Here is a 57,151-nt window from a genome sequence, read left to right on the forward strand (position 1 = left end):
CTCCGGCGTCACCTGCCGATACGGTCGCAGGACCGCGGTCGACGGAGTCGATCTCGATGTCGCCGCCGGTGAGCATGTCGCGCTGACCGGTGCCAACGGCTCCGGCAAGACGACCCTGCTCCGCGCCGCGCTCGGCCTCTACCCCACCACCACCGGAAGCATCACCGTCGGCGGGCGCCCCGCCGTCACCGGCGCCGAATGGGCCCGGCGACGCCGTGACGTGGCGTGGGTGCCGCAGCGGCTCGCACCCGGCCGATTTCCGTTGCTTGTCGACGAACTACTCGACAGCGGCGGCAACCCGGTCGCCGCCCGCGCCGCAGCCGCCCAACTCGACGTCGCCGGACTCGGCAGCCGTCCCCTGCACACGCTCTCCGGCGGGCAACTGCAACGGGTGTTCCTGGCCCGCGCCCTGGGTGCGGTCGCGGCGGGCGCGCGCGCGTTGTTCGCCGACGAACCCACCGCCGCGCTGGACTTCCACGGTCAGGAACAGGTCGCCGCTCTGCTCGCCGCGCTACCGGTGACGGTCGTGGTGGTCTCTCACGACCGGGCTATGTCACGGGCCTGCGACCGGGTGGCGGAGATGGCCGCCGGCAAGTTGCGGTTGGTCTGACATCCCTCATGGACGGCTTCCTCGATCTGCTCACGCTGCCTGCGGTGCAACGTTCGGCGATCGGTCTGCTCATCGCCGCCGTCGGTCTGCCCATCGTCGGGGTATTCATCATCGGTCTGGACATCATCGCCGTCCGGTTCGCGATGATGCACGTGGCGCTGCTCGGCATAGCTGTCGGCCTGCTCATCGGGGTGGACCCGATGCTCTGCGGACTGCTCGCCTGCGCGATCGCCGGTGCCGGTGTCGCTCCCCTGGCCCACCGCCCCACCGGGCTGCCCGGTGCGATGGGCCTGCTGATGACGTTCGCCATCGCCGCCGCCCTGCTCGTGCTCTCGGTGTCCGGGGTCAACGCCACCGGCGCGTTCGAACTGTTGTGGGGTTCCATCCTGGCCACCCGGGACGTCGACCTGATCATCCTCGGCGCGCTGACCGTGGTGGTGCACGTGCTGTTCTGGCGTTGGCGGCGCCAACTGGCACTGCTGCTGTTCGACAGGGAAATCGCCCTGTGTTCCGGCGTCGCCGCCGGGCCACTGCTGCTGGCGCTGCTGGTCGTCGTCGCGGTCGCGATCGGCGCGTCGATCCGGCTCACCGGCGCGCTGCTGGTCGACGCGCTTACCATTCTGCCCGCACTGGGCGCCCGCAACCTCGGCCGCTCCCTGCGATCAATGGTGCTCTGGGCCATCGCACTCGGCGTCACCGGCAACAGCATCGGTTTCGTGGTGGCACTGCTGCTCGACCAGCCACCCGGCCCCGTCCTCGTCCTGGTGGCCGGCACCTTGACCCTGCTCACCTACCTGATTCCCGAAGGAGCACGTGATGCGATTGATCCGGGCCACCGCGTTGACCGCGGTGGCGACCCTGTCCCTGCTGGTCAGCGGCTGTAGCAACACTGATGATCCCGCCCCGAGCGGCAGCGTGGCGCCGACCGCGCAGGGGCCGAAGGTCGTCGCCTCCACCAGCTGGGTAGGCGCATTCGCCAAGGCCGCCGGGGCCACAGACGTCACGGTGGTCGCCCCCGCCACCGTCCAGCACCCGCCGGACTACGACCCCAAGCCCAGTGATCTGGCCGCCGTCACCGACGCCGACTACATCCTGTTCGCCGAGTTCGACGGCTTCGCCCCGAGGCTGAAGGAGGCCGCCGGCGGCACCGGCCAGCTCATCCCCGTCCAGTTGGAGAACACCCCCGACGCAATCCGGTCAGAGGTGACCCGGCTGGCTGGAGTGTTCGGCACCACCGCCACCGCCGAGGGGTGGCTGAGCACCTTCGACACCGAGTACGCCAAGCTGTCCCAGCAGATCAGGTCGGCGCTGCCGAATCCCCCTCCGGTCGCCGCGTCGCACCTGTTCATGGCGTACTGGGGTGAGTTCGCCGGGCTCACGGTCGCCGGCACCTACGGGCCGCAGCCGGTCACCCCGAGCCAGTTGGCCGATCTAACCGCGAAAAAGCCGAAACTGGTGCTGGCCAACGCTCACCTGCCGGGCGCCAACCCCGACATCCCCAGCGCGAAACGAGTCGACATCGTCAACTTTCCGGGTGCGGATCTGGACCTGCTCGAAGTGTTCCGGACCAACACCGAACGACTGGTCGCCGCCGTCGCCTCCTGAACGGATCCGGCCGGTCCAACCGGTGGGGAGCACCGCGGTCGTGCCCCCACCGGCCTTGTGGAGGAAGCAGCACGATGATCCCCGTCCTCATCGTCGGTGGTGGGCCTGTCGGGCTCGGCCTGGCCATCCGCCTCGCTCAGCTCGGCGTACCCAGCACGCTTGTCGAACAGCACCCGGACACCGCCACGTTTCCCAAAGGGCGAGCGTTGAGTGTCCGCAGCATGGAGATCTACCGGTCGTGGGGGCTGGAGTCGGAGATCACCGCCGCCGGGCTACCCCGCGATCACCTGGCCTTCTACACCGGTCGCACCCTGGTCGACCCCGACGGTACCCGCATCGTCACCAGCCCCGCCGCCCGGCCATCGATGGCGAGCCCCACCTACACCCTGCTCTGTTCCCAGGACCGTCTCGAACCACTGTTGCGGTCCCACGCAGAGCGGCTCAACCCGGGACGGATCCACTTCGGGACCCGTCTCACCGCCCTGCACGTCGACGCCGAACACGCATCGGCCGAACTCGTCACCGGCAACCGCCGTCACCTGCTGGCGGCCCGGTGGGTGGTCGCCGCGGACGGCGCCCGCAGCAGCGTCCGCGAACAGCTCGGCATCGCCATGACCGGACCCACCGAGGTCTCCCACAACCTGAACATCCTCTTCGACGCCGACCTCGGTGCCCACGTCGCCGACCGGCTCAGTGCCGTGTACACGATCAGCCGTCCCGACCTACACGGGACGTTCCTCGCCGTCGACAACGAACGGCGCTGGCTGTTCAACATGGTCGCCGATCGAGATGGCCCCGGCCCGGACCGGATCGACGACAGCAGGTGCGTGGCGATGATCCGCAGTGCTTCCGGACTGCCCGGGCTGCCGGTCAGGCTCGTCGCGCGGCAGGTGTGGCACGCCGCCGCCCAGGTAGCGGACCGGTTCCGCGTCGGCGTGGTGTTACTGGCCGGGGATGCCGCCCACGTCACCACCCCGTACGGTGGGTTCGGCCTGAACTGCGGCATTGGCGACACCGACAACCTCGCCTGGAAGCTCGCCGCCGTACACCACGGCTGGGCCGCCCCCGCGTTGCTCGACACCTACCACGACGAACGGCGACCGGTGGCGCTGGCCACCGCCCACGAGAGTCACCTGCGGCTGACCGACGCCCTCGCCGCCCACCGGGCGGGGGCCCCGCCACGTGCCCGTCCCAGCGACGGACTCGTCCTCGGCTACCACTACGCCTCCGCCGCTGTGGTCCCCGACGGCACTCCGGTACCGCCCGGTGATCCGGTCACCGACCACCAGCCGACCGGTCGGCCCGGACACCGCCTGCCGCACGCCTGGCTGGACGACGACCCGTCCCGCTCCACGCTCGACCTCCTGGCCGACGACGGATTCACCCTGCTCGTCGCCGACGACACGGCTGCCGCCTTCCAGCCGATGTTGGAGAAGGCCCGGCAGCATCACATCCCGGTGGCGACCCGTCCGCTGACCAGACTGCTGTCCCGAGAATGCCTGCGGCAGTACCTCGACATCTGCGGCGTCCCCCCGGGTGGCGGCCTCCTCGTCCGACCTGACGGGCACGTGGCCTGGCGACAGGGTGACGCTGACGTGCCACCGCGCAACCTCATCGCGGACCTTGTCCGGCCGGCGTCCAACAACCATACACATCGACGGAACTGAATGACAGGGGTAGCCGACTGATTGAGTACAGGTCATTCACCAAGCAGAGGGGCACCGCCATGGACCGTCGAAGCGTCCTGCGCGCCACGATCGCGACCGGAGCCACAGCCACCGCCGTCGGCGCGGTCGCCGGCGCCTCGGCAGCCACCGCCAGTGCGCCGAAGCGGCCCGTGCGGGTGCACATCCTGATGTACCCGGGGGTGGAGGAGATGGATTTCGCCGGCCCGGTCGAGGTGTTCGGCATGGCCCGCGGGCTCGGCGGTGACATCACCACCACCCTCGTCACCGTGGACGCCACCAGCCCGGTGACCGCCACCCACGGCACCCGGGTCGAGGCGACCGGCCGCTGGTCACCCCGGGAGACAAACCTCCTCGTGGTGCCCGGCGGCGGCTACCGGCGGGCGGACACCCCAGGCGTGGCGTACGAGATCCAGCGTGGCGTCCTGCCCGCAGCCATCCGCGCCGCGCGCCGCCGCGGCCTGACCATCGCCGGCATCTGCACCGGCACCATGCTCCTGTCGGCGGCCGGACTCACCGCCGGGCGACCCTGCATCACGCACCACCGCGCGGCCGACGACCTGCGGGCCCAGGGCGGCATCGTCACCGACGCACGCGTGGTCGACGATGGCGACCTGGTCACCGCCGGTGGTGTCACCTCGGGCCTGGACCTCGCGCTCTGGCTGGTCGAGCGCCAACTCGGCGCGGCGCTCGCGGTTCAGGTCGAGCAGGTGCTGGAGTACGAACGGCGCGGCACCGTCTGGCGCGCCTGACCCCGCGCGGTGATCCGCTCTGTCAAGCCGCGACGCGTGCCAGCCAGGAGACCGCCGGGGACGTCACGCGGTGGTGATGAGGTCGCGGAGCCTCACCAGTAGGTCGGCCGGGTCGCCGGTGGCTTTACCCTGGGCGAACGCCGGGCTGCCGCCGCCACGGCCGGCCAGGAGGAGCTTGATCAGGTCGGCGGCGGAGAGGCCGCGTTCCAGACCGGTGGGGGTGACGGCGACGACGATGCTCGCCCCCGCGACGACGCCGACGACGCCGGGGCGGCGGCCGAGCCGGTCCGTGACCTTCTCCGCGAGGCGTCGGCCGTCGCCGGTGGTGGTAACGCCGACGTAGGCGACACCGTCGAGGTCGACGGCATGGGCGGCGTACCTGTCGGCGTCCAGGTCGATCAGCCGGTCGCGGAGGTCGTTGGCTTCGCGTTCGATTTGCTTCATACGTGCGAGCAGGGTGGTGACCCGGTCGGGTAGTTCCTCGGGACGGGCCTTGAGTTGGGCGGCGAGTTGACCGACGAGGTCGCGTTCGCGGGCCAGGTAGCGGAATGCCTCGATTCCGGTGACCGCTTCGATGCGGCGTTGGCCGGCGCCGACCGATGATTCGCCGGTGAGTGCGAGGGAGCCGATCTGCGCGGAGCGGTCGACGTGGGTGCCGCCGCACAGCTCGCGAGACCATTCGCCGCCGATCTCGACGATCCGGACGGTCTCGTCGTAGGTCTCGCCGAACAACGCCAGAGCCCCCTCAGCGCGGGCCTGCTCCAGGGGCAGGTGCCGGACGTCGACGGGCAGGTCGCGGCGGATCGCGAGATTCGCGACCTCCTCGACCTCGCTGCGGGTGGCCTCGGACAGGCCGCCGCGCCAGGCGAAGTCCAGGCGCAGGTAGCCGGGCCGGTTGTACGAGCCGGACTGCAACGCGTTCGGGCCGAGGACCTGGCGCAGCGCGGCGTGCACGACGTGCGTGCCGGAGTGTGCCTGCCGGGCGCCGATCCGCCATTCCGGGTCCACGGCGGCGTGCACGGTGTCGCCGACGGCGAGGCTGCCGTCGAGGATCCTCACGGTGTGCGCGATCAGGCCCTTGACCGGCCGTTGCACGTCGATGATCTCGGCGCGCAGGTTCGGGCTGGTGAGCAGGCCGGCGTCGGAGTCCTGGCCACCACTCTCGGCGTAGAACGGGGTGCGGTCCAGTGCGACGGCGACGATGTCGCCGGCCTGGGCGGTGTGGACGGTGGCGCCGGCGGACCAGATCGCGAGGACCCGGGATTCGGTGTCGAGGGTTTCGTAGGCCAGCCAGTCCGTCGGCCCGTGCGCGTCCAGCACCGTCCGGTAGGCCGAGAGATCGGCGTGGCCGGTCTTGCGGGCCTTCGCGTCGGCCTTGGCGCGAGCGCGCTGCTCGGTCATCAGGGCCCGGAAGCCGTCGGTGTCCACGGTCAGGCCCTGTTCGTTGGCGATCTCCAGCGTGAGGTCGATCGGGAATCCGTACGTGTCGTGCAGTTGGAACGCCTTGTCGCCGGGCAGTGACGTCCGGCCGGCTTTCTTGGTCTCGGCGATCGCGGTGTCGAGGATGGTGGTGCCGGTGCGCAGCGTGCCGAGGAAGGTGTCCTCCTCGGCGTAGGCGGCCGAGGCGATTCGGTCGAAGTCGGCGGAGAGTTCCGGGTAGGACGGTGACATGCAGTCGCGGGCGACGGGTAGCAACTCGGGCAGGGCCTTGTCCTGCCAGCCGAGCAGTCGCATCGCGCGGATGGCGCGGCGCATGATCCGGCGCAGCACATACCCGCGGCCTTCGTTGGACGGGTTCACGCCGTCCCCGATGAGCATGAGCGCGGTACGCACGTGGTCGGCTATGACCCGCAGGCGTACGTCGTCGGGGTGGGACTGGCTGGCGGCGGGCCCGGAATGCACGCCGTACTGCCTGCCGGTCAGGTCGGCGGCGCGGGCCAGGATGGGACGGACCTCGTCGATCTCGTAGAGGTTGTCCACGCCCTGCAGGATGGAAGCGATCCGCTCCAGGCCCATGCCGGTGTCGATGTTCTTGTTGGGCAGGTCACCGACGATGCGGAAGTCGGTCTTCGACGCCACGTCGGCGATCTCGTACTGCATGAACACGAGGTTCCAGAACTCCAGGTACCGGTCCTCGTCGACCTCGGGGCCACCCTCGGCGCCGTAGGCGGGTCCGCGGTCGTAGTACAGCTCGGAGCACGGGCCGGCCGGGCCGGGGATGCCCATCGACCAGAAGTTGTCGGCCTTGCCCCGGCGCACGATCCGCTCAGCCGGCATGCCGGTGGAACGCCACAGGTCGCACGCCTCGTCGTCGTCCAGGTAGACGGTCGCCCAGATCCGCTCCGGGTCCAACCCGAAACCGCCCTGCTCGACCGGTGTGATGGACAGCTCCCACGCGAGGCGGATCGCGTCGGCCTTGAAGTAGTCGCCAAACGAGAAGTTGCCGTTCATCTGGAAGAACGTGCCGTGCCGTGAGGTCTTGCCGACCTCGTCGATGTCCGGTGTCCGGATGCACTTCTGCACCGACGCAGCAGTCCGGTAGGGCGCGGCCCGCTGACCGAGGAAGTACGGCACGAACTGCACCATGCCGGCGTTGATGAACAGCAGGTTCGGATCCGAGATCGCCGGCAACGGCGCCGACGGCACCACCGTGTGTCCGTTGGCCTCGAAGTGCGCCAAGAAGCGCCGCTTGATCTCCGCCGTCCGCACCAACGCCCTCTTATTGCCATAACTATGCAACTACATGCTAGTGGCAACAGGATGAGCCTGTTTCTGATACCCCACGCCCGACCGCCCGTTCCCGGTAGCGCCAGTGGCGGGGCAGTCGGCCGGGTGGTCGGGTCAGGCCGTGTTCCGGCCGGTGTCGCCGGCACGCTTGGTGGTGCCGGCGACACCGACTCGATGACCACCCCCGTCAGTTGTCCGGCGGTGTCGCGGTGGCGGCGACGAGCAGGGACAGCTCTCGTACGAGGTCGTCCAGAGATTGGCCGCTCTGCGCGCGGAGCAGTCCGAGGCTCAGGTCCGCCAGGAGGTAGAAACCGAGGGTCTTGGCCTGATCGGAACTGAACGCGGCGAGGAGTTCCTCGGCGCCGCCGAGGTCACCGCGATGCTTGGCCGCGATGACCCCGGCTGCGCGTTGCACCAGTTCCGCAGCTGCCGGGGTGAAACCGGTCACGCCGCTCAGATCTTCGGCGTGGCGGCGCGGGCGGCGTCGAAGCGGGCGATCACGTCCGCCCAGTTCACCAGGTTCCACAGCCGGTCCACGTAGTCCGGCCGTACGTTCTTGTACTGCAGGTAGTAGGCGTGCTCCCAGGCGTCGAACACCAGCAACGGCGTGGAACCCTGCCCCACGTTGCCGTGGTGGTCGTACACCTGCTCCACGATCAACCGCTGCCCGAGCGGCTCCCAGGCCAGCACACCCCAGCCGGAACCCTGAACTCCCTTGGTCGCCGCCGACAGCTGCCCGGCGAACGCCTCGAACGAGCCGAAGTGCTCCTCGATCGCCGCAGCCAACTCTCCGTCGGGACGGTCACCACCGTCCGGGGACAGGTTGCCCCAGAAGATGGTGTGCAGCACATGCCCGGACAGGTTGAACGCGAACGTCTTCTCCAGACCGACAAGCGTGCCGAAGTCACCCTTGGCGCGGGCCTCGGCAAGCTGCTCCAGACCGTCGTTGGCGCCCTTGACGTAGGCGGCGTGGTGCTTGCTGTGATGCAACTCCAGAATCTGCCCCGACATCGCCGGCTCCAACGCGCCGTAGTCGTAGGGCATGTCGGGCAGGGTGTAGATCCCCATCAGGAACCCTCCAGGTCTTACTGCGAAGGTATGGTTGTTGCCATCATCTTGCAACAGATCCGTGGTCCCGTGGCGAGGAGTAGTGATTGATCACAACCGAGGCCGATCGGGTTGATACCGCGCTGAGGCGGCTGCGCCGCGCCGGTATGCGCAACACGGTGGCACGGCGCGGCATACTCGCTCTCCTCGCCCACGCGGCAGGCGACCGTGGGCACCTCACCGCGACCCAACTGCATGAGGCCCTACTGGCGCGCGGGCTGGCCATGGAGATGTCGACAGTGCACCGGATTCTGCGGCAACTGATCGACCTGGGCATCGCGCACACGGTGCCGGTCGCCGGAGCGATGACCTTCGGGCTGGCGGACCAACCGCACCATCACGCGGTGTGCGAGGGCTGCGGCAGCCTACGGCAACTACCGGCCGCAGCGGTGGCTGCCAGCATCGACGCCGCACGGACCGCGGGGATCGAGGTCGACCCAGACGGATACCCCAGCGGTGTCGTCCTCTACGGACGGTGCGCCCAGTGCCGGATGACAACGGCCGACTGAACCCCGACTCCACACTCAGACCGTCCGCCGCGGTGGCGATCGGCCACGCAAACCCGCCGAATGCTCGCCGCACGGGCGTGGGCGCACGCAGCAGCAGACTGGCCGACAGCCGGAGACTGGCCGCGCGAGCAGCGGCGTTGGCCAACGCCCAACTCGACAATCTCACCGACCTGCAGGCCCTACTGTCCGACCAGCCCGGGCTGCGCGCGACGGTAACGACAGCCGACGTGCATAGGCAACGCTTGGTGCGCCAGCACCTGCGGAAGGTGTTCGACGACGTTGCGGCCGGTCAGGAACAGCAGGTGGTGCAGCGCCTCAACACGTTGCTGGCCCGGTACCGGGTCCGACCGACCATCACCGGCACCTCCCCCGCCGACTGGCACATCAGCCTCGCCGCACCTGGCACACCCTCCTCGGTCGCATACCTCGCCGCCACGGTATGGGGGCTCGCCGTGTGGCTGTGTCAGCGGGGCATCGACCGGCTCGGCGTGTGCGCCGAGCCGCACTGCCACACAGTGTTCCTCGATCACGACAGTAACCGGCGACGCCGGTTCTGTTCCGAGCGGTGCGCAACCCGGGCCCACGTGCGGGCACACCGCGCCCGCCAACGGGCAACCCGATCCTGATCACCGCCATCGAACGGTAGTGAAGGCGACGACTGCAGTCCCCAGTTCCACGCTTCGCTGCCGGCGAGAGACGGCTGTGGCGGCCAGCCTGAGCGCACTCAACGACATCCTTGTCGCCAAGAGTTGGCAGTTGCATAGAATGGGCAACTGTGCAGACCTCGACCGGTGCCCCGCGTCCCATCACCCGCTACGGCACCCCGGTCCTGCACCGCCGCTGTGCCGAGGTGACCACCTTCGACAACGATCTCGGCCAACTCGTCGTCGACTGCCCCGACGCCACCGGCACCCACACCGTGGCCACCGTCGTCAACCCGGTCCTGCACCTACCCGAGCACCGCGACCTGGTGACCGACGCCGAGGGCTGCCTCTCTGTCCCCGGCCAGCACGCCGAACTGGCCCGCTGCACCACCGCCACCGTCAGCGGCTTCGACATCCACGGCCACGAGATCCGACTGGACGGCACCGGCACCCTCGCCCGCTGCTTCCAACACGAGGTCGACCATCTCGACGGCCTCACCTACGTCGACCGGCTGCCCACCAAACTCCGCAAACGCATCCTGGCCGCCAGCGCCGAGCACCCCGGCGTTGGCGTCCGCCAGGACGACTGACCGATGCCGGTCGTCCTGGGCATCGAAACCTCCTGCGACGAGACCGGCGTCGGCATCGTCGCCGACGGCGTCCTCCTCGGCGACGCCCTCGCCACCAGCATGGACGAACACGCCCGCTTCGGCGGGGTCGTCCCCGAGATCGCCGCCCGCGCCCACCTGCACGCCGTCACCCCCATGGTCCGCCACGCCCTCGACCGCGCCGGCATCGGCTTCGCCGACATCGACGCCGTCGCCGCCACCGCCGGACCCGGCCTCGCCACCGCCGTCCAGGTCGGCCTCGCCGCCGGCAAGGCCTACGCCCTCAGCCTCGGCGTACCCCTCTACGGCGTGCACCACCTCGCCGGCCACGCCGCCGTCGACGTCCTCGAACACGGCCCGCTCCCCCACCGCTGCATCTCGCTGATCGTCTCCGGCGGACACACCTCACTGCTCCTTCTCGGCGACCTCGCCCGCGACCCCGTCGTCCACCTCGGCGACACCGTCGACGACGCGGCCGGAGAGGCATTCGACAAGGTCGCCCGCCTGCTCGGCCTGCCCTACCCCGGCGGACCCGCCATCGACCGCATCGCCCGCGAAGGCGACCCGACCGCTATCGCCTTCCCCCGACCGATGACAGGCCCCCACGACCCGCCCTACCCGTTCTCCTTCTCCGGTCTCAAGACCGCCGTGGCCCGCTGGGTCGAGAGGCACGGCGACCGGGCGGTGCCTGTCGCCGACGTCGCGGCGTCGTTCCAGGAAGCCGTCGCGGACACCCTCACCCGCAAGGCCCTGGCTGCCTGTCGCGACCACCAGGTCGACACGCTGCTGCTCGTCGGCGGCGTCGCCGCCAACAGCCGGGTACGGCACCTCGCCGAAACACGCTGCGCCGCCGCTGGCGTACGACTGCGGGTACCGTCACCCCGACTCTGCACCGACAACGGCGCCATGATCGCCGCCGTCGGCGACGTCCTCGTCCGCGCCGACGTCGCGCCGGACCGACTCGACCTCGGAGCGGACCCGTCCGCCGTCCTGCACGGCGCCCTCCTGCACGGCCCACGTCCCTGACACGGGCACGCCATCCCGCGCCCGACCTGCATCGGTACTCGCCAAGGAGGCCCTCTCCCGAAGTATCCGGCGGACACGGGTAGAGGAAGGCGGGTACGGGTCAGGAACCGGCTTCCGCCCTGACGGCATCTGGCATCCGCCCGATAGGCCTGGTGCCAGCCTGGCGACGCCGCATCCGCTTCGCGATCAGATCTTCGCCGTCGGTCGCCAACCCGGAGATGCGGGGTGGCGGTGACTCCTCGGTGTCAGGCCGCTGTCGAGGGTTTCGCGGCCGCACACCGAGACCGCTGTCTTGCCCGGGCGGGATGGCTGGCCCTGGTGTCGTAGCGAAGGTGACAGGTGCGTCGAAGGCGGCGCGGCGGGCGGCACGGCGCAGAGCGGCCAGGACGGCGGGTCCGACCAGGACGATGGCCAGCACGGTGGTGATAGCGCGGCCGGTGTCCCACCCGAAGGTGGAGGTGACGGCGGTGAACACGGCGAAGCGGTGCAGGTTCTCCAGCACCGGTGCTCCGGCCACGTAGGAGAGCTGGGTGTCCGCGCCGATGCTGAACGGCCAGAACCACAGGTTCATCAGCAGCCCGTAGCCGTAGGCGGCGATCGCACCGTAGCCGGCCAGCACGACGATCTCGGCCCGGCCCCGCAACCGGGCCGGCAGCAGCCCGGCGCCGAGGCCGATCCACGCGGCGGCCAGCATCTGGAACGGCAGCCACGGACCAACGCCGGCGGTGAGCAGGGCGGAGGCGAACAGCGAGGTGGCGCCGAGCAGGAACCCGAAGCCGGGTCCGAAGACCCGGCCGGCGAGCACGAGCAGGAAGAACACCGTTTCGATGCCGGCGGTGCCGGCGCCGAGGGGGCGTAAGGCGGCGTTGACGGCGGCGAGCACGCCGAGCATCGCCAGGGCCTTGCTGTCGATGCCGCCGGAGCTGAGTTCGGCCAGGACGAGGGCCAGCAGGATCGGTAGTACGGCGACGAAGACAAGTGGCGCCTCGGTGGTACGGGCCATGCTCTCGGATTGGGCGGGCACGAAGAACGGCCAGGTGAAGGTGGCCAGCGCGGCGACGGAGGCCAGGACCAGCACGACGGCAGTACGCGGGGCGACCCGCAGGGCGGTCGTCATCCTCGTGTCCCGGCCTCGGCCAACGCGGCGGTGACCTGGTCCACGGTCAGCCAGGGCTGCGGTGCCATCACCTTAGCGACCTGCGGGGCGAACGCGGGTGAGGCGAGCATGACCTCGGCGGTGGTGCCGTCGGCCACGATCTCCCCCTGCGCCATCACGACGACCCGGTCGGCGAGGGTGGCGACGAGTTCGACGTCATGGGTGGCGACGACTACCGCCCGGCCTTCGGTGGCCAGCCGCCGGACGATCGCCGTGAACTGCCGTTTGGCGTGGTAGTCGAGGCCACGGGTCGGTTCGTCGAGCAGCACGACCGGTGGTGCGGCGGTGAGCTGGACGGCGAGCGCCAGGGCCAGCCGCTGCCCTTCCGACAGGTCCCGGGGGTGCTGGTCGTCGGGCAACACGGCGGTGAGCTGGTCCAGCAGTGCCCGGCAGGTGCCCACCGGCGCGTCGGATTCCCGGTCGGCCTGGGCACACTCGGCTTCCACCGTCTCCAGGTAGAGCAGGTCGCCCGGGGTCTGCGGCACCAGTCCGACGCGCTGTCGAGCCCGCCCGGCGGGCAGTGTCTTCGGATCGGTGGCGCCGTCGGGGCCGGTCACGGTGACCGTTCCGCCCTGCCGGGGGCCACTGCCCTGTACCGCCCAGAGCAGGCTGGACTTGCCGGATCCGTTGCGGCCCATCAGCGCGACGATCCGGCCGGGATGCAGGTCGAGGTCGACGCCGGCCACGGCGACCGTGCCGGGGTAGCGCACCACGATGTCGCGGGCGGTCAGCGCCGGTGGAGCATCCGGTGTCGGGGGGGCCGGGGGTGGCGGGGTGTCGCCGAGCCGCTGCCGGAGGTCCGCTGCGCGGCGACGGGCGTCGCGTACGGACAGCGGCAAGGGTGTCCAGCCAGCGGCACGGCCCAGGTCGACGAGGGGTGGTGCGAGATCGATGTCGGCGAGCACGACGGCCGGTTCACCGTCGATGACGGTGCCGTCGCCGGGCAGGTAGAGCAGCCGGTCGGCGTACTGCACGACGCGTTCGAGGCGGTGTTCGGCCACCACGACGGTGACGCCGAGGTCGTGGACCAGGCGGGTGACGGCAGCCAGGACATCCTCTGCGGCGGTGGGGTCCAGGGCGGAGGTCGGTTCGTCGAGGACGAGCACCTGCGGATGGCTGGTGAGTACAGCGCCTATCGCGACCCGCTGCTGCTGCCCACCGGACAGAGTTCGCAGCGGACGGTCGCGCAGCTCGGCGATGCCGAGCAGGTCGAGGGTTTCCTCGACGCGTTTACGCATGACCGGGGCGGTCAGGGCCAGTTGCTCCATGCCGTAGGCCAGTTCCTCCTCGACCGTGTCGGTGACGAATCCGGCGAGCGGGTCCTGGCCGACGACTCCGACGACGTCGGCGAGGTCACGGGGAGGATGGCTGCGGGTGTCGCGGCCCTGCACGGTAACGGTGCCGTGGAGCGTGCCGCCGGTGAAGTGCGGCACCAGCCCGTTGATGGCCCGCAGCAGAGTCGACTTGCCCGCGCCGGTGCGGCCAGCGACCAGGCACAACTCGCCCTCGGGTATGTGCAGGTTCACGTCGCGCAGCATCGGTTCGGGGGTCTCGGCGTAGCGGACGGTCACCCGACTGAAATCGATCAACGTTGGGCCTCCGACTCGCTGGTGTCACACTTCGGCGAGCTGCGGGTCGTGCCGTCCGATGGGATGAGCACCGGGCGGGGGGTGCGGTGGTCCGCGAGCGTCGGCGGCGGTGCCAGCCAGGCCGGCGCGACCGCGACCGCGACGACCAGGAGCATCAGCGGGGTCAGCTCGGGCCAGGTGAGCGGGCTCACCGGCGGGTAGAGCCGGACCGGGTCCACGGATCCGGCCACCGCCATCACGACAGCGGTGGCCACCCCACAGCCGGCGACGACAACCTCCGTGATCCGCCAGCGGTCCGGCCGGTAGCGGCTGCGTCGGACCTGCCGGCCGGCCAGCAGCATTCCGACGACGGCTGTCGCCAGACCGACGATCAGCATCGGCAGACCGAGGTAGCTGGGCACGGTCGCGTCGAGCAGCCCGTAGGTGCCGACGCAGACCCCGACCAGTCCGGCAAGCACCAACCCACCCGTGAGGGCCCGCTGGCCGGCCGGTATCGCGGCGGTGCGGCCGTAGCCGCGCGAGTCCATGGCCGCGGCCAGGGCGAGGGATCGGTCCAGGGCGTCGGCCAGCACCGGCAGTGCGATGCCCCGCAAGGCACGCAGACCATTACCGGTGGCACCGCGCAGCCGACGGGCCCGGCGTACCCGCAGCACACTTTCCACAAGTTGCGGGGCCACCGACAGCGCGACCACCACTGCGGTACTGATCGCGTACAGCGCAGCGGGTACCGCTTTCAGCAGGCGCTTCGGGTTGGCCAGGGCGTTGGCGGCACCGAGGCAGATGAGCATCGTCGCCAGGCGCAGTCCGTCGTAGAAGCCGCCGAGGAGCTGTTCGGCGGCGACCGGGCCGAACAGCCGGATGCCGGCCGCCCATGCCGGCAACGGAATCTCCGGCAGGTGAAGCAGGACGTGGTCACCCTGGCCGCCGCCGAACACGAGGCGGAACACCACCCGCATGGCCACGATCACCGCGCCGAGGATCAGGTACATCCGGAACGCGAACGCCCAGGGGGCGTCACCGCGCCGGCGGACAACCACAAGCGCGGCGGCGGCGACGAGTAGCGCCAGTGGCAGCGGGTTGGTGGTGTGGCTGGCTGCGGTCGCCAGCCCGAGCGCCCACAGCCACCAGGCGCCCGGGTGCAGCGCGCGGGGTAGCCGGCCTGCCACGGTCAGCCGGCCGGCAGGCGGCCTCAGCGGTGTCTGTCGCGCCACCCCGTGGGCGGTGGCCTGGTCAGTCATCCGGCTCGGCGGTCCGCCGGTGGCGGGCGGCTACGAGCCCGCCACCTGCCAGTGCGACCAGCAGTAACAGCCCCGCCAGAGTGCCCAGCAGGAGGCCGCCGGTGTCACGCGCGGCGGTGACCTCGGTCGGGGGTACGAGTCCGTCGGGTGGATCGATGGCGTGACAGGCGCAGCCGCGAGCAGCAGAGCGGTGGCCGCAATCGTCGGCACGGGTGGGCTGCCGGGCGGGGTCGCGCTGGTGGCGGAGGCCGGTGGAGTCAGGGTGACCCCGGCCGGTGGGGTGCTGCCCGCCGCCGGGGGCGCGTTCGGTGGACCGGCGGTCGGCGGGGCGAGCGGCGGCACAGCTGACGAGGGGCGCGGCGGTGCCGGTGCGGACGTGCGAGGCGCAGGCGGGGGCGCGGGTGGTGTGGTGCGCGGCGCAGGTGCGGGCCGGGCGGGCGCCACAGCAGGTCGGGGTGCCTTGTCGGCGTTGCGGTTGAGTGAGAACGACCAGCCTTCGAAACTGCCCGATGGCGGCTTGCGGTTGAGCACACCCTTGTCGCTGTAGGTCCAGCTGCCCCCGTTGGGTGCGTGCCAGTACGACCAGTAGGCGCTGGCCGGTGGCGTGTCGACGCACTTCTCCGTGCTGGCCGAGGGTTTGCCCTCGATCCGGCAGATGAACCCCTCGCCCCAGCGCAGCGTGCCGGCGATCTGGAAGCCGGCGGCCTTCAACGCCGCCAGGCCGGTGGCCTGGTCGCCCGGGGCGCACCGGACGACGGTACCGCCGCCGAGTTCCTTGAAGTCCACCACCACCGTCACGCCGGCAGCGTCAGGGCAGTACCCGGCGCTGCCGGCGGCCGCTGCCGGAGACGGTCCGAGAAGGACACTGGCGGCGGCCACCGCGATGGCGATGGCGAGGCGGGTCGCCCGGGTGCTCACGTGGCCCGCCGACGGCCGAGCAGCAGCAGCACTACTCCCCCACCGAGCAGCAGCAGGGCGATGAGCACGTACCCGCCGATCGCCGCGCCGGTGGTTGGTAGCCGGCCCGATCCGCCGGCGGCGGGACTGGTGACGGAGGGAGCGGGAGTCGGCGCGGTGGTGGGCACGGAAGGCGTGCTGCTCGGGGAGGCGCTCGGTGTCGGGCTGCTGGTGAGCGAGGTGGTCGGCGTGGGCGACGCGGACGGCGACGGTGAGCCGGTCGGGCTGGATGAGGCGGTCGGCGTGGGTGGCACGGTGACCGATGGGGTGGGCTCGCCGGAGGGCGGTACGTCGAGGCCGATCCGGCTCAGCGGAACCTGGGCCAGCCCGAGTAGCGCCTGGGCGGTGGCGCGGCGCCACTGGTCCCGGAAGGTGTCGGCGATGCCGTCGGCGACCGCCTCGGTCAACGCGTCGCTGGCGTAGGCGATGGCGCCGGCATCGGCCGCAGCGGCACCACCGTTGGCGGTGGTGAGCTGCAGCGCGGCCAGGGATTCGGCGGCCCGTGCCGCTTCGGCGTCGCGCCCGGCCGCGGCCAGGGCCTGCCCGGCCAGGCCGGTGCTGTTGGAGTTCGGGCCGCTGGTCGGCCCCGACCCGCCGAACGATCCGTCGGCGCGTTGCTGGGCCACCAGCCAGTCCGCGCCGCGCTGAGCGGCCTCGTCCGCACCTGCGGCGTCGGTCGCGAGCAGTGCCTGCACAGCCATGGCGGTGGAGTCGACGTCGAGGGTGGCGTTGGCCTGGGTGTCACAGGACGGTGACGGCGCGCCGTCGGCGTCGGGATAGAGCCGGAAGCCGCCGGCCGTGCACTGCTGCCGGACGAGGAAGTTGACGGTTTCCTGCGGTGCGCCGCCGCTGCGGGCCAGACCCAGCACGGCGAAGGACTGATCGAAGGTGTTGCTGGGGTCCGGGCCGGTGGCCTCGGTGGTCCGGCTGGTGATCCGGCCGTGCTGGTGATCGGTGTCGGCCGCAGCGATCAGGGCCACGGTTTCGGCACGGAGGTCCCAGCCGCCGAAGTCGGTGGGATCGGCGCCGGCGGCGGAGGCGACGTAGAGCAGTTTCGCGGTGGCACCGCCGTCGGTGAAACCCTCAAGGCCCCAGTCGTCGTAGCTGTTGTAGGACCGGACGTGCGCGGCGATCTGCGCCGTCGCCGCCTGCCGAGTCGAGCCGGCCACCCCGGTGGCGGCGAGCGCGATCACGCCATCGATACTCAACCCCCAGTCCTCGGGAGTGAACGGGCCGGGCAGGACGCCGTCGGTGTACTCCCCCGCCAGCCAGGTCGCGGCGTCGCGAGCGGCGGCGGTGTGGGTCGGCGACGGCGCGGCGGCCACGCCGAAGGGGGTGGCCGCGACGATGGCGAGCGCGGTGGCGGTGGCGACGCCGAGACCGGCGCCGACGCGCCGGAGCGGGAACGTACGCATGAGGGGCGCCTTTCGCAGAGCGGTCGGTGAAAGCTCCGGAAGGCACCTGTGGGCGGCATCCGCTCGCGTGGCCGCGACGAGATGCCGTACCTCGGTTACCCGGACTCCACCCTGTAGACCTCGACAGTGGAAGCCGCTCGTCCTGTGCGGGGCATTCCGGCTCGCGAGACAGCTCTCGCTCACGGTTGCGGGTCAGCGTCGGCTCTACCGACTTCCCCCCGCACGGGACGTATTCAGTTGGGTACCCGGCGCGCCGGGTGTCGCCACCGTACCGCCCGGTCGCCTTTCGGCGCCAGGGTGGCGGACGACACCCGGCAGTCCACGGCCCGTGTCGGCTACACGCAGGTCAGGGGGCGGTGATGCTGGGTGCCGCGCCGGCGCCGAAGGACCATCCCTCGACCGTGCCAGGAGCAGGGTTGTAGCTGGTCGCCCCCAACGTGCTGTAGGTCCAGGCGGCTCCGCTGCCGGAGGCGTGCCAGTACGACCAGTACGCGCCGGCCGGCGGCGTGTTGATGCAGGGTTCGGTCGCGGCGGTCGGCTTCCCGTTGATCCGGCAGACGAAGGCCAACCCCCACCGCTGCGTGCCGGTCACCGTTAAGCCGGCGCCCTGCAGGGCGGCCAGCCCCGTGGCCGGGTCACCGAGCGCGCACGCCACCTGCACGCCGCCGCCGAGTGAACCGTAGTCGACCACCACCGTGACCCCCGACGTCCCGGTGCACGCCGCAGCCTGCGCAGCTCGGGGAGACGGTTCGACAGCGATCAACCCGACGGCGACGACAGCCGCCACCGCGATGCTCGCCAGCCACCCGCGAACAGGATCGTAGACCTGGGACATGAGCACTCCTTCTGGTGGGACGGAATCTGCGGCCGGTCAGCGGCAGGGCAGGGTGGGTGCGCCGGTGGTCGCGGTGACGGTGGAGAGCCGGGCGAATCCGGTGCCGACCAGGCCGAGAACAGCCTGGGCGGTGGCGCGGGGGGCGGTGCCGGGATCGAAGACACCACCGTCGAAGTCGACAGCGCCCCGGTCGGCGACCGGGGCGGCACACCCGACCTGAAGATCGGCCAGGAACACGCGGGCCCGGAGCCAAGCCAGCGGCCGGCCGCCGTCGCGCAACGCCTGGGCCGCCAACCCGGTGCTGTTGGCGTTCGCGACCCCACCGGCGTTGGTGAACCCACCGTCGGTGCGTTGCACCGAGACCAGCCAGCGTAGTCCCGCGGCGGCGTCAGCCGGGCTGCCGGCGGCCCGCAACGCCTGCACCGCGACGGCGGTGGCGTCCACGTCGGAGACACAGAGCGGCTGCTCCGGCAGCAGCGGATAGCCGCCGTCCGGGCACCGGGTGCCGGCCAGCCAACCGGCGGCGACCGCCGGCGCGCCCTGCGCGGTCCGGTCCAGCGCGAGGATCGCGAAGGACTGGCTGAACGCGTTGCTGAAATCACCCCACGCCGACCGGTCGGTGAACCGGCCAGCCGGGTCCTGGAGCGACCGCAGCCGGGCAATGAGATCCACACCGCCGACGTCGGTCGGATCGCCGCCGCGAACCGCGACGGCGAGAGCGAGCTTGGCGGTCGCGCCCGCGTACGCCTCGGTGGCGCCGTCGCCGATGTACCCGTCGCGGACGTCCGGCCGGGTGGCCCAGGCCAACGCCTGAGCGCCGAAGTCGTCGGCGACACCGGCGGCGGCGAACGCGAAGACCGCGTCCAGGGTCAACCCCTGGTCCGGGTACGTGACCCCGTCGAAGACGGCCTCGAAACGTTCACCGTCGACCAACTGTCGGGCCAACCATCCGGCGGCGGCATCCGTCCGGACGGCACCGGCCTGTGCGGGTGCGGCGTTCGTGGATGTGCTGAGAGTGAGGGCGGCGAGTATCCCGCAGAGCAGGGCGAGCAGGCGGTGCCGGCCCAGGCGAACGACCATCGGTTGGCGCCTTTCCGGCCCGGCGGTCGTCGAGACCCGGCCCGCCGTGATGCTGCGGCGGGCCGGCCTCCGACCCGTGGGCCACGACGGGTGGGGAGCAGAGACTCGCGAGTACGGCAGGTGATCGGGCTCGCCACCAGGGATGCTCCCTGGCGGCCTACCGTTGCGGGCCAGCGCCGGACTTCGACCGGACTTCCCCCGCACGCACACGCGGTTGTTCAGTTGTCGCGCCAGTCTCGTTCGCCGCACGGCCACTGTCAATCAGCGACCGTACGTGCACCATGGGTAGCCGCTTCGCGGCGTGGCCACGGTCTCGCTCTCGCTCCAGCACATCCCGCTCCCGCTGAACCGGCCACCGGCACAGGTGGACCGCCGAGGGATACAGCTCACAGCGAGCACCAGGCCGCCCCGCTGAGCGGCCGGGTCGGGATAGGGTGACCGACGGCGCTGGTTCGCCCGGCCGTTGCTGGTGGGGCGTCGTAAGAGGGAACCCGGTGAGAATCCGGGACTGCCCCGCAGCGGTGAGTGGGAACGACAGCCGTCACCACGCACTGGGCCCCCCGGCCTGGGAAGCGACGGCCAGTAGGAGACCGGACGGGTCCGGCACCGCCCACGAGTCCGAAGACCTGCCCGCGCTGCGGACACAAGGTGTGTGCGCTGCCGTCGACCTCGCGGGCGGGTCGGGCGGGTGACGCGCCGCAACGGCGTGTTCCTCGACGTGCGCGCCGACGGGTCGGTGGCTTGTTCCCCGAGAACGGACGCCACGTGCACGACACGACCACTCTCGCCGGCCGACCACCGTCGGCCTCCCACCTGACCCTGTCGCAGATCATGGACCAGCACCACACCAACCTGATGGGCACGGTCCACGGCGGCCGGATCCTCAACCTCATCGACTCCGTCGCCGGAGTGGTCGCCGCCCGACACTCCGACGGCCCGGCCGTCACCGCCGCCATCGACGAGACCGCTTTCCTCCGCGCGGTCCGCGTCGGCGACGTCGTACACGTCGACGCCCGCATCACCTGGGCCGGCCGCAGCTCCATGGAGGTCACCGTCAAGGTCACCGCCGACCGGTGGGACCGCGCCGTACCACCGACCGACGTGGCCACCGCCCACCTCGTCATGGTCGCCGTCGACGACAACGGCCACCCCCGCCCGGTGCCGCCGCTGCTACCCCAGACCGACGGCGACCGGCGCCGCTACCGCGAGGCACAGATCCGCCGCGAGCACCGGCTGACCCTGCGCCGTGCCCTGCTCGACGGCACCGAGGATGCCTGAGATGCTCGGACTCTCCACGGCAGCCCTCGCGTGACCCCCACCGGGCAACTGGTTCTGCTCGGCGCCGTCTTCATAAAAGTGCAGGTCACCGTCGACATCGCCCTCGGCGCAGGTGCCGGACGCCTCGCCCGACGGATGACTGACGTCCGCTGGTCACGGCGCGTCAACCAGGTCTGCGCAGTCGCGTTCGTCGCGCTCTTAATGCGACTGGCCGCCGGGTGACCCCTTCGGCGTGGCCTTACAACTCCTTGCGGTGGTTCAGTCGGACGGCGCGCAGTACGACGTCGTCGACGTGGTGGGTGCTGATCGCTCCCGGGGGGCGGGGACGGGTTTCGTGCACGTCGATGCGCCAGTCGCTCGAAGCCGTGATCTCGGCGGTGATCTCGTCGATCGTGACGTACGCGTGCGGGTCGTACATGCGGGTCTGCTCGCCGGGGTCCGACGGCTGCTCGAGCCAGGTCAGGTCGTGACCGACGACGAGCAGCGTCCCGCCGACGGCCACGGCGTCGAGCAGGTTGCGCAGGCCGCGCTGCTCGGGCGTGCGCTGGAACGAACCGTACTGTAGCGAGACGAGGTCGTAGGTCTCGTCTGCGTACGCGGCGGGGTCGTTGGCGTCGCGGTGCAGCGTGCGCACGTCGAGCCCGCGACGTTCCGCTTCGGCCTGGATCCGGTCGAGTGCCCTGCCGGAGACGTCGGAGGCGGTCACCTGCCAGCCTCGTTCGGCCAGCCAGAGCGCGTCGGCTCCCTCACCCGCGCCGACGTCGAGCGCCCGCCCCGGGGGCAGGTCCGTGGCCTCCGCCACGAGGGTGCCGTTCGGGTTGGCGCTCCACACGCGTTCCTGATCCCCGTAGCGACCGTCCCACTCGATCTCGACGCCGGAGGGACGGACACCCGCCGTGGTGTCCTCGGCAGCGAGGCTGAAGGCGATCTGGGCGCCGATCCAACTTCCGTTCGCGGCGGCCGGCAGGACCTGGGCGCTCGGGTCCGTCAGGTTCCCGGCGGCGAACACGCCCGGCACGCTGGTACGTCCGGTGGAGTCGACCGCGACGAGATCACCGAGTCCGCTGGGGTGAGCCGTGATGTCGATGCCCAGCCCGGCGAGCATCTCGACCCGGGGACGGAACCGGGCCCCGGTGAGGATCGCGTCGGCTGGCAGGCTGCGGCCGTCGGCGAGTTCGACGACGAGTGACCCGTCCGGGTCGGCGTCGGCCACCCGGCGCACCGCACTCTCGACCACGGCTACCCCGGAGGCGACGAGGGTCTGCACCGCGGCCGGGTCGATCCCCGTCGCGTCATGCAGCACCACGGTCAACCGGTCGGTCAGGTGCCGCATCAGCTGGGTCGGGTGCAGTCCCATCGGCGTCGTGACGATCTGCACGACCCGCAGGTCGCGGACCTCCCAACCGTGGCAGAACGGACAGTTGAACACCTGAGCGCCCCAACGCTCGGCGAGACCCTCGATGTCGGGAAGCTCGTCAACGATGCCGGTCGCGGCCAGTACCCGGCGGGCGACGAGACCGTGCCCGCCCGAGAGGGCGAGGTGGAATCCGTCCTCCTCTTGCCGCACCGCCAGGACACGACCGGTGAGGACGTTGCCACCATAGCTACGGACCTCCTTGCGCCCGATGGCCCGCATCTCCTCGGGCGGGGTGCCCTCACGTCCGAGGTAGCCGTGCATGTGCGCCGCCGGCGCGTTCCGCGGCGTGCCGTCGTCGACGACGATGACCGAGCGTCGCTGACGAGCGAGCTGCAGGGCGGCCGCCAGACCGGCCGCTGATCCGCCGATGACGGCGACGTCGCATTTCCGGACGATGCTCTGGTGCGGTGTGTGTTCGGAGGCTCCGTGGGCATGATCTGTCATGCGTCAAGCGTAGGAACCTCTGGCGGTATCTGACAGGCCGCTTGCGAGATCCGCAAAACACCCTCATGCTGAGAAGATGAACGACCGCAGTGAGGTGGAGCGGCTGGCGCGCACCCGGCTGCGGAGCATCCGCACCACGCTCGGCTACTCCCTCGAGGAACTCGCCGAACGCACCAACCTCAGCCCGTCGACGATCAGCCGGGTCGAAACGGGCAAACGGACACTCAGCCTCGATGTGCTCGTGCCCTTGGCCAACGCGCTACAGGTAAGCCTCGACGTCCTCTTCGAGCCAACCAGCGACGAGGACGTGGTGATCCGCCCCGTGCAGCACCGTTCGGGTTCGCGCACCACGTGGCCGCTGAGCCGCGTCGACGGACGCACCATGGCGATGAAGGTCCGGTTAGAGCCCGAGGCGACGATGCCGGCCCAGCGGGTCCATCCCGGGTACGACTGGTTCCTCGTGCTCGATGGCAGGGTGCTGCTGTGGCTCGGTGAGCGGCAGATCGAAGTCGAAAAGGGCGAGGCAGCCGAGTTCTCGACGATGACCCCGCACTCGATGACAGCCCTCGACGAGCCGGCCGAGCTGATCATGATCTTCGACCGCGAGGGGCAACGCGCACATCTGCACCAGTAAGCCTGAAACCGGGCAGGACGGGACCGGCATGACGTGCCGATGACGCCGCGCCCTCATCGACGCGGCACCTCCGACGTTGGGCGGCCCGCCCTACGCACTCGACGAAGTGTGCAGCCACCGCGAACGCAGCCAGCGGACCGGCCACGTCGAGTGGCTGCACACCATCGAGAGGGACGACCAGGAGTGTCTGACGTGACGCCGGACAGATCAGGCCGGGCCGTCGCCGAGGTTCACACCGTACCGAAGAAGCTCCTGAGTGCCGGCACCCGGCGAATCAGGAGTTGGTCCAGTGCGAGGATCACCAGCAGCGACAGACCGAACAGGGGCAGGAACACGCCGAGGACGGCCATCGCGGCGAGCAGGAGCCAGTTGCCCCAGATCGGAAGTTCCCCGCGGGGTGCGGCCATCCCGGAGGCGGTGCCGCGGCGGGTCCACCACATCATCGGTCCGGTGACGCACATGAAGATCACGGCGAGGCAGAACAGCGTGGACAGGATCTCGTTGGCGACGCCGAGACGCCGTCCCTCGTGCAGGGCGATTCCGTGGGACACGACCTTGGCCATGGCGCTGTAGTCGGCATAGCTGTACTGGCCGACCTTCTCGCCGCTGTACTGGTCGACGTGGACCGTTGTCTCCTGGGTGACGTCGGACTCGGCGGGGTTGCCGACGTTGTACCACTGGCTGCTCATCACGCTGAAGACGCCTGTTTCGCCTTCGGGATACATGATCAGGTACGGCCCGGGAGCGCCCTGTGCCTGCGCCGTGGCGACGGCCTTGTCGATCGAGATCGGTGTGCCGGCGCCGGTGCTGGTGCCCTGCGGCGCGTTGCCGGAGGCCCATCCGGCGGGCGCCGACTGGCCGTCGCTGTTCTCGATCTGCTGCCGGATGGTGGACTCGGCACCGGGATCCTCGCCCCAGAGCGAGATGTTGCCGTGCACGGCGAGTTCCGACGCTTTGGCGCCCCAGAAGCCGGTCCACGGCAGGCCGGAGATGACGAGCAGCAGGACGCCGAGGCCCACGGGGAGCCCGACGATGGCGTGCCAGCCACGGACCCGGGCACCGCGTCTGCCCTTGGCCTGGGCGCCGCTGCGGGCCTTACGGCCGAGGAAGAAGATGATGAACCCGGTGATCGTCAGCACGATCCCCCAGGAGGCGCCGAGCTCGACGATCCGGTCTCCCACGCCACCGTCGCCGATGAGCAGGTCACCGTGGATGCGCTCGGCCCAGGTGGAGACGAGTTGGTCCTGACTGAGCGCGCCGGTGACCTCGGAGGTGTAGGGGTTCACGTAGACGTTCGTGGTGCTGCCGTCCTCCTGAGCGGCGACGAACAGGGTGGCACGGTCGCCGACGCCGTCCTGAACGGACAGGATCGAACGATCCGGGAACTCAGCGCGAACAGCCGCTTCCTGGGCGGACAGCGTGACCCTCTGGGCACCCTCGACCACGGAAACCTTCAGCACCCCGGGATGCGTGAGGGAGTCCACGTCGTCGCGGAACATGTAGATCATGCCGGTGACGGAAAGGGCGAAAAGCACCGGGATGACGATGATCGAACCGTAGAAGTGCCAGCGCCAGAACGCGGCGAACCAGTTCGTCCTGCGGACTCTCGCGGTAGGCGCGGGCGTCTCCGCGGGAGGTGGCGCTTCGGTCTCTGAGACGGTCATCGAGGTGGGCCTTTCAAGCGTCGCCGGTCGCCCGGTTCACATGGTCTAAGTTGTAGTCGTGCTCGAGGCCCCATGGGTTCCCGTATTGACGGTCGTCTTCTTGCTGACCGGTCTCGTCTGCGTCGCCGACCTCGTCGTCCGCCGCCGGGCGGTTTCCCGTGACCAGCCCTTCTCCGATGAGGAACTGGTCGGCATCAACCACGGCGTGATGAGCGCGGCGATGATCCTCATGGTCTGGGTGATGGTGGAGGGCGCGGTCGCCTGGGCACAGATCGCGGTCTTCGCGATCCTCGCCCTCGCGCTGCTACCCGCCTACCGACGCACCCGGCATGCATCGGACCGAGCCGATCTGGTCAGTCACGCCGCGATGGACGTGGCGATGATCTGGATGCTCGCGGCCATGCCCACACTCATGTCCGAGTTGGGAACCGGCGGCGCAGGCGCCGGGCACTCCCACGGCGGCGGCGCCTCCGGCGGAGTACCCGTGCCGACACCGGCGTGGGCGGACACGGTCAACATCGCCTTCGTGGTACTCGCCGCCGCCACCGCCCTGTGGTGGCTGTACCGCACCATGACGGCGTCTCGCCACCGGCTGCACTCGCTCAGCTACTCCGTCATGGCCGCTGGCATGGGAACCATGCTGCTACTCATGAACGTGTGAGGTGTCGCCTGGACTCGGCCCGCGACGACGCCACACCGGGCTCCGTCACCGGCGAACCACTCAGTGCCGCCGAACACAGGACTTAGCGTCGACCACTCGCGGCCGGAGCAGAAACACGAAGGTACGCCTGCCTCCGCCGGTGATCCCGGTGGACCTTCACCTACGGCTGGAGGGCCGCAGCACCCCACCTTCGCTCAGGTGACCAGGGTTCCGTCCGAGATGCTGGCCGACGGCTCGCTGCCGGGAAGGACGGCAATCGCCGACCCGAAGTCCGGAAGCAGCGCCGCGTACGCCTTTTCCAACTGGACCTGGCAGGTGGTGTAGTCGTCAGCCACCACAATGGCATGCCCGATTCGGCCGCCGAATCGGGCCGCCGGGGCCTCCGGCGCCGTCCACAGCGACTCGACACCGTCGGGCAGCCGAGCGGGTCGGCTCGTGGGTACGGTGTCTTCGACGGTGTCACCGTAACGGAAGATGATTCCGGCGGTACGTCGCCGCGTGTGCCGCAGCCGCGGTTGTCTCCCGAGCGCCGTGTCGACCGCCGCCGCGACCAGATCGACGCCGGTGGCCAAGGGCACCAGCCGGGAGATCAGGTCACCACCGAGCCGGGCGTTGAGCCCGATCAACCGGGGTCCGTCGGCGGTCATCCGTACCTCGGTGTGGGTGACGCCCTCGCACAGCCCGAGCGCGGCGTGGGCGGCATCGACGGCACGGCGTACCGAGGCCAGGTGCTCGGCCTGCTGAGGAACTGAGATCAGTCGGCTGGCTGTCGCGAGTCCCGGCCCTGGTCCGACGTGCCGGCTTCCGGCCGCGACCACGTGCAACCGGCCGCTGTGTACCAGCACTGACTCGACGCTGATTTGCGGCCCGTCCAGGTACTCCTGCACCAGAGCGCCGTCGTCGCCGGCCGCCCCGGCATAGGCGCGGGCCAAATCCGCCGGGCTGCGAACCAGCCGCACCCCGGTGCCGCCGGTCCCCGAACGCGGCTTGACCACGACCGGGTACCCCAGCTCGGCGGCGGCGCGGAGGGCCTGAACCTCGTCGGTGACCAGGACTGACTGAGCCGACGGCACCCCCGCGGCGGCCCATGCCTGGTGCAGCCGGTGCTTGTCCCGGCAGGCGCGGGCCGACGGCACGGGATGACCGGGTAGCCGCAGCGCGCTGGTGGTGGCCGCGGCGGTCTCGATCCAGGCCTCCTCCCAGGTCAGCACCGCATCTACGGACTCTTTCCGAGCCAGTAGTAGCACGGACGTCAGGTCGTCGGCGGCGATCCGGTGAACCGAGTCGGCGTAGCGGATCTCCCAGGTCGCCAGAGACTCCTGGGCGAGCACCACATCATGCTCGGCGGCCACTGATGCGAGCATGTGCTCGCGGTCCAGGTCACGTCCGCTACCGAGGATCAGGATTTTGGGCATGATGGATCCTTACGTCGCGAGAGCTTCGGGCGATAAATCGGTCTGCGCCGAGTCGGCGGGCCCCGGTCACGTCGAAGAAGGCTCACCCTTCGAGTTGCGAGGCGAGCAGGTCGACGTACGCGCCACCGGCGGCCACGAGTTCCTCATGGGTTCCGGTCTCGATCATTCGTCCCCCGGACAGCATGACGATCCGGTCGGCCGTCCTGATGGTGGAGAGCCGATGCGCGATGATCAATGTGGTCCTGCCGTGCCGGGCTTCGTTCATCGCCTGGTTGACCGCCTGTTCGCTCGCGGCGTCAAGGTTTGACACCGCCTCGTCCATGACCAGGATCGGGGCGTTCTTGAGCAGGGCCCGGGCGATCGCGATCCGTTGCCGTTGACCGCCGGACATGAGCGCGCCGAGTTCACCCGCGATGGTGTCGTAGCCGTCCGGCAGTGTCGTGATGAACTCGTGGGCCTGGGCGGCCCGCGCGGCGGCCTCGGCCTCCTCGTCGGAGGCGTCAGCGCGGCCGAGACGGATGTTCTCCCGCAGACTGGTGTTGAACAGGAACGTGTCCTGCGGAACCAGCGTCATGAGGCGGCGAAGGTCCTCCTGCGGGAAATCGCGAACGTCGTGTCCGCCCACCGAGATAGATCCAGCGGTGACGTCCCAGAACCTCAGCAGCAGGTTGGCGCAGGTCGACTTCCCTGCGCCGGAGTGCCCCACCAGGGCGACCGTATCGCCGGGGCGGATCTCGAAACTGACATCTCGTACTGCGGGGGTCAGGTCGCTGCGGTAGGCGAAGGTGACAGCGTCGAAGCGCACACGCGGCACGATCGGGCCCTCGGGTGGCTGGTTGACCAGGTCCGAGACCGGGGCGGGTGCGTCGAGCAACGTGTTGATGCGGTCCGCTGACGAGGCCACCACGGACAGCTCACGCGCGACCTCGGTCACCTTCAGCACGGGCAGCATCGCCATCGCCGCGAGCACGACGGCGACCGGGAAGAGAGCGCGGTCGAGTTCGCCCGCGACGACGAGCCACGCGCCGAGGGTCAGCACCACGAGTATTCCCAGCAGTGCGATGGTGTCTGTGGCGGCGTACTCGATGCCGCTACGGCGTCCGTGCGCGGACTTCGCTTCGGCCAGCCGGACGCTCTGTTTGCGCAGCAGCCCGAGTCGCTGGGCGTGTGCGCCGAAGTTCACCAGCTCGCGGAGACCCTGAAAGGTATCGGTGTTGTCGGCACTGATCTGACTGAGCGAGTCGCGTAGCTCGTGTCCGTGTCGTTCGGCCTGACGCCGCAACCAAGCCGGTACTGACGCGAGCAGTACCAGCACCGGAACCAGGACGCAGGCCAGCGACCAGTGGAACCAGCCGAGTGCGACGGTGGTCGCCACGGGCACGGTCGACGCGACCGCGAGCGGACTGAGAGTGTGGGCGAAGAACAGCTCGATCTGTTCGACGTCTGCGACCGCGGCGGAGCCGAGGTCGCCGGAACGCCGTTCGAGCATGTAGCCGGGCGAGAGCCGTTCGAAGGCGGTGTACACCTTCGCCCGGGTGTCGGCCAGCGCGCGGAAGGCAGCGATGTGTGCGTAAGTGCTGTCGGCAATGCTCAGGACGACCAGCGGCACGATGAGGGCGCCGAGTGCGATCAGCCAGCCGGTGAGCTGGTCCAGCGGGGCTCCCGTGGCGGCTCGTGCCACCACGTAGGCACCGATGCCGGATGAGGCGAGCAGGAGCAGTTGGTGCAGCGCGCCGGCCAGATAGGCCACCACGATGAGCCGGCGGTGCTCGCCCAGGAGGGGCATCAGGCTCCTCAGCCTGGTGATCAGCGATTGGCCGTGCCCGTCTCCCGTGTCGTGGTCGTGGTCGTGGTCGTGGTCGTGGTCGTGGGAATGAGTGTGGACAGTCAAGGTCATGCGAGCGCACCAGCCTGGGTAGCGACGAGTTCGGCGTAAAGGCCCTTGCGTGCCACCAGGTCGGGGTGGCTGCCGAATTCGACCACCCTGCCGGACTCCATCACCACGATCCGGTCGGCGCCGCGCACGGTGGACAGCCGGTGCGCGATGATGATCGTCGTCCGACCGAGGGTCAGGTCACCGAGAGCCTGGGTGATCTCCGCTTCATTGGCGGCGTCGATACTCGATGTCGGCTCGTCGAGCACGAGCACGGGAGCGTCCTTGAGAAGCGCACGCGCGATCGCGATGCGCTGCCGCTCGCCGCCGGACAGTTTCAGGCCGCGTTCGCCGACGACGGTGTCGAGGCCCCGGGGCAGGCGGGGAATGAAGTCGGCGGCCTGGGCAGCGGTCACCGCACGTCGGATCTCCTCGTCGGTGGCGTCGGGTCTGGCCAGGAGCAGGTTGTCGCGAACGGTGCCGTGGAACAGGTAGGTGTCCTGTGAGACCACGCCGATCATCGATCGCAGGTTACGCAGGGGTAGCTCACGGATGTCGCGATCATTGATGCGGATGGATCCGGCGTCGGTGTCGAAGTAGCGCATGAGCAACCCGATGATGGTGCTCTTACCCGCTCCCGAGCGTCCCACGATGGCCACCCGTTCGCCCGGCGTTATGACCAGGTTGAACCCGTCCAGTGCCGGCGCCCGCCGGGTCGGGTAACAGAATCGGAGATCGCGGAACTCCAGGCCCGGAGGATCGCAGGGCCATTCCGGTGCCGTGGTTGCCGTGTCTTTCACCACCGGTTCCAGATTCAGCACGTCGGCGACCGCGCGGCCGGCTGGGATGGCGTAGTAGGCCGAGTGGTAGGCCGCCTCCAGTTCGGTCATGGGCCGGAACGTCTCGCGGGTGAGCATCAGAATCGTGAACAAGCCCGCGACGCTCACCGAGCCGGTGGCAGCGTGCCAGGCGCCCAGGCCCACCGCGGCCGTGGTGCCGATCGGGACCATCAACGCGCCGATACTGGACGTGCCGCACCAGGCCACCATCAGCCCGATGGAGTCACGGCAGAACGCCTCCCCGCGTTCGATCAACTCTCGACCACGCCGGCCGCTGGCATTGAATGCCTTCAGTGTCGCCATCCCCTGAACAGCGTCCAGACTCTCCGAGTACATGCTTCGGTAGGAGACCGTCCAGCGGCTGCCACGTTCCCTGATCGACTTCTCTCCGGCCAGCTTGGACAACGGGGCAAGCAGCGCACACGCCAGCACGACCAGACCCACCACCGGGTCCACCGCTATCACGTACATCGCAGCGAGACAGGAGCCCAGCACCGACGCCAGCACCGTCGGGACGAACCGACTCAGCAGCGGATCGAGCAACTCCACGGAGTCCACGAGCGTCGACTGCAGGTCACCGGTACGCATCCGCTGCGCCTGCCCGGGACCGATCTCCATCAACTTCAGGGTCAGTCCTTCACGCACCGCCTCCTTGACCCGGGCCGACACCCGCGGCGCCCACGAGTCCCGCACCACGATCAGCGCGATCCGCAGCACCTGCAGCACGCCGATCACCACCAGCGGCGTCGCCAGGCCGGCGATGTCGGCCGACGAGAAGACCGTGGACAGTAGGTCCGCGATCATCAGGCCTTGGCCGACATAGGTCGCTGTCACCAGCAACATCAGCCCGACCAGGCCGGCGATCTCCACCCATGACCGCGGTCGCAGGCCTAGGAACAACTTCACCGTCGACCACACGCCGACACCTCCACACTGACGAGATCACCCGACCGCAGAAACCGGCCATCGTGAGTCGGCCCTACCGTCGCTTACGATAACGGAAACCGTTATCCTTTCAGGCGACAAGCCACGCTTTTGATTAGTGCACCTGCTCGGGTGTCTGTCCGGTTCGGTCGGCCGGGGCGCGACGCAGCATCGATGCGAGCCGGTCGACGACCCGCGCGTCAAACAAGCCGTTGGCCGCCATCCACTCGTCGTTGAAGACGGTGTCGAGGTACTTCTCACCACCGTCGCAAACCAGTGCGACGATGGTGGTCTCCGGTCCTACGCTCTGCGCACGCTCCAGCGCCTTGTAGACCACGCCCCCCGCGGAGCCGCCCACGAGGATGCCGAAATTCCGGGCCAGGTAACGGCAGGTCTCGAAGGCCTCCGAGTCGCTGACCTTGATCCCCTCGTCGATCATGCGGTAGTCGAGGGTGTCACAGATCTCCGACACCACCGGCGTCCCGGTGCCTGACTGGTGGTACGGAGCCTCCTCCCCGCCGAAATTCACGGAGCCCACCGGCTCGACACCGACGATCCGCAGTTCCGGGATGCGTTCCCGCAGGACACGACCGGTGCCGCAGAGCGACCCCCCGGTGCCGACAGCCCCATACAGGTAGTGAATGTCCTCGCCCAGATCGTCGTACAGTTCGCGGGCGAGCGGCCGGTATCCGTTCGGGTTTCCCGGATTACTGTCCTGCGAGGTGCAATACGCGCCTTGCTCGGCCGCGAGCCGGCGAGCCGTGGCGTACCGCTCGGCGGTGGCCAGTCCGTTGTCGTCTCCACCGACGTTCAGCAGCTCGGCGCCGTAGGCGAGCATCCCGCGCAGCTTGTCGACACTGGAATGGTTGTCCACCACGGCGGTGAACTTGTAGCCGCGTTCAGCGGCGATGAGCGCCAGGCCGATCCCGGTGTTGCCGGAGGTGGCCTCGACCAGCCACCCGCCGGGGGCGAGCAGCCCCTGCTCCTCGGCCTCGTCCACCATATTCCTGGCCATCCGGATCTTGGCGGTACCGGTGGGGTTGTACTGCTCCATCTTGAGCAGGACGGTTCCCGCCCCACCCGGCACCGACAGTCTGAGCAGCGGCGTCCGCCCGATCAGATCGGATACCTTGTCCCTGATCATTGCTCACCCTTCGCACAGATTCGCATCAGACAACGCACAAAGACGTCGTTGTCCTCGGGAAGCGACAATGAGGCTCGGATAAAGTTCTCGTACCCCGGCTCACGCCAGGCCTTGACGACGATCCCGACGCGGTGCAACTCCTGTGCCACCCAGTCCGAGCGGCAGCCCGTGTCGATGAACACGAAGTTGGCCGACGACGGTGCTACGCGGAAGCCCGCCTCGCGCAACCCGTCCGTGACCCGAGCGATCTCGAGGCCGGTCCGGCGGACGGTCTCCGCCAGGTGCGCGTGGTCACCCAGCGCGGCGATGGCCGCGTCCTGAGCCAGCTGGTTGACGTTGTAGGGTGCGCGAACCCGGTCCAGTGCCTGGACCAGGGCGGTGTCGGAAGCGACGCCGTATCCCACCCGGACACCCGCCAGGCCGTACGCCTTGGAGAAGGTGCGCAGGACGATCCACGGCCGGTGCTGCTCGCGCAGCAGCGCCAGCCCGTCGGGATAGCCCGGGTCGGGCCGGGCGAACTCGCAGTACGCCTCGTCGAGCACCAGCAGAGCCGACTCCGGGGTCTCGGCCACGAGGTGCGCCAACTCGCCGACGTTGAGCATCGCGCCGGTCGGATTGCAGGGATTGGCGAGGAAGACCAGTTTCGGGCCCGCGGCCAGCGCGTCACGCCAGGCGGATGGGTCGAACCCGAACTCCTCGGTGACCGGGACTTTCTCGACCCGGGCGCCCACCATGCGGGGAAAGATCTCGTGCAGGCTGAAGCCCGGTGCCTGAGTGGTCACGAGGTCGCCCGGATCGAGTACCGCCTGGCACAGCAACTCCAGGATGTTCTCCGAACCGTTGCCGAGGACGACGCGCTCGGCAGGTACCGCCAGGCGCTCCCCGACAGCCTCCGCCAGCCGTCTTCCGGTGGGGTCGGGATAGCGGGAGACGCCGCTGTCCAGACGCCCGCGTACAGCTTCGGCCACCGCCGGCGAGGAGCCGAACGGGCTTTCGTTGTTGGACAGCTTGATCACGTGGGCGGCGCCGCTGAGGACTGCCACCGCATCCGGGTCGGCGCCGGGATCGTAGGCGGGCAGGCCCGCCACCACCCGGCGCACCACGGATGCCGAGGTCGCCGCCGCGACGGCACCGGCCTCGACCGCGCTCACCAGAAATCGACCCGCTGGCCACGCCCGGCCGCCAGCGCGAGGTCGGCGATGTACCGGCCCAGCGCGGCGTCGGTGACCGCCATCCCGCTGTTGTAGGCGAAGACCACATCGCCGGACTCACGTCGAGCCGGTGTCCGGCCGAGCAGGATGTCGGGCAGCTCGCCGTCGATCGGGGGCAGGCTCCCGTCCGGGCCTCGCAGTTTGCCGCAGGTGACCTTCATCTGCGTGATGTCGGTGGCGATCCGGTAGTCGGCGCCGTGGAACACGTCGTGTACGCCGTAGCCGAGCAGGACGGAGATCGATCCGGGCTTGACCCAGTCGCGCTGGACCACCTTCGTCACGGACAGACCGGAGGCGCCGATCAGGATGTCCGCTTCGCCGGCGGCTTTCTGGAGGTCGTCCACGATCTCCACCTCGCGACCGTCGACACTGTTCTGAACGGCCCGTAGACCGTCGGCATAGGTGCCGCACACCTGCAACCGCTCCAGATTCGGAAGCGCCGCGACCAGCATCGGCAGGGCCATCTGCCCCTGAACGCCGGTGCCGATGACCAGGGCGGTGCGAGCGTCCGGGCAGGCCGCGCGGGCGAACAACGCGCTGCTGGCCGACGACCGCAACGGCCCCAGTTTCACCACGTCCATCAGTGCGATGGGCGTCCCGGTGGTGTCGTCGGCGATGAAGATGAACGAGTGGAACCGGTAGTCATCGCGGCGGCGGCTCGGGTCGAACTCGTAGACGGCCTTGAAACACACGGTGTCGCTGCCGCCGTCCCGGGCCACCATCGAGTAGCTGAGCGAGTGATCGTCCGGGTCCTCGATCACCGTCTTGACCGGGTTGTTCGACCCGTTCTCCCGCAGAGCGCGGTAGGCGCCCTCGACGACCTCGAGTACCTGCCGGTAGTCGAAATTCAGCCCTTCCTGCTCCGACTGCGGCAGCAACCACAGCTGTCCGGGGGCGGCGTAGCTCTGTGACATGCGCGGGTTCTCCTTCGTGTCGAGGTTGCTCAGATTCCGTCCAGTCGCCAGCGCGGTGATCCGTGACCGAGCCGGAGGACCGCTTTCAACGGCAGCGCCGTGTCGTGGAACCGGGATTCGAGGAAGTCTGAGTGGTAGCCGGCGGTGTTGAGGTAGACGAGGTGGTCACCGGGGCGTACCGGCCGGGCGAACCCGATCTTGCGCCAGGTGACCATGTCGTTCTCCAGACAGGTCGAGCCCGCGACGCAGGCCGGGAACTCCTCGTCGGCAACAGACTGGGCGGAGAGCAGGATGGGGTCCGGCAGATAGTCGGTGTTGAACCACTGTTCGCAGAGGCTCAGGCTGTTGCCCGCGACGGTGGCGATGGCGTACCCGTCGGTGTCGCGCCGGTCTTCGACCTGTTGCACGCGGAACACGGTGAAGCCGGCCTGATCCAGCAGCGAGCGGCCCGGCTCGACGATGAAGCGGATGCCGGTGCGGACGGCCTTCGCCGACAGGCTCTCGTCGCCGTCGACGGGATGGTTCATGATCATGTGTGCGGCCTGGGTGGTGGGCAGTCCTCCGTACGGATAGAAGTGGAGACCTCTGGACGTCTTGGTCCCGTGGTAGTGGGCCGGCTCGTTGTGCTGAAGGAACTCGTCCCAGAGCCGCGGATCGACGTACCGCATGGGTAGACCACCGCCGATGTTGACCAGGTCGGCGGCCTGTGCGCCGCGCCGCTTGGCGTCGAGGCAGTATCCGATCATCTCGTTCGCCGCCGCCGCCCGTTCCTCGGGCGAGTAGCCGTTGAGGTGGAACGAGAATCCGCGGAGGCTCACGTGTTCGATGAGCTCCAAACACTGATCGACTGCCGCGTCACGCTCGGCTGCGGCCATGCCGAAGCGACTTCCCGGCTGGCTCCCGGTCCGAGCCCGCAGCAGCACCCTGACCTGTCGATGCGCGACTCTCGCGGTGGCGGCCAGCCGGCGGAGTTCGCTGACCGAATCGACGGCGACCAGACAGTCGTGCTGGACACCGAGAGAGTGCAGAGTGTCGTCCTTCTCCGGGCCGGAGATGCCGATCCGGTGTCCGGGCACTCCACCGGCCAGGGCTTTGACCAGTTCGGCGGCGCTGGCGACGTCGACTCCGATGCCGGCCGCGGCGGCCGACCGGACGAAGCAGTCGGCCTTGTTCGCCTTCTTGGCAAACAGGATCTCGACGTCAGCGCCCGTCTCGGCGAACGCCTGCCGCAGCACCGCGATGTTCTCTTCGAAGACCTCCGGCAGCACGACGTGCAGCGGTGAACCCAGGCCGTCCAGGAGTTCGGCAAGCAGGGCTCGATGGCCGTCCACAAGCGTGGAGACCGTGGGATGCCGAAGGGCGGTGAGCGCGAAGGGGTGGACTTCGCTCAGCATCGACTCAGTTACTGATTGCGACGTGGTCACCTCGCCATGTCTACTAGACTTGATAACCATGTGCAATAGGCAATCGATGCTGGTCGCTTCCTCATGATGACCTCACAGAGGGGTGCCGTCGTTGTCGTCCTGAATGGAATTGCCCGCTGTGGCCCTTCGCTGCCGCCGCGCGGGCTGCTAGCCTGCCACTGATGAAAACGACAACGGGTATCAGAGTCATGACTGCTGCGGTGATGCTGGTCCTCGCGGGGTGTTCGAGCGGCGAGCCCTCCGGCGCGCCCGCTCCGGCGGCGTCAGCGGCACCGGGTGGAACGACCTACCCGCTCACCATGAAGAACTGCGGCACCGACGTCACCTTCGAAGCGGCGCCACAACGGGTCGTCACGCTGAACCAGACGGCAGCCGAGATTCTCATCAAACTCGGGGTGGGTGACCGGGTCGTCGGATCGGGTTACGAGATCTACAAGCCACCGGCCGAGATGGCCGAGCCGTACGGAAAGATCCCGCAACTGGGTCCACGCGGAGAGCCGGTCAAGCACGAAAAGCTGCTGGAAGCGCAGCCGGACTTCGTCTACAGCGGTTTCGGGAGCTTCCTCACCGCAGAGCAGGCCGGCGATCGCGAGCAGTTGCACGACCTGGGTGTGGCAACCTACGTCACCGAGTTCGACTGCAGCTACCACGTCAGCGTGCCGGACGCGGACTTCGACATGTTGTACGACGAGTACCGCGCCCTGGCCAAGATCATGAGTGTTCCGGATGCCGGGGAGAAGCTGGCGGCTGAACAGAGGGCCCTGGTGGACCAGGCGGTAGGCACCATGAAGAACAAGGACAAGCCACTGTCGGTGCTGTGGTTCTACTCCACCTACGACGGGACGCCGTGGGCTGCGGGCCCTGGCGGCCTGCCGCAGCACGTCTCCGACCTCGTCGGGGTGAAGAACATCTTCGACGACGCGAAGACCAAGTGGGCCGAGGTGAGCTGGGACGAGGTCGCCGCCCGGAATCCCGACGTCATCATCCTGGCCGACCTGACCAGGGGTGAGCCCAACGACACCGCGGCGGAGAAAATCGCCCTGCTCAAGAAGGACCCGCTCACCAGCAAGCTCGGCGCCGTGACAGGCGACCGGTTCATCACCATCCCCGGCGCCCAGATGGACCCCTCCTACGGCAGTGTGGAGATGGTTCCCGCCCTGGTCGAAGGCCTGAACAAGTTCCGGTGAGCGGCCGACGACCATGACGACGAACCTGCACAAAGCCGCCAGGCGCGCCTCGAACCCGATCGCCGGCGTCAAGCCGGCGCCATCTCGTCTTCGGCGCGCCTCGGTGGCGGCCATCATCCTCCTAGCCACAGTCGGGCTGCTGGCGTCGATCATCGCGGCGTCCCTGTTCGGCAGTGCGAACATCAGCCCTCTTGATGTCGTCTCCACGATCCTGCGGCATATCGGCCTGGGCGAGATCGCCCCGAACCCGCCGCTGCCGAGATTGCTGGACGCGCTGATCTGGGAGTCACGCTTCCCGCGCGTGCTGCTGTCCGCGCTGGTCGGCGCAGCATTGGCCGTCTCGGGAGCGGTCCTGCAGGCGATAACCAGGAACCCGCTAGCCGACCCCTACCTGCTGGGTGTCTCCTCCGGCGCCTCGACCGGGGCGGTTGCCGTCATCCTTCTCGGGATCGGTGGCGGCATCTCGCTGTCAACCGGAGCTTTCATCGGCGGCCTGCTCGCCTTCGGCCTGCTGCTGCTCCTGCTCGGTGGAGGACGCATCGCCAGCCCCACCCGGGTGGTGCTCACCGGTGTGCTCGTCTCCCAGTTCTTCGCCGCCGTCACCTCGCTCATCCTCATGATCAGCGGGGATGCGAACTCCACCCGCGGCTTCACCTACTGGCTGCTCGGTACCCTCGCGGGTGCCAGATGGGACGGAGTGAATTTCACCGCCGTCATCATCCTGGCCGGGGTGGTGGCCATCCTTTTCTTCGCGTCTTCCCTGGACGCCTTCACCTTCGGCTGGGACTCCGCAACAGCCCTGGGCGTCAACGTCACAGCGGTCCGCATCTGGCTGATGGTGCTGACCTCTCTCATCACGGCGGCCGCCGTGGCCGCCTCCGGCGCGATCGGCTTCGTCGGCCTGCTCGTCCCGCACGCGGTCCGCATCCTGGTCAGCCCGATGCACCGCACGTTGCTTCCGCTGTCGGCGGTCGTCGGCGCCATCCTGCTCATCTGGGTGGACACGTTCGCCCGAACGGCGTTCACGCCACACGAACTGCCCGCCGGCGTCATCACCGCGCTCCTCGGCGCGCCGGCCTTCGCGCTGGTCCTCAAGCGTCTGGAGTCCTGATGGGCCGCATCAACGCCACCGAAATCTCCTGGTCGGTCAAGGGTCATCAGCTGCTTGACAACATCGAGATGGCCGCTCACGACGGAAAGGTTGTCGGGCTTCTCGGCCCCAACGGCTCCGGCAAGTCGACACTGCTGCGCCTGCTCGCCGGATTGCGCCGCCCCGACACCGGCACCGTCCGATACGACGACACCAGCCTGCGCGACCTGAGCCGCCGGGTGCTCGCCCGGCGGCTCGCCGTCGTCGAGCAGGACGTGACCGCCCACAACCACGTCAGCGTCCGGCAGGTCGTCGAGCTCGGCCGCACACCGTTCCGGGGCCGCTTCGACGCACTGACCGAGCACGATCAGCGGATCATCGATGCGGCACTGGAACGGGTCGGTATCACCGACAAGCAGCGCCAGAGCTGGCACACCCTGTCAGGAGGCGAGAAACAACGCGCTCAACTCGCCCGTGCCCTCGCCCAGGAGCCCCGGGAGATCCTGCTCGACGAACCCACCAACCATCTCGACATCCGCTACCAGCTCGAACTGCTCGAACTGCTCGGATCGCTGAGGGTCACCTGTGTCGTCGCCCTGCACGACCTCAATCTCGCTGCACGCTACTGCCACCACGTCGTCGTCCTCGACCACGGGCAGGTGTTTGCCGCCGGCACGCCCGCGGCAGTGCTCACCACCGAACTGATCAGATCGGTATACGGCGTTGAGGTACTGGTCGACCGTGAGCCCACCGCGGGCACTCTCCGCATCACCTACCTGGCTGCCACCGCCCCGCGAACAGCTGACGCGACAGCCGTCGCGGGTTGACGTCATCCGTGACTGGAGAACGTACACATGCTTGACAACGCCGTGGCGGTCACTCCCGCGCCGACCCCCCTGCTGCGAAGCCCGTCCTTCGTCCGGCTCTGGACCGGCACGATGGCCTCCGGCGTGGCGACGTGGGCACTGCCGTTCATCCTCGGTCTGGCAGTCCTCGACCGGTCACTGACCGGCGTCGGGCTCGGAGTTCTCCTGGCCACGCGCACAGTGGGTTTTGTCGCCGCCATGCCGGTCGCCGGTGTGCTGGCCGACCGGTACTCCCGGAGGAAGACGGTGCTCTGGTCCGGGCTGACGGCCGCACTCGCCACGCCGGTGATGGCGATGAGTCTGGAGCGGTCGCTGTTGGTGGCCGCAGCCGCGGCGTTCGTAATGGGCGCTGGTCAGGGCGCGTGCCGCCCAGCTTTCCAGGCACTGACCGCCGAGGTGGTCGCCGAGCCACAGCGGCAACAGGCCAACGCCGCCATCACCCTCGCGGTCCGGGTCACCACCCTGGTGGCGCCGACGCTTACCGCGCTGCTGGCCGTAGCCGTCTCCACGCCGGTGCTGCTGTGGGGCGTCGGCGCCCTGTGGTTGGTGGCCGCTTTGGTTCCTCCCCCGGGGAACGATTCGCCTCCACCTTCGACCACCAGGCCGAACATTCTGGCCGACTTCGTCGACGGATTGCGCGAAGCCCGTAGGCATCCCTGGTTCGTTGCCGGCCTGGCCGCGTTGACTGCGGTGATCGCCACCGGGTACTCGGCCACCTTCGTGGTGTTGCCACTGGTCAGCCGGGACCGCTTCGGCAGCGAGGCCGTCCTGGCGGCCGCGATGACCACCTACACGATCGGCGCCCTCGTCGGTGCCATGATCATTGCGAGATGGCGGCCCCGGGCCCAGGGCTGGTCCGCGCTGGCCGGGCTTGCGCTCTATGGACTCGTGCCGCTGAGCCTGCTGCTGCCGGTGAACCCCGTAGTGATCTTCGCCGCGTATGTGCTCGCCGGCATTGGCATCGAGCTGTTCAATGTTCCCTGGTTCACCGCCACCCAGCGCGAGGTCGAGCCCGCCAAACTCGCCCGGGTGTCCTCACTCGATTTCTTGCTCTCCTACGGACTCGCACCGGTCGGTCTTGCGCTCATCGCACCCGCGATCGACCAGTTTGGCGCGACCGTGGTTCTGGCCGTCTGCGCGGTGGTGTGCTTCGCCGCTCCAGCGGCGGCGGCGGTGGTTCCCTCGTCCCGAGGCTTCTCGGCGAGCCACGGCAAGTCGAACGCAAGACTGCAGTAATCAATGGCCTCGTCGGGCGAGAGTGATCGAGGCCCGGTGCCGGCTACCGGCTCGTCGTCCCAAGACCTCCGCGTCACGGCCCCGCTTGCCGGGCGGTGTCCGGCTCAACAGTCGCGCAGCTCAGGAGACTGGTTGAGCAACTGGCCCCGTACGGAGACGAAGCGGCGGTAGGCGTCGGAGTCAACGGCGGAGAGCCGGAACGCCGCGACACGGTGGCAGTTCTGGAAGGCCAGTTTGACACCGAAGTGGTGCTCCAGGCTGGACCGGATGGCGTCGCTGGCCAGGGCGCGTAGGAGTTGGCCGCGTTCGGCCTCGCGCGGCGGTGGGACGACGTTGTCGGCGAAGTCGACGTCGGACGACTCCAGTCGGCCGCCACGCGGCTGACGACCTGCCAGGCGTACGGCAACGATTCACGGACGCAGGCCACGAACTCCTCATCATCGACAGGTCCCGATTCTGCGGCGCGCAACAGGCCCGGTGACACGGTGAGAGACATACTTCTCCTCACACACAGTAACGCCCACGATTGTCGTTGGCGTCGCGGCATGAGCACACCATGTCACCGGCAATCGTGGAGGCGGCCCGGGCGCGGATTCACCGCGAATGGGCGGACCCGCGGATCCGCATCGAGGTCAAGCTCGTCGACATCGATGACGTCAACGTCCTGCGGGAGACGGCCGGTGGGCAGGCTGATCTTGTGTGGGCCTCGGCCATGGTGCACCACCTTGGTGACCAGCAACGCGCCGTCGACGCCCTGGCCGCCCTGCTGGCTCGCGGCGGGCGGCTGGCGCTCGCCGAGGGTGGCCTCCCCGCCCGTCATCTGCCCTGGGACCTTGGCGTCGGCGAGCCCGGGCTGGAGTTGCGGCTGCACACCGCCGAGGACCGCTGGTTCGCCCGTATGCGCGCCGCGCTACCGGCAGCCGACCCATGCCGTACGGCTGGGACGAGGCTCTGCGCCGTGCCGGCCTGGATTCGGCACGACCGCGACCACCCTTTCCGAGTTGTCCCCGCCGCTTGCGCCGCCCCAGCGGCGCGCTGTCGTCAACGGCCTCGCCAGTCGCATCGGCCGGCTCCGCGACACCGGCCTGCTCACCCCCGGCGATCTGCACACCTGGGACCGGCTCCTCGATTCGGAAGATCCGGTCTGGCTCGGCAACCGCCGCGACGTGTTCCTTCTCGAGGCGCGCAGTGTCCATGTCGGCCGGCGCGGTTGACCGGCGATGACCGAGACCGCGCCCCCCGCCGACGCGTCGCTGCCGGCAATCGGGGTACGCACCACCCGGCAACGGCAGGCCATCCTCACCGCGCTGACCGGCCGGACCCACCCGATGACCGCCCAGGCCGTGCACACCGCGCTGACCGGTGCCGGTCACCGGATCGGTCTCAGCACCGTGTACCGCGCGCTGCACCGGCTCGCCGAGGTCGGGCTGCTGCACTCGTTCGAGGTGGGCGGGGAACGCGCCTACCGGCGCTGCCCGGACACCACGCACCAACACCTGCTCTGCGACAAGTGCGGCCTGATCACCGAGTGCCCACCGCACCTGGTGGACGCCTGGCTCACCGAACTACGTGCGACAACCGGCTTCACTCCGCACGCCGACCGGATCGACCTGCACGGGCACTGCGCCGACTGCACCGCAGCGGCGCGGTAGATCCCGTACCACGGCTTGCCCTGGGCGGGCAGTCACCGGGTGGTGCAGGCGGCGCAGGTGCCCATGATCTCCAGGGTGTGGTTGACGTCGGTGAACCCGTGCTGGTCGGCCGTGCGGCGGGCCCACGTCTCGACGGCGGGGCCGGTGATCTCGACGGTGCGGCCACAGTGCCGGCACACCAGATGGTGGTGGTGGGTGCGGCTGCACCGCCGGAACAGCTGCTCACCGGTGGGCAGGCGCAGGATGTCCACCTCACCCGCGTCGGCCAGAGCCTGCAGAGTGCGGTAGACGGTGGTGAGTCCCACCGCGGCTCCCCCCTCGCGGAGCTCCGCGTGCAGACGTTGCGCGCTGCGGAACTCGTCCGAGCGAGCGAGCAGCTCGACCACCTCCGCCCGCTGTCGGGTGTTGCGGACGGCACCGGGGATCGGATTCGTTGTCATCGACAGTCACCTCCTCCTTGCTCCGCCCGGTCCGGGTGTTCCGAGGATCGCGACGGTGATGCTAGCCGACAAGGTCACCGTGCCGGTCGAGGATCACACCGATGCAGGTCAGCGGAGCGGCAGGTCGGACTCTCGGATGAGGTCGACGACAGCCTGCCGGTGGTGTGGTGTCTCGATCGGCCCGATCAGCGCTGGCCGTCCGCCCGCCGCGCTACTGAGCAGGAGCAGCGCGGGCGCCCGATGGCAGGCACCGAGGCAGCCCGCCCGGATCAGGACCGCGTTCCGGCTGGACCGCACCGCTTCACGGACGGCACCGACGTAATCCGCCGGAGCCTCCGACCCGCCCGCTCGGCGTAGTGCGTGGCAGCGATGGCCGTCGCAGTAGATGACGGTGACCCCGGCGTGCGCGTTGGCGCTCATCGGCCGTCCAGCGGCGGCGGAAGGCCATCAGGGCGTGGTCCGCCCTCCGGTGCAGTACCGTCACGTCGGAGAAGCCGGCCCGCCAGGCGGTCTCCCGGTGCCAGTCGACCGGCGCGGCGAACTCCGCGCAGACGAGACCGGCCAGGGCGGTTGCCCGCTCGCGCAGCAGCGGCGCCATCGCCGGTTCGCCGGCCAGCATCGTCCACCACGCGGTCCAGGGGTCTACGCCCGTGTCTGCCAGCGGCGGTGCCGTGGACGGAGCGTCCCGCATCACGTCACCGACGAGTAGCAGCCCGCCTGGCCGCAGCAGTTGCCGGGCCTCGGCGTACCAGTCGCGGACCCGGTCTTCGGGCAGATAGTGCACGGTCATCAGCGCCAGCACCACGTCGTACGGGCCACCGGCCGGGGCGAGCCACTGCGCGGTGCCGAGGTCAGCCCGGACGGTGCGCACGTGCGGCAACACGGTGGCGGTCAGCGCCAGCAGGACCGGGTCGACGTCCAGCACGGTGATGTGCGCGTCGGGCCACCGCCGCAGCACCGCCTCCGCGGTGGTGCCCGGCCCGCCGCCGACATCGAGCACCCGCTCCGGTCGCCGCCCGTGAGCCTTCTCGGCAGCGGCGAGGCCGGCGGCGAGAAGCTCGTCCCGACCCGGCTGGTAGTGCCGCATCACCGACTCCCAGTCCCGCCGCCACCGGGCCACGTCAGCGTGAGCGAGCATCGTCGCCATGATTGATCAGACCCGCACCGGCTCGACGTGGTCGTGCTCGTGCAGGTCGCCCATGTCCCACTCGGGGAACGGATCGGGCAGGGCCTGCCACGTCGGCTCCCCGGCGGCGACCTCCGGGTCGGTGAGCAGGCAGGCGGTCAGGGCGTCCCGCAGCCCGTCGCCGTCCAGACCGACGCCGATGAAGACCAGCTCCTGCTGGCGGTCACCGAACGTCGGATGCCAGCGGGACTCCAACTCGGTCCGTTCAACGGGATCCTCCGGCCACTGTCCCGACACCGCAACCGGGACGCCGGCCGGATCGCACCGCCCGGACGGACCTGCCTGTGACCAGAGAGCCACCGCGTCCGGCCGGCTGGCCAGCCAGAGGAACCCTTTCGAGCGCACCACACCGAAGGCGTCCAGGCCGCCGGCGAGCAACTCCCACAGGCGCTGCGGATGGAACGGCCGGTGGTCGCGGAACACGATGCTGGAGATGCCGTACTCCTCGGTCTCCGGCACGTGCTCACCGTTGAGTTCGGCCACCCAACCGGGCGCGGTCTCCGCTCGATCCAGGTCGAACCGACCGGTGTTCATGATCACCGCCGGTGACACCCGACCGCGCACGGCACGGACCTGCCGGGCCGCCGGGTTGAGCCGGGTCAGCAGCGCCTCCACCACCGTCAGGTCCTCCGGGGCCACCAGATCGGTCTTGTTCACCACCAGCACGTCGGCGAACTCGATCTGGTCGACCAACAGGTCGGCAATGCTCCGGTCGTCGCCCTCGTACGCGGCCAGGCCGCGCGCTTCCAGCGTCTCTCCCACGTCGATCCGGGCCAGCAGACCCGCCGCGTCGACCACGGTGACCGTGGTGTCGAGCCGAGCCAGATCGTCCAGGATCTGCCCGCCCTCCACCCCGAAGGCGAACGTGGCGGCCACCGGCATCGGCTCGGAGATCCCGCTGGACTCGATCAGCAGATAGTCGAACCGACCCAACCGCGCGAGGCGGGCCACCTCGTCGAACAGGTCGTCGCGCAGCGTGCAGCAGATGCAGCCGTTGGTCAGCTCGACCAGGCGTTCCTCGGTCCGTGACAGCGCCCCGCCGTCCCGGACCAGCGCGGCGTCAATGTTGATCTCACTCATGTCGTTGACGATCACCGCCACCCTCAGCCCGTCCCGGTTGGCCAGGACGTGGTTGAGCAGGCTGGTCTTGCCGGCACCGAGAAACCCCGACAGGACCGTCACCGGCAGCCGCCCGGTCACGGCTGTTCCACCACCTGACGCCCCTTGTACAGGCCGCAGTGCGTGCATGCCCGGTGCGGCACCACCATCTCCTTGCGCGGACAGGGGCAGGGGGTCAACTGCGGCACACTCGCCTTCCACTGCGCCCGCCGGTGACGCGTGTTGGACCGCGACATCTTCCGCTTCGGAACGGCCACAGGAACTCCTTCAGCTCGGGGTCACGGCACAGACTACCGGTATCGGTTTTCGTTTTCACAGGCTGCCTTGACCAGCTGTCGGCACAGCAGCTGCCACTGGAACACGTAAACAAATGCGCAACTAAGCATGTATCGTTGGCCCCGAGAGCGAGGCACGCAAAGGAGGGCGACATGAGCACAGACACCATCCACCCCACCCATCCCGCCGGACACCAGCACACGCACGGCCCCGAGTGCGGGCACGTGGGCGTGCGGCATCTCGGGCACGTGGACTTCCTGCACGACGGGCACCTGCACCACGCCCACGACGGGCATTACGACGAGTGCAGCGTCGAGGGGCACAGCCCCGCCGAGGCACACGAACACCGGCACGCCGAAGGCTGCGGGCACGTGTCGTTCGCCCATGACGGCCACACCGACTACCTGCACGACGGGCACGTGCACCACGCCCACGACGGGCACTACGACGAGTGCGCGTCAAGCGAGCACGTGGTAGCCGAGGAGCACGACCACGTCCACGGAGACGGGTGCGGCCACTCCCCCGTGCTGCACGGCGACCACCTGGACTACGTGCACCACGGTCACCGGCACGCCGCACACGGCGGCCATTACGACGAGCACTGAACCCGGTTTCGACCGGGCTCGTCCCGCCCCGGCCGGAAGCCGGCGTAACTCAGGCGCCAGTCCGGGCTGCGGCTGCTCCATCGCCACGACGCCAGGGACGGGCGGTGGACAGCCCGCCCGGGCGGCCCGGCACTCATGATCATTGCTACACAGGGGCGTCGGTGATGGTGTACTCCACCGCACCCGCGAGTCGCACCGTGCGATCGGCGAGGGCCGCGTCGGCGTCGTCGTGACTGGCGTAGACCACCGCCGCTCCGGCCCGGACCCGTTCGGCGAGCAGGTCGTGGACGCGTTGCCGGCTCGTCGCGTCGAGGGCGACCGTGGGCTCGTCCAGTACGTAGATGTCGGCGACCTGGACGAGCGCCTGGGCGATGAGGGTGCGCTGACGCTGCCCGCCGGACAGCTCACGCAACCGCCGCCGGGCCAGGTGGACGAGGTCGAGCCGCTCCATGATCGTGCTCACGGCGGCATGGTCGTCGCGATTCAGGCGTCGACGCGGCCGGAACCGACCGATCTGCACGCACTCCGCGACGGTCAGCGGGAGCGCATCGATGCCGCTGGTGCGCTGCGGGAGCAGCGCCAGCCGGCAGCCGGCCCGGCGCCGGACGCTGCCCTCAGCCGGCTCCTCGACGCCTGCCAGCAGGTGCAGCAGAGTGCTCTTGCCGGAACCGTTCGCGCCGGTCACGGCGACCGTGGTGGCAGCCTCCACGCGCAGGTTCACGTCTCGCAGCACCGGGATGCCGGCGTACCGGAAGGCCACGTGCTCGACGGTCAGGACCTCGGCGCCCAACGCTCCCCCAAATGATATCGATTATCAATTGCACTATAGTCGACCCGGTGATGGCGTCACTCCTCGAACCGTTCACCGTGTCCTTCGTCGTCCGCTCGCTGATCGGCGGCGTCCTACTGGCCGCGGTGTGCGCCCTGGTCGGCGTGTGGGTGATCGCCCGCGGCATGACCTTTCTCGGCGAGGCCATGAGCCACGGCATGCTGCCCGGTGTCGCCATCGCATCGATCTTCGGCGGCAACCTCGTCGTCGGAGCCGCCGCCAGCGCGTTCGCCATGGCGGTCGGCGTCAACGCCCTGCGGCACAGCCGAGAGTTCGGGCGCGACACCAGCATCGGGCTGCTGTTCGTGGGGATGCTCTCGGTCGGGGTGATCGTCGTGTCGCACTCGCGGTCGTTCGCGACCGACCTGACCGCCTTCCTCTTCGGTGACGTGCTGGCCATCCGGTGGCCCGACCTACTGCTGCTCGCTGCCGCGGTCGCCGTCGTCGCGGTGGCCTCCGCCATCTGTTACCGACCGTTCCTGGCGCTCACCTTCGACCCGCGCAAGGCGCGGACCCTCAGCCTGCGCCCCGAGGTCGCCAACGCCGTCATGCTGGCCCTGCTCACCATCACGATGGCGGTCGCCTTCAGTGTCGTCGGCACACTGCTCGCCTTCGGGATGCTTATCGCACCCTCGGCGGCGGCAATGCTCGTGGCGCGCCGGCTGCCGGCGGTGATGCTCACCAGCTTCGGCATCGGCTCGGCCGCGACCGTGATCGGTCTGTGGATCTCCTGGTACGCGGCGACCGCTGCCGGCGCCACGATCGCCGCCGTCGCGGTAGCGATGTTCTTCGGGATTCTCGGCGTGCGACGGGTCACGACCGCAGCGCGACGCCATCGGTCATCGGTCCCCACGCTCCCCCCCATCCCCGCACCGGAAGGATCTTCGTGATCACCAGCACCACCGGAAGGCTCCTCGGCGTGGCCGCCCTGGGCCTCACGCTCGCGATCTCCGCTTGCGGCTCGACAGGACAACAACCACAGGACGTCGAGGAGACGCCGCACGGCTACGTCGAGGGCGCCGAGGAACTGGCCGAAGCGCAGTCGACAATCGCGTACGCGACCCGCGGCGCCCAGCGGCTGCGCCTGCTCGACCTGCGCACCAGCGCGGAGAACGAGATCGGGCTGTCGGTCGGTGCCGAGCAGCTCACCGAGGACGGCCGCTTCGTCTACGTCGACGGCGGCGACCGCACCCTCGAGATCGTCGACGCCGGAGTGTGGACTGTCGACCATGTCGACCACGTCCACTACTACCGGGCACCGTCCCGGTCGGTGGGCACGCTGTCGCTCGACGCACCGGTCCGGACGATCGCCGGTTTCGAGGCCCACACCACGGTCGGCACCACCGACGGGAAGGTGACGGTCCTCGACCGACGCGAACTCGAGGCCGGCAAGGTCGCCAAACTGGCCACGATCGACTCGAAGAGCTCCACGCCGCTGGCCGTACCGTACGCCGAGCAACTCCTCGTCGCCCTGGGCGACGATCCCCGGCGGCCGGCCGACCGCATCGTCGCCATGGACGCAAAGGGCCAGCCGACAGGTGCCTTCGAGGTGCCCTGCGCGGCGCCCCGTGGGTGGGCCGTCCTGCGTGGCGGCGCGGTCTTCGCCTGTGCGGACAGTTTCGTACGGGTCAAGCTGGAGGGCGAAAAGCTCGCCGCCAAGACGCTGGCCTCCCCGCGGACACCGGTGGCGTCGGACGGGTTCGGCTACCGCCCGCGCAGCAACGAGGCCGCGGTGGCCGACCAGGCCGGCATCTGGTCGGTGAACGCCGCCAAGGCCACCCTGCGGTACGTGCCGGCCACCGGCCGCGAACTGGTGGCCGCTGCGTCACCTGCTGACGGCAGTACGGTGCTCGCCCTCGACGCGTCCGAGAACCTGATCAGCTATGACCTCGAGACCGGCAAGATCCTCGCCGAGAAGCCGCTGCGCGCCGCCAGCCTGACGCTGGACATCGACCGCGCCTACCTGGCCGATCCGAAGGCCCAGGTCATCCACGAGATCGACTACCGCGACGGGCTACGCACCGCCCGCGCGCTGCAGGTCACCGAACGACCGGATCTCGCCGTGGAGGTCGGCCGATGAGAGCACGACAGCTTCTCGCGATGCTCTTCGTCGGTGCCCTGCTGACCGGCGGCGCGGCCTGCGCCTCACGGGACGACTCCCGCATCGTGGTGACCACGAACATCCTTGGCGACGTCGTCAACGAGATCGTCGGCGACGAGGCCGAGGTGAGCGTGCTGATGAAACCGAACGCCGACCCGCACTCGTTCGCCATCTCGGCCCGGGAGGCGCACACCATGCAGACGGCCGACCTGGTCGTCTACAACGGCCTGGGACTCGAAGAGGGCGTCCTGCGCCACGTCGAGTCGGCGAAGGCCGAGGGCGTCCACACCGTCGAGGTGGGTGCCAGGATCGACTCGATGGAGTACCAGGACGGCGACGCCGCCGGCCTGCCGGATCCGCACTTCTGGACGGATTTGGAGCGGGTGGTCACGGCGGTGGGGCTGCTCGCCGACGAAATCATCGAGCACGTCGACGGGGTGGACGCCCGCGCGGTGCGGGAGCGCGCGGAGGCGTACGCGAAGAGGGTCGGCGAGCTGGATGCGGACCTCGCGCGGCGGTTCGCCGCCATCCCGCCGGAGCGTCGGGTCCTGGTCACCAACCACCACGTGTTCGGCTATCTCGCCGATCGCTACGATTTCACGATCATCGGCGCGATCATCCCGAGCGGCACGACGCTCGCGTCGCCGAGCTCGTCGGATCTCGCCTCGCTGGTCACCGCCATCCGGACCCACCGGGTGCCGGCGATCTTCGTCGACACCTCACAGCCGGCCCGGCTCGCCGAGGTGCTCGTCTCGGAGGCAGACATCAACGTCAAGGTGATCGCCCTGTACTCGGAGTCGCTCAGTGAAGCCGACGGCGGCGCCCCCAGCTACCTGGCGATGATGCGCTTCAACACCGAGGCGATCATCGGCGGCCTCTCCGGTTGACACACCCCCACGTCGGGCCGGGAAGCACCCCGTGTAGAGTTAATAGAAATGATTGTCAGTTGCAATTGAGGAGTAGTTCGTGAGGCATCGCAGAATCAGCGGCGCGGCCGCCCTGGTGGCGGCCACGCTGGCGCTCACCGCGTGCGCGTCCGATGCGGACGAGGGCAACGCACCGTCGGCCAGCTCGTCCGCCGCGGCCTCGGTGCAGGAGCCGGTGGCGATCACCTACGACGGCGGCATCTACGTGCTCGACGGCGAGGCGCTCAAGGTGGCGCACAACGTCACCCTGCCCGGCTTCAACCGGGTGAACCCGGCCGGCAACGACAGCAACGTCTTCGTCTCCACTGAGTCCGGGTTCCAGGTCCTCGACGCGGGCGCCGGCAAGATGACCGACATCAGCTATCCGGGCCCCAAGCCCGGCCACGTCGTGCTGCACGGTGACCGCACCGTGCTGTTCACCGACGGCACCGGCGAGGTGCACAGCTTCGACCCGAAGACCCTCGCCGACGGCAAGCCCGAGGGACGCCAGTACAAGACCGCGCAGCCGCACCACGGCGTGGCCGTGGAACTCGCCGACGGCACCCTGGTCGTGACCCTCGGCACGGAGGAGTCGCGCCCGGGAGCTATCGCGCTGGACAAGGACGGCAAGGAGATCGCCCGCAGCGAGGAGTGCCCCGGCGTGCACGGCGAGGCGGTGGCCCAGGGCGAGGTCGTGGGCCTCGGCTGCACGGACGGCGTACTGCTGTTCAAGAACGGCGCCTTCGTGAAGGTCAGGAGCGCGGGTGCGTACGGCGCCGTCGCCACCCAGGTGGGCAGCGAGAAGTCGCCCGTCCTGCTCGGCGACTACAAGGTCGAGCCGGACGCGGAGCGCGAGTTCCCCGAGCAGTTCGCGCTCATCGACACGGCGGCCCAGAAGCTCCAGGTCGTGCCGATGCCCGAAGGCGTCAGCTACAGCTTCCGCTCGTTGGCCCGCGGTCCGCAGGGCGAGGGCCTGATCCTCGGCACCGACGGCAAGCTGCACGTGGTCGACCCCGCCTCCGGCAAGCTGACCAACTCGTGGCCGGTGGTCGGCGCGTGGCAGGAACCGATGCAGTGGCAGGAGCCGCGCCCGGCCCTGTTCGTCCGCGGTGACGACGCCTACATCACCGAGCCCGCCACAAAGCAGGTGCACCGGCTCGACCTCAGCACCGGCAAGGTCGTCGGATCGGTGACGCTCGACGCGGTCCCGAACGAGATCAGCGGCACGCTGTCGGCGCACTGACATCCCGGTGACCGGCGGTGGAGGCGACCTCGTCTCCACCGCCGGTCGCATAAGCGACAACCACTACGAGAGGGCACGGATGAACGGCGACGAATACCACGACTCGGGCGAGTTCCTCGACCTGCTCAGTCTCGACGCGTGGCAGGCGCTGCGTGATCCGGTACGGTCCGCGTTGGCCGGCGCCGCACCGCAGGCGGGCCCTATTGTGGACCTCGGAGCGGGCAGCGGGCTCGGCACCCTGCTCATCGCCGAGGTGTTACCGGCCGCGCGGATCCTGGCGGTCGAGCCGTCGGCCGTCCAGCGCGCGGCCCTGCTCTGCCGACTCGGCCCCATCCCCGAGCTGCGGGAGCGGGTCACGGTGGTGGCCGCCGCAGCGCAGGACGTCCCCCTGCCGGACCGGATCGGCGGCGCGGTCGCGATGAACATGATCGGGCATCTGGCACCGCCCGCCCGTCGCGAGTTGTGGGGGCGGCTGCGCGACAAGCTCGCCGACGGTGCGCCCCTGGTGGTCAACGCGCAACCGCCGGCAGAGCCGATGGAGATTCCGGAGGCGGAGTTCGTGAGGGTGCGGGTGGGTGACCACACCTATGTGGGCAACGGAGCGGCACAGCCGGACGGACCGGACACTCTGCGGTGGCGGATGCGCTACCGGGTGCTCGACCAAGACGGCCAACCGGTACGCGAGGTCACTGCCGCCTACAGATGGTACGTCGTGTCACCGGAGGCGATCATCGCCGAACTGTCCGCGGCCGGTCTCGACGCGGTCGTCGGCCCAATGGACGTGGTACGCGCGGTAGCCCGCTGATTCGGACTTCCTGGCCGCCCTGCTTGCCACCAGTGGCAGCAGGGCGGTGATCTTGTAAATCGAACACGGGAACGTCCGTCCCGACGAGATCACCTCGCTCCCCGGTGTGGCGGATGCCGCAGTAGCCTGCGACATCCGCCAACGACTCGTCGTGACCCGACTCCGGGCCGGGTCAGATCGCGGTGAGGGTAGGGGTGGCGGCGTAGGTGCCGGGAGCGGTGTCAGTGGGCAGCTCCAGCCGAAGACCAGCGTCCAGTTGAGCGGTTCCGCGGCCGGCGCCGGCCGGCGCCGATCCGAGGACACAGCCGGTCGTCAGACCGGTGCCGCCGGAAAGACTGCCCGGCACCGTGGGACCCGGCGTCACCTCCTGCGCCGGGGCCTGCTCCAGACGTTCGGCTCCCAGCCGAGGAACGCGCCGCTGACCGAACCGTTGTCGGAGGTGAAGTCGCTGACCTGGGCGGAGACGTTCCAGCCGGGTGCCGCGGCACGGGTGTCGGTGAAGTGACCGCCCCGGCAAGCGTCCACCGAATCCCATCGGGGTGGGCGGCCTGCTCGAGGTGCTCGGTCGACCAGCCCGGCCACAGCAATCCGGCCTGCTGGGTCTGCGAGACCTGCCAGACAGGGCTGCCGGCGGCCCCGTCTGGCAGGCGTACCGCGGGTCGTTCGGGACCGAGGTCCTCGACTCCGGCAGCAGCTGCAGCACCACGTCGTCCGGGTCGTGCCAGTAGGCCTGCTCGCCCGCGGGCTTTTTGGCCAGGCCCTCGACGGTGGTGTCCTTCACCGTCGTGGTGAATACGCCGTCGCGGTGCACCGAGGCGATGTCGACGTGCCCGTCGTTGAGGATCACCGCGCCGCTGTTCGTCCTGGACCAGTTGGGCACGTTCCACGGGGCTCTTCAGGGACGTGGATCTCTGTACGCTCTGGCGTACCTGCCTGTACACCCGGCCCTGTACTCCGACATCGCCCCTACCAGGGGTCGCAACTAGTTGTTGGCGTCGGCGCACAGATGCTCGGCGTTGGTGTCCTCATCGCCCCTACCAGGGGTGGCAACTTAGATCAGAAGGCAGAGTTGGCAGAAGCTGACCCGGCTCGGCACCCTCATCGCCCCCGGAAAGTTACGGGCTTTCCACTAAAAGCCACCAGTGAGCCCGGTGTGAGCCCGGACGGCCTAGCATCCGGCGCTATCGAGCACTATGGACTGGGATCGGCAGGGGTATCTAGCTGGACAGATAGATACCCCTGCGGACTGCCAAGCACCCAGGATCATGAGCCGGCTTCAACTTCTAATCCCAAGGCCGCAGGTTCGAATCCTGCCGGGCGCGCACCACGTCTCCTCGTCGTCAGCCTGCGGCAACGCGCCCGCGCTGCCGCAGGAGGGCGAGGAGGCCGTGACCGTCCTCGACCCGGGCGTCCGGTCGCAGGTCGGGTGGGGACGGTTCGCGGTCGGTGCGGGGCGAGCGCATCAGGATTGCGGCGCCGGCACCGGCCCGACGAGCGCAGGCCACGTCGCGGTGCACGCTGTCGCCGACGAACCAGCAGTCGCCGATCGGTACGCCGACGGCGTCGGCTGCCAGCCAGGCCAGGCGGGGATTGGGCTTGCGGAGCCCGGCCTCGTCACTGTAGAACTCGGCCACGAACAGGTCGGACAGCCCGGCAGCGGCGAGGAAGTCCCGATGCGCCGCCCCGCAGAGCGCGTTGCTGACCACCGCCATCGGTAGATCCGCCTCGGCCGCGGCCCGCAACGCCTCCGCAATGCCCGGACGGACCTGCCACTCCGATCGCCATGCCCAGGCGTACGCCAGCGGTGTCGCCGCTGCCTCGACCGCCGCGCGGGCCGGTTCGGGCCAGGTACGCGTCACGAAATCCGCCCACACCCGGGTGTGTGGCAGCTCGGCCGGCTCGGCCGAGCGGCCGGCGTCGTCACGCCACCGCGCGTACATCTGACCGCCTTCGGTCAGGTCGGCGGCGATCTGCTCGGTCGACACCGCGCGGCCTACCAGGTCAGACAGCCGATGTACCAGATCCGGTGGCGCCGGGGGCTGACGCGGTGCGTCGGCCAGCACCCCACCGAAGTCCAGCAGGAGCCCATGAGGTGATCGCAACATCCCACCATCCTCGCTCACCCCTGCCGGCAACACCGCCGCCGTCAATCTTGGACAGTTCCCGTTTTTCGCGAACGGGAACTGTCCAAGATCGACTCAACCTGAGTGGTGAAGATCGATGGTCAGTTGGGCTGGCAGGGGGTGCCGTTGAGCTGGAAGTCGGTGGGGCGGTCGTTGGTGCCGGAGTAGGTGGCCTGGAAGCCGAAGCTCACCGTGCCGTTTGTCGGCAGGCTGCCGTTCCAGGCCGCGTTGCGCGCGGTCACGTTCCTGCCGGACTGGGTGACCTGTGCGTTCCACGCGTTGGTGACCTGCTGGTTGCCGCCGAAGGACCAGGTCACGGTCCAGCCGGTCAGGGCGGCGCCCCGGTTGGTGACCCGGACGTCCGCGGTGAAGCCGCTGTTCCACTGGTTGGCCGTCCAGCTCACCGCGCAGTTCGCGGGCCCGGTGGTCGGCGGGGGCGTCGTGGGAGGCGGCGTGGTGGGCGGGGGCGTCGTAGGGGGCGGCATCGTCGGGGGTGGCGTGGTCGGCGGTGGCGTGGTGCCGTCGCCGGGTGGGAAGCGCAGGATGCGGTCGTCGGTGGCGGCCGGCGTGCCTCGGCCGTCCCGGTTGCTGGTGGTGACCCAGAGCCAACCGTCCGGACCGTACTCGACGGTGCGCAGTCGCCCGTAGCTGCCGGCCAGTTCGGCGGTGGGAGTGCCGACCCCGCCGGAGCCGTTCAGCGGCACGTTCCACAGCCGGTTGCCGCGCAGGCTGGCCACGAAGAGCCGGTTCCCGGCGATCGTCGCACCACTCGGTGACGCCTCCGCCGGGGTCCAGGTGAGCAGCGGGTCACGGAAGCGGGGGTCGTTGGCCCTACCCTCCACCGTGGGCCATCCGTAGTTGCCGCCGGCGACGATCAGGTTGATCTCGTCCCAGGTGTTCTGACCGAACTCGGTGGCATACAGCCGGCCCTGGGCGTCCCAGGCCAGCCCCTGCACGTGGCGGTGGCCGAGGCTGTAGACCGGCGAGCCGGCGGTCGGGTTGTCCGGCGGAACGGTGCCGTCGGGTCGGATGCGCAGGATCTTGCCGTTGCGGCTCTGCGGGTCCTGCGCCGACGCGGTCTGTCCGGCGTCGCCCACTCCGACGTAGAGCATGCCGTCGGGTCCGAACGCGATCCGGCCGCCGTTGTGGATCGCCGCACGGTTCAGCCCGGTGAGGACAGGTTGCTGGGTCTGCGGTGCGGTGAGCCGGAACCGGGTGATCCGGTTGTCGGTCGCGGTGGTGAAGTAGACGTAGATCCAGCCGTCCTGGGCGTAGGTCGGTGACACGGCCAGCCCGAGCAGGCCGCCCTCGCTCACCGGAGTCACGCCGGAGATGGTGACCACGGGCTCCGGTGCCTGGCCGGGTCGGACCCGCACCACCTGCCCGGTGGGTCGTTGGGCGACCAGGGCACTGCCGTCGGGCAGGAAGTCCATCCCCCACGGCACCTGCAGGCCGGTGGCAACCGTCTCGGGCCGGGAGAAGTCGAAGTCGCCGACGGCGAGCAACGCGGGTGCCGCGTCACCGAGGGCGTCGGATGGACGTTCGGCGTTCGGGACCGCGCCGGCCAGGCCGGCGACGCCGACGCTGCCGGCGACCAGACCGGCGGTGAGTACGGCCCCGACCGCGAGTCGGATCTTCATGCCACCCCTAGTGCATAGATGTTGGTAAATTTAACACGATGCCCCGGCCGACGCCGGATATCGCTGGCCCGGGCAACCCGCAGGCCGTACGGTCCACGCCATGCGCCTGCGCGAGGAACTGGTAGCCGATCGGGATGCCGTGCACGAGTTGCACCGGCTGGCCTTCGGCAGCCACGGCGAGGTGGTGGCGGCGCTCGTGCGGGCGCTGCGGGACGACGATCCGGAGGCCCTCAGCCTGGTCGCCGAGGAGGACGACGAGGTCGTGGGGCACGTGCTGTTCACCCGCAGCCTGCTCGACGCGCCGCGTCGCCTCGTACCGGTGCAGGTGCTCAGCCCGCTCGCGGTCGCACCGGACCGGCAGCGGCGCGGCATCGGCGGCGCTCTGATCACCCACGGGCTGCGCCTGCTCGACGAGCGGGGCGTGCCGGCGGTGTTCCTGGAGGGCGACCCCCGCTTCTACTCCCGCTTCGGCTTCGCCGTCGGCGGCGACCTGGGCTTTCGTCGACCGTCGCTGCGCATTCCGGCCCCCGCTTTCCAGGTGGCCAGACTCTCCGGCTACGAGCCGTGGATGACCGGCACGTTCGTCTACTCGGCCACCTTCTGGCAGCAGGACTGTGTGGGGCTCCGCGAGGACGACAGCGGCTGAGTGTGACGGATGGGCGACGTAGCGTCCATCTCGACGTCACCGACGGTCATCATCGCCACTGCCGTGTGTTATTCTTCGGCGTCGATCTCCGCAGCGCGCACCCGGATCGGGTCGTTTGTCGCAAAGGACGCCTTCCCGATGCCGGCCCTGCCCAACCCGATCACGTCACCCGCCACGGTGGACCGCCCGGCCGCTGGCGCGTTCGCGTTCATCTTCACCCGGTTGCCGGCGCTGCTGCGGCTCTCCTGCGGGCTGTTCTGCCTCCCGGTGGCGCTCGCCGTGCGTACCCCACCGGTACGTCCGGAACTGCTGCTACCGGCTGTGGCGGTGCTGACCGCCTGGTCGCTCTGGTACGCGTTGCGCGCCTGGCGGTACGACCTCGGCAACCCACTCGTCGCCGTCGACGTGGCGCTGACCAGCGCCGCATGCCTGGCGATTCCGATCCTGGTCGCGCCCGAGGTGCTGCCCGGCGAGGCGAGTTGGATCGCGGTGCTGGCGAGCACCACCGTGATCAACGCTCAGGCTACCGCTCCGGCCCGGCTGTCCATTCCGGCCGGGCTGCTGGTCGTCGCCGCGTACGCCACGGGTGCGCACGCCGCCGGGAACTCGACCGAGGCGCGGGCCCACGCGGTCACCCTGCTGGTCCAGACCGGCTGCACGGCGATGATGACCGCGGTGATGCGCCGACGTATCGCCCGCGCCGACACCGCGTTCGTGGCCGCGCAGCGCGCCACCCGTAACGCCACGGTCGCCCGGATCGCGCGGGAGGCGGAACGACAGCAGAACCGCGACCTGCACGACACGGTGCTGGCGACGCTCACCATGGTCGGGCAGGGCGCGGTGAGCGAGCCGTCCCCCGCGCTACGCGAGCGGTGTGCCACCGACTTGCGTACCCTCGCCGCCCTGGCGGAGGCGCGCTCCGTGCCGCACGACGCGACGGCCCGGCTGGACGAGCGCCTCCGGGCGGTGCTCGCGCGGCTGCCCGGCCTACCGGTCGCCGCCGACCTACCACCCTGCACGGTGGCGGCGCCGGTCGCGGAGGCCGTCGCGGAGAGCGCACACGCCGCGCTGGCGAACGTGGTGAATCACGCTCCCCGCGCGCGGGCGACACTGCGACTGCGTCGGTTCGCCGGCACCGTCACGGTCGAGGTGAGCGACGACGGTCCCGGTTTCGACCCGGGCAGCGTGCCGGCGCACCGGTACGGCCTGCGCGAGTCGGTACGAGGCCGGATGGCGACGATCGGAGGCCACGCCGACATCGACTCCGCTCCCGGTCGGGGCACCCGGATCCGGCTGGAGTGGTCGGATGTCGGCTGAGCGGTTGCCGGGCGGCCCCGGGGCGAGCGAGACCGGGTTTCGGCCACGGTCCGGCAGAGCGGTGTTCCTCCCGTGGCGGACCCGGCCAGGTCCGGTACCGGCCCAGCGGCTGAGTCCGGCGTCCGACGAGATCGGTGCGGTCCGGGCGGCCGCCGCGGTGGCCCGCACCTCCGACCGGGGCGCCCGGATCGTCGCGGTCACCATCGCGCTGGTCTGGCACCTGGCCATCGGGCTGCCCGCGGTGCTGGCCGCCGGGTCGGCGCTGGCCGTGCCCGAGGTGGTGCTGGGTGGCTGGTTGCTCGTGGCGGCGCTCGGCGTGATCGCCGGGATCCGACTGCTACGCGACACGCCGCTGCCGGCGGCGCCACTGGCCGGCCTGCTGCTCGTGGTGGACGTGGCGGTCTTCGCCACGGTCGGTCGGTCGCACCTGTTCAGCCCGGCGAACTGGGTGGGGGCACCCTCGCCTGGTTCTTCCTGGTGGTGCTCTGGGGCGGCCGGTT

54 protein-coding genes, 3 pseudogenes and 1 riboswitch (2 of these 58 running past the window's edge) are annotated in these 57,151 nt (G+C 69.9%); of the genes and pseudogenes, 29 read left to right on the top strand and 28 right to left on the bottom strand.

The window, feature by feature from the left end; translation table 11 throughout:
- The 5 genes from ENC19_RS13280 to ENC19_RS13300 all read left to right on the top strand — a co-directional run.
- Positions 1–610, top strand: partial view of a metal ABC transporter ATP-binding protein gene (locus tag ENC19_RS13280; RefSeq protein ID WP_164447507.1) — the 3' portion only. Its footprint begins 23 nt before the window's first position; 610 of the gene's 633 nt are visible here — the last part of the coding sequence; the start codon falls outside the window, past its left edge; the stop codon is at positions 608–610.
- Between the two features lie 8 nt (positions 611–618).
- Complete coding sequence (locus ENC19_RS13285; protein WP_164447509.1) at positions 619–1,494, top strand: metal ABC transporter permease; 876 nt, start codon at positions 619–621, stop codon at positions 1,492–1,494.
- Positions 1,427–2,215, top strand: a complete 789-nt coding sequence (locus tag ENC19_RS13290; protein ID WP_164447511.1) for a metal ABC transporter substrate-binding protein — start codon at positions 1,427–1,429, stop codon at positions 2,213–2,215. The genes ENC19_RS13285 and ENC19_RS13290 overlap by 68 nt, the downstream gene beginning before the upstream one ends.
- A 74-nt stretch (positions 2,216–2,289) precedes the next feature.
- On the top strand, positions 2,290–3,882 hold the full coding sequence (locus ENC19_RS13295) for an FAD-dependent monooxygenase (protein WP_164447512.1): 1,593 nt from the start codon (positions 2,290–2,292) through the stop codon (positions 3,880–3,882).
- Positions 3,883–3,941: 59 nt separating this feature from the next.
- Positions 3,942–4,652: a DJ-1/PfpI family protein gene (locus ENC19_RS13300; RefSeq protein ID WP_164447513.1), complete on the top strand. Its 711-nt coding sequence runs from the start codon at positions 3,942–3,944 to the stop codon at positions 4,650–4,652.
- A gap of 63 nt (positions 4,653–4,715) precedes the next feature.
- On the opposite strand, the gene alaS is transcribed toward ENC19_RS13300, so the two are convergent.
- From alaS to ENC19_RS13315, 3 genes are all read right to left on the bottom strand, one after another.
- Entirely contained in the window at positions 4,716–7,361 is a 2,646-nt protein-coding gene (gene alaS / locus ENC19_RS13305) for an alanine--tRNA ligase (RefSeq protein ID WP_164447514.1), read from the bottom strand.
- A gap of 205 nt (positions 7,362–7,566) precedes the next feature.
- Positions 7,567–7,827 carry a superoxide dismutase gene (locus ENC19_RS13310; RefSeq protein WP_164447516.1) on the bottom strand — a complete coding sequence of 87 codons (261 nt, stop codon included), beginning with the start codon at positions 7,825–7,827 and terminating at the stop codon, positions 7,567–7,569.
- Between the two features lie 5 nt (positions 7,828–7,832).
- Positions 7,833–8,447: a superoxide dismutase gene (locus ENC19_RS13315; protein WP_164447518.1), complete on the bottom strand. Its 615-nt coding sequence runs from the start codon at positions 8,445–8,447 to the stop codon at positions 7,833–7,835.
- An 86-nt stretch (positions 8,448–8,533) separates the two neighbouring features.
- Between ENC19_RS13315 and ENC19_RS13320 the strand changes: the two genes are divergently transcribed.
- From ENC19_RS13320 to tsaD, 4 genes are all read left to right on the top strand, one after another.
- Complete coding sequence (locus ENC19_RS13320; protein WP_164447520.1) at positions 8,534–8,995, top strand: Fur family transcriptional regulator; 462 nt, start codon at positions 8,534–8,536, stop codon at positions 8,993–8,995.
- A 77-nt stretch (positions 8,996–9,072) separates the two neighbouring features.
- Entirely contained in the window at positions 9,073–9,621 is a 549-nt protein-coding gene (locus ENC19_RS13325; RefSeq protein ID WP_309246318.1) for a CGNR zinc finger domain-containing protein, read from the top strand.
- A gap of 149 nt (positions 9,622–9,770) precedes the next feature.
- Entirely contained in the window at positions 9,771–10,229 is a 459-nt protein-coding gene (locus ENC19_RS13330) for a peptide deformylase (protein WP_164447521.1), read from the top strand.
- Between the two features lie 3 nt (positions 10,230–10,232).
- Positions 10,233–11,273: a tRNA (adenosine(37)-N6)-threonylcarbamoyltransferase complex transferase subunit TsaD gene (tsaD, locus tag ENC19_RS13335; protein ID WP_164447522.1), complete on the top strand. Its 1,041-nt coding sequence runs from the start codon at positions 10,233–10,235 to the stop codon at positions 11,271–11,273.
- 100 nt (positions 11,274–11,373) lie between these two features.
- On the opposite strand, the gene ENC19_RS13340 is transcribed toward tsaD, so the two are convergent.
- The 7 genes from ENC19_RS13340 to ENC19_RS13370 form a co-directional block, all read right to left on the bottom strand.
- Positions 11,374–12,390 carry an ECF transporter S component gene (locus tag ENC19_RS13340; protein ID WP_235944775.1) on the bottom strand — a complete coding sequence of 339 codons (1,017 nt, stop codon included), beginning with the start codon at positions 12,388–12,390 and terminating at the stop codon, positions 11,374–11,376.
- Positions 12,387–14,018, bottom strand: coding sequence for an ABC transporter ATP-binding protein (locus ENC19_RS13345; RefSeq protein ID WP_164447523.1), 1,632 nt, complete (start codon positions 14,016–14,018; stop codon positions 12,387–12,389). The genes ENC19_RS13340 and ENC19_RS13345 overlap by 4 nt, the downstream gene beginning before the upstream one ends.
- Positions 14,015–15,256: a CbiQ family ECF transporter T component gene (locus ENC19_RS13350; RefSeq protein WP_164447524.1), complete on the bottom strand. Its 1,242-nt coding sequence runs from the start codon at positions 15,254–15,256 to the stop codon at positions 14,015–14,017. The genes ENC19_RS13345 and ENC19_RS13350 overlap by 4 nt, the downstream gene beginning before the upstream one ends.
- A gap of 30 nt (positions 15,257–15,286) precedes the next feature.
- Entirely contained in the window at positions 15,287–16,174 is an 888-nt protein-coding gene (locus tag ENC19_RS13355; protein ID WP_408058075.1) for a hypothetical protein, read from the bottom strand.
- A complete protein-coding gene (locus ENC19_RS13360) occupies positions 16,171–17,628 on the bottom strand; it encodes a prenyltransferase/squalene oxidase repeat-containing protein (protein ID WP_164447525.1) in 1,458 nt (485 codons plus the stop codon). The genes ENC19_RS13355 and ENC19_RS13360 overlap by 4 nt, the downstream gene beginning before the upstream one ends.
- A gap of 346 nt (positions 17,629–17,974) precedes the next feature.
- On the bottom strand, positions 17,975–18,469 hold the full coding sequence (locus ENC19_RS13365) for a hypothetical protein (RefSeq protein WP_216592901.1): 495 nt from the start codon (positions 18,467–18,469) through the stop codon (positions 17,975–17,977).
- Positions 18,470–18,499: 30 nt separating this feature from the next.
- On the bottom strand, positions 18,500–19,543 hold the full coding sequence (locus ENC19_RS13370) for a prenyltransferase/squalene oxidase repeat-containing protein (protein WP_164447527.1): 1,044 nt from the start codon (positions 19,541–19,543) through the stop codon (positions 18,500–18,502).
- Positions 19,544–19,974: 431 nt separating this feature from the next.
- Positions 19,975–20,191, top strand: a riboswitch (cobalamin riboswitch).
- Between the two features lie 117 nt (positions 20,192–20,308).
- Here ENC19_RS13370 and ENC19_RS13375 point away from each other — a divergent pair.
- Together ENC19_RS13375 and ENC19_RS13380 are read left to right on the top strand one after the other, a co-directional pair.
- On the top strand, positions 20,309–20,821 hold the full coding sequence (locus ENC19_RS13375) for an acyl-CoA thioesterase (RefSeq protein WP_164447528.1): 513 nt from the start codon (positions 20,309–20,311) through the stop codon (positions 20,819–20,821).
- 30 nt (positions 20,822–20,851) lie between these two features.
- Positions 20,852–21,043 carry a hypothetical protein gene (locus ENC19_RS13380; protein WP_235944776.1) on the top strand — a complete coding sequence of 64 codons (192 nt, stop codon included), beginning with the start codon at positions 20,852–20,854 and terminating at the stop codon, positions 21,041–21,043.
- A 16-nt stretch (positions 21,044–21,059) separates the two neighbouring features.
- On the opposite strand, the gene ENC19_RS13385 is transcribed toward ENC19_RS13380, so the two are convergent.
- Complete coding sequence (locus ENC19_RS13385; RefSeq protein WP_164447529.1) at positions 21,060–22,682, bottom strand: FAD-dependent oxidoreductase; 1,623 nt, start codon at positions 22,680–22,682, stop codon at positions 21,060–21,062.
- A 76-nt stretch (positions 22,683–22,758) separates the two neighbouring features.
- Here ENC19_RS13385 and ENC19_RS13390 point away from each other — a divergent pair, with 76 nt between their 5' ends.
- Positions 22,759–23,316: a helix-turn-helix domain-containing protein gene (locus ENC19_RS13390; RefSeq protein ID WP_164447530.1), complete on the top strand. Its 558-nt coding sequence runs from the start codon at positions 22,759–22,761 to the stop codon at positions 23,314–23,316.
- Positions 23,317–23,546: 230 nt separating this feature from the next.
- Here ENC19_RS13390 and ENC19_RS13395 read toward each other — a convergent pair whose 3' ends face one another.
- On the bottom strand, positions 23,547–24,980 hold the full coding sequence (locus ENC19_RS13395) for a PepSY-associated TM helix domain-containing protein (protein WP_164447531.1): 1,434 nt from the start codon (positions 24,978–24,980) through the stop codon (positions 23,547–23,549).
- Between the two features lie 85 nt (positions 24,981–25,065).
- On the opposite strand from ENC19_RS13395, the gene ENC19_RS13400 reads away from it, so the two are divergent.
- A complete protein-coding gene (locus tag ENC19_RS13400) occupies positions 25,066–25,641 on the top strand; it encodes a DUF5134 domain-containing protein (RefSeq protein WP_164447532.1) in 576 nt (191 codons plus the stop codon).
- Positions 25,642–25,835: 194 nt separating this feature from the next.
- Here the strand turns inward: ENC19_RS13400 and ENC19_RS13405 are convergent, their stop codons facing one another.
- The 7 genes from ENC19_RS13405 to ENC19_RS13435 form a co-directional block, all read right to left on the bottom strand.
- Positions 25,836–27,056: an ATP-grasp domain-containing protein gene (locus ENC19_RS13405; RefSeq protein ID WP_164447533.1), complete on the bottom strand. Its 1,221-nt coding sequence runs from the start codon at positions 27,054–27,056 to the stop codon at positions 25,836–25,838.
- Between the two features lie 82 nt (positions 27,057–27,138).
- Positions 27,139–28,842: an ABC transporter ATP-binding protein gene (locus ENC19_RS13410; RefSeq protein WP_164447534.1), complete on the bottom strand. Its 1,704-nt coding sequence runs from the start codon at positions 28,840–28,842 to the stop codon at positions 27,139–27,141.
- 107 nt (positions 28,843–28,949) lie between these two features.
- The gene (locus tag ENC19_RS13415) at positions 28,950–30,674 is read right to left on the bottom strand and encodes an ABC transporter ATP-binding protein (RefSeq protein WP_164447535.1); all 1,725 of its coding nucleotides are present in this window, start codon (positions 30,672–30,674) and stop codon (positions 28,950–28,952) included.
- Positions 30,675–30,807: 133 nt separating this feature from the next.
- A complete protein-coding gene (locus ENC19_RS13420; protein ID WP_164447536.1) occupies positions 30,808–31,836 on the bottom strand; it encodes a PLP-dependent cysteine synthase family protein in 1,029 nt (342 codons plus the stop codon).
- Positions 31,833–32,987 (bottom strand): histidinol-phosphate transaminase, encoded by a 1,155-nt coding sequence (gene hisC, locus ENC19_RS13425; protein WP_164447537.1) that lies wholly within the window; start codon positions 32,985–32,987, stop codon positions 31,833–31,835. Before hisC ends, ENC19_RS13420 begins: the two co-directional genes overlap by 4 nt.
- On the bottom strand, positions 32,984–33,961 hold the full coding sequence (locus ENC19_RS13430) for an ornithine cyclodeaminase (RefSeq protein ID WP_164447538.1): 978 nt from the start codon (positions 33,959–33,961) through the stop codon (positions 32,984–32,986). Before ENC19_RS13430 ends, hisC begins: the two co-directional genes overlap by 4 nt.
- A gap of 29 nt (positions 33,962–33,990) precedes the next feature.
- Positions 33,991–35,355, bottom strand: a complete 1,365-nt coding sequence (locus tag ENC19_RS13435; RefSeq protein ID WP_208020895.1) for an alanine racemase — start codon at positions 35,353–35,355, stop codon at positions 33,991–33,993.
- A 191-nt stretch (positions 35,356–35,546) separates the two neighbouring features.
- On the opposite strand from ENC19_RS13435, the gene ENC19_RS13440 reads away from it, so the two are divergent.
- From ENC19_RS13440 to ENC19_RS13455, 4 genes are read left to right on the top strand one after another with little or no spacing between them, the layout of a single operon-like run.
- Complete coding sequence (locus ENC19_RS13440) at positions 35,547–36,572, top strand: ABC transporter substrate-binding protein (RefSeq protein WP_235944777.1); 1,026 nt, start codon at positions 35,547–35,549, stop codon at positions 36,570–36,572.
- Between the two features lie 13 nt (positions 36,573–36,585).
- Positions 36,586–37,683: a FecCD family ABC transporter permease gene (locus ENC19_RS13445; protein WP_164447539.1), complete on the top strand. Its 1,098-nt coding sequence runs from the start codon at positions 36,586–36,588 to the stop codon at positions 37,681–37,683.
- Positions 37,683–38,489: an ABC transporter ATP-binding protein gene (locus tag ENC19_RS13450; RefSeq protein ID WP_164447540.1), complete on the top strand. Its 807-nt coding sequence runs from the start codon at positions 37,683–37,685 to the stop codon at positions 38,487–38,489. The genes ENC19_RS13445 and ENC19_RS13450 overlap by 1 nt, the downstream gene beginning before the upstream one ends.
- 27 nt (positions 38,490–38,516) lie before the next feature.
- On the top strand, positions 38,517–39,764 hold the full coding sequence (locus ENC19_RS13455; RefSeq protein WP_164447541.1) for an MFS transporter: 1,248 nt from the start codon (positions 38,517–38,519) through the stop codon (positions 39,762–39,764).
- Positions 39,765–39,868: 104 nt separating this feature from the next.
- Here the strand turns inward: ENC19_RS13455 and ENC19_RS13460 are convergent.
- A pseudogene (locus tag ENC19_RS13460) lies at positions 39,869–40,260 on the bottom strand (SCO5389 family protein).
- Between the two features lie 60 nt (positions 40,261–40,320).
- Here ENC19_RS13460 and ENC19_RS30230 point away from each other — a divergent pair.
- From ENC19_RS30230 to ENC19_RS13470, 3 genes and pseudogenes are all read left to right on the top strand, one after another.
- A pseudogene (locus ENC19_RS30230) lies at positions 40,321–40,494 on the top strand (class I SAM-dependent methyltransferase); the annotation flags it as partial.
- Positions 40,495–40,765: 271 nt separating this feature from the next.
- Complete coding sequence (locus tag ENC19_RS30235; RefSeq protein WP_235944778.1) at positions 40,766–40,978, top strand: hypothetical protein; 213 nt, start codon at positions 40,766–40,768, stop codon at positions 40,976–40,978.
- A 6-nt stretch (positions 40,979–40,984) separates the two neighbouring features.
- Positions 40,985–41,416: a Fur family transcriptional regulator gene (locus ENC19_RS13470; protein ID WP_164447542.1), complete on the top strand. Its 432-nt coding sequence runs from the start codon at positions 40,985–40,987 to the stop codon at positions 41,414–41,416.
- A gap of 32 nt (positions 41,417–41,448) precedes the next feature.
- On the opposite strand, the gene ENC19_RS13475 is transcribed toward ENC19_RS13470, so the two are convergent.
- From ENC19_RS13475 to rpmF, 4 genes are all read right to left on the bottom strand, one after another.
- On the bottom strand, positions 41,449–41,856 hold the full coding sequence (locus ENC19_RS13475; RefSeq protein WP_164447543.1) for a Fur family transcriptional regulator: 408 nt from the start codon (positions 41,854–41,856) through the stop codon (positions 41,449–41,451).
- Between the two features lie 301 nt (positions 41,857–42,157).
- A complete protein-coding gene (locus ENC19_RS13480) occupies positions 42,158–42,994 on the bottom strand; it encodes a class I SAM-dependent methyltransferase (RefSeq protein WP_166458557.1) in 837 nt (278 codons plus the stop codon).
- A 15-nt stretch (positions 42,995–43,009) separates the two neighbouring features.
- A complete protein-coding gene (locus ENC19_RS13485; RefSeq protein WP_164447544.1) occupies positions 43,010–44,242 on the bottom strand; it encodes a GTP-binding protein in 1,233 nt (410 codons plus the stop codon).
- Positions 44,239–44,418 (bottom strand): 50S ribosomal protein L32, encoded by a 180-nt coding sequence (gene rpmF / locus ENC19_RS13490; protein WP_164447545.1) that lies wholly within the window; start codon positions 44,416–44,418, stop codon positions 44,239–44,241. The genes ENC19_RS13485 and rpmF overlap by 4 nt, the downstream gene beginning before the upstream one ends.
- Before the next feature lie 171 nt (positions 44,419–44,589).
- On the opposite strand from rpmF, the gene ENC19_RS13495 reads away from it, so the two are divergent.
- Positions 44,590–45,042: a hypothetical protein gene (locus ENC19_RS13495; protein WP_164447546.1), complete on the top strand. Its 453-nt coding sequence runs from the start codon at positions 44,590–44,592 to the stop codon at positions 45,040–45,042.
- Positions 45,043–45,187: 145 nt separating this feature from the next.
- Here the strand turns inward: ENC19_RS13495 and aztA are convergent, their stop codons facing one another.
- Complete coding sequence (aztA, locus tag ENC19_RS13500; protein WP_164447547.1) at positions 45,188–45,832, bottom strand: zinc ABC transporter ATP-binding protein AztA; 645 nt, start codon at positions 45,830–45,832, stop codon at positions 45,188–45,190.
- Positions 45,833–45,882: 50 nt separating this feature from the next.
- Between aztA and aztB the strand changes: the two genes are divergently transcribed.
- The 5 genes from aztB to ENC19_RS13525 all read left to right on the top strand — a co-directional run bounded on the left by aztB (position 45,883) and on the right by ENC19_RS13525 (position 50,925).
- Positions 45,883–46,761 (top strand): zinc ABC transporter permease AztB, encoded by an 879-nt coding sequence (gene aztB / locus ENC19_RS13505; RefSeq protein ID WP_164447906.1) that lies wholly within the window; start codon positions 45,883–45,885, stop codon positions 46,759–46,761.
- Positions 46,758–47,951, top strand: coding sequence for a hypothetical protein (locus ENC19_RS13510; RefSeq protein WP_164447548.1), 1,194 nt, complete (start codon positions 46,758–46,760; stop codon positions 47,949–47,951). Before aztB ends, ENC19_RS13510 begins: the two co-directional genes overlap by 4 nt.
- Positions 47,948–48,859: a zinc ABC transporter substrate-binding protein AztC gene (gene aztC / locus ENC19_RS13515; RefSeq protein WP_164447549.1), complete on the top strand. Its 912-nt coding sequence runs from the start codon at positions 47,948–47,950 to the stop codon at positions 48,857–48,859. The genes ENC19_RS13510 and aztC overlap by 4 nt, the downstream gene beginning before the upstream one ends.
- Positions 48,860–48,938: 79 nt before the next feature.
- Positions 48,939–50,120 (top strand): zinc metallochaperone AztD, encoded by a 1,182-nt coding sequence (aztD, locus tag ENC19_RS13520; RefSeq protein WP_164447550.1) that lies wholly within the window; start codon positions 48,939–48,941, stop codon positions 50,118–50,120.
- Positions 50,121–50,127: 7 nt separating this feature from the next.
- Complete coding sequence (locus ENC19_RS13525; RefSeq protein ID WP_309246315.1) at positions 50,128–50,925, top strand: class I SAM-dependent methyltransferase; 798 nt, start codon at positions 50,128–50,130, stop codon at positions 50,923–50,925.
- A 360-nt stretch (positions 50,926–51,285) separates the two neighbouring features.
- Here the strand turns inward: ENC19_RS13525 and ENC19_RS13530 are convergent, their stop codons facing one another.
- The 3 genes from ENC19_RS13530 to ENC19_RS13540 all read right to left on the bottom strand — a co-directional run bounded on the left by ENC19_RS13530 (position 51,286) and on the right by ENC19_RS13540 (position 54,688).
- Positions 51,286–51,450, bottom strand: a complete 165-nt coding sequence (locus tag ENC19_RS13530; RefSeq protein WP_164447551.1) for a hypothetical protein — start codon at positions 51,448–51,450, stop codon at positions 51,286–51,288.
- Positions 51,451–52,265: 815 nt separating this feature from the next.
- Entirely contained in the window at positions 52,266–53,030 is a 765-nt protein-coding gene (locus tag ENC19_RS13535; RefSeq protein ID WP_164447552.1) for an HAD family hydrolase, read from the bottom strand.
- 119 nt (positions 53,031–53,149) lie between these two features.
- Positions 53,150–54,688: a PQQ-dependent sugar dehydrogenase gene (locus ENC19_RS13540; RefSeq protein WP_164447553.1), complete on the bottom strand. Its 1,539-nt coding sequence runs from the start codon at positions 54,686–54,688 to the stop codon at positions 53,150–53,152.
- A gap of 100 nt (positions 54,689–54,788) precedes the next feature.
- On the opposite strand from ENC19_RS13540, the gene ENC19_RS13545 reads away from it, so the two are divergent.
- The 3 genes and pseudogenes from ENC19_RS13545 to ENC19_RS31410 all read left to right on the top strand — a co-directional run.
- Positions 54,789–55,334 (top strand): GNAT family N-acetyltransferase, encoded by a 546-nt coding sequence (locus ENC19_RS13545; protein ID WP_164447554.1) that lies wholly within the window; start codon positions 54,789–54,791, stop codon positions 55,332–55,334.
- Between the two features lie 138 nt (positions 55,335–55,472).
- Positions 55,473–56,651, top strand: a complete 1,179-nt coding sequence (locus ENC19_RS13550) for a sensor histidine kinase (protein ID WP_164447555.1) — start codon at positions 55,473–55,475, stop codon at positions 56,649–56,651.
- Positions 56,641–57,151: pseudogene (locus ENC19_RS31410) on the top strand (hypothetical protein) (it continues 744 nt past the right edge of the window). The gene ENC19_RS13550 and the pseudogene ENC19_RS31410 overlap by 11 nt, the downstream one beginning before the upstream one ends.

Origin of the sequence: Verrucosispora sioxanthis, assembly GCF_010560025.1 — a bacterium.
Classification (GTDB): Bacteria; Actinomycetota; Actinomycetes; order Mycobacteriales; family Micromonosporaceae; genus Micromonospora; species Micromonospora palythoicola.

Bases quoted from the DNA above. Each gene is read 5' to 3' on its own strand.
- ENC19_RS13420 (WP_164447536.1), bottom strand. From the start codon at position 31,836: ATGATCAGGGACAAGGTATCCGATCTGATCGGGCGGACGCCGCTGCTC.
- ENC19_RS13440 (WP_235944777.1), top strand. From the start codon at position 35,547: ATGAAAACGACAACGGGTATCAGAGTCATGACTGCTGCGGTGATGCTG.
- ENC19_RS13360 (WP_164447525.1), bottom strand. From the start codon at position 17,628: ATGCGTACGTTCCCGCTCCGGCGCGTCGGCGCCGGTCTCGGCGTCGCC.
- ENC19_RS13495 (WP_164447546.1), top strand. From the start codon at position 44,590: ATGAGCACAGACACCATCCACCCCACCCATCCCGCCGGACACCAGCAC.
- ENC19_RS13390 (WP_164447530.1), top strand. From the start codon at position 22,759: ATGAACGACCGCAGTGAGGTGGAGCGGCTGGCGCGCACCCGGCTGCGG.
- ENC19_RS13455 (WP_164447541.1), top strand. From the start codon at position 38,517: ATGCTTGACAACGCCGTGGCGGTCACTCCCGCGCCGACCCCCCTGCTG.
- ENC19_RS13315 (WP_164447518.1), bottom strand. From the start codon at position 8,447: ATGGGGATCTACACCCTGCCCGACATGCCCTACGACTACGGCGCGTTG.
- ENC19_RS13290 (WP_164447511.1), top strand. From the start codon at position 1,427: ATGCGATTGATCCGGGCCACCGCGTTGACCGCGGTGGCGACCCTGTCC.
- ENC19_RS13300 (WP_164447513.1), top strand. From the start codon at position 3,942: ATGGACCGTCGAAGCGTCCTGCGCGCCACGATCGCGACCGGAGCCACA.
- ENC19_RS13285 (WP_164447509.1), top strand. From the start codon at position 619: ATGGACGGCTTCCTCGATCTGCTCACGCTGCCTGCGGTGCAACGTTCG.
- ENC19_RS13395 (WP_164447531.1), bottom strand. From the start codon at position 24,980: ATGACCGTCTCAGAGACCGAAGCGCCACCTCCCGCGGAGACGCCCGCG.
- ENC19_RS13550 (WP_164447555.1), top strand. From the start codon at position 55,473: ATGCCGGCCCTGCCCAACCCGATCACGTCACCCGCCACGGTGGACCGC.
- aztB (WP_164447906.1), top strand. From the start codon at position 45,883: ATGGCGTCACTCCTCGAACCGTTCACCGTGTCCTTCGTCGTCCGCTCG.
- ENC19_RS13450 (WP_164447540.1), top strand. From the start codon at position 37,683: ATGGGCCGCATCAACGCCACCGAAATCTCCTGGTCGGTCAAGGGTCAT.
- ENC19_RS13435 (WP_208020895.1), bottom strand. From the start codon at position 35,355: ATGCTGAGCGAAGTCCACCCCTTCGCGCTCACCGCCCTTCGGCATCCC.
- ENC19_RS13295 (WP_164447512.1), top strand. From the start codon at position 2,290: ATGATCCCCGTCCTCATCGTCGGTGGTGGGCCTGTCGGGCTCGGCCTG.
- ENC19_RS13445 (WP_164447539.1), top strand. From the start codon at position 36,586: ATGACGACGAACCTGCACAAAGCCGCCAGGCGCGCCTCGAACCCGATC.
- ENC19_RS13475 (WP_164447543.1), bottom strand. From the start codon at position 41,856: ATGACAACGAATCCGATCCCCGGTGCCGTCCGCAACACCCGACAGCGG.
- ENC19_RS13405 (WP_164447533.1), bottom strand. From the start codon at position 27,056: ATGCCCAAAATCCTGATCCTCGGTAGCGGACGTGACCTGGACCGCGAG.
- ENC19_RS13535 (WP_164447552.1), bottom strand. From the start codon at position 53,030: ATGTTGCGATCACCTCATGGGCTCCTGCTGGACTTCGGTGGGGTGCTG.
- ENC19_RS13370 (WP_164447527.1), bottom strand. From the start codon at position 19,543: ATGGTCGTTCGCCTGGGCCGGCACCGCCTGCTCGCCCTGCTCTGCGGG.
- ENC19_RS13410 (WP_164447534.1), bottom strand. From the start codon at position 28,842: ATGCCCCTCCTGGGCGAGCACCGCCGGCTCATCGTGGTGGCCTATCTG.
- ENC19_RS13350 (WP_164447524.1), bottom strand. From the start codon at position 15,256: ATGACTGACCAGGCCACCGCCCACGGGGTGGCGCGACAGACACCGCTG.
- ENC19_RS13340 (WP_235944775.1), bottom strand. From the start codon at position 12,390: ATGACGACCGCCCTGCGGGTCGCCCCGCGTACTGCCGTCGTGCTGGTC.
- ENC19_RS13470 (WP_164447542.1), top strand. From the start codon at position 40,985: ATGACCGAGACCGCGCCCCCCGCCGACGCGTCGCTGCCGGCAATCGGG.
- ENC19_RS13545 (WP_164447554.1), top strand. From the start codon at position 54,789: ATGCGCCTGCGCGAGGAACTGGTAGCCGATCGGGATGCCGTGCACGAG.
- aztC (WP_164447549.1), top strand. From the start codon at position 47,948: ATGAGAGCACGACAGCTTCTCGCGATGCTCTTCGTCGGTGCCCTGCTG.
- ENC19_RS13385 (WP_164447529.1), bottom strand. From the start codon at position 22,682: ATGACAGATCATGCCCACGGAGCCTCCGAACACACACCGCACCAGAGC.
- ENC19_RS13540 (WP_164447553.1), bottom strand. From the start codon at position 54,688: ATGAAGATCCGACTCGCGGTCGGGGCCGTACTCACCGCCGGTCTGGTC.
- tsaD (WP_164447522.1), top strand. From the start codon at position 10,233: ATGCCGGTCGTCCTGGGCATCGAAACCTCCTGCGACGAGACCGGCGTC.
- ENC19_RS13430 (WP_164447538.1), bottom strand. From the start codon at position 33,961: ATGTCACAGAGCTACGCCGCCCCCGGACAGCTGTGGTTGCTGCCGCAG.
- ENC19_RS13480 (WP_166458557.1), bottom strand. From the start codon at position 42,994: ATGCTCGCTCACGCTGACGTGGCCCGGTGGCGGCGGGACTGGGAGTCG.